The sequence below is a fragment of the Parabacteroides caecihominis genome (assembly GCF_023656785.1).
GTDB classification, from domain to species: domain Bacteria; phylum Bacteroidota; class Bacteroidia; order Bacteroidales; family Tannerellaceae; genus Parabacteroides; species Parabacteroides segnis.
Genome location: NZ_JAMOKS010000024.1, coordinates 57,672 through 104,673 on the forward strand (window position 1 = coordinate 57,672; position 47,002 = coordinate 104,673).

Genomic DNA, 47,002 nt, shown 5'->3' on the forward strand with positions numbered 1-47,002 from the left:
CTGCGGGCAGCCGTCCGGTGGTGACCGGCACTGAACCGGAACTGCCGGGTGTCCGTTTCACCAATTATCTGAAAGCGGCGCCTGTCTCGTCGGACAGTGCCTATATTATCGGTGCTCCGCTTGCCGGCGAACGCTATTTGTACGGTGTCGTTCCTGCCAATCGCGAACGTTATGTGTTGAAGGGGGATATTCCTGATCCGGCATTGTTCCTGGCGGAGTATCTGACCGTATGCCTGGAACGCGAAGGCATTGCCGTGGGAAAGGAGCCGACCTGTTATCGGATTGAATCGGAAGCGGGGCGATGGAAGACGGTGGAGAGGAAAACGATTGTCACCACCTATTCCCCAACGTTGAAGGAGATTGCGGGTGTGACGAACCATGTGAGCCATAATTTGTTTGCCGATGCGTTGGTCAAGACAGTCGGTCTGCAATATATTCCGCGGAAGAACGAGGTTATTTCTTCTTTCGGCCGGGGTGTCCGAGTGGTCGCCGCCCATTGGGACAGGAAGGGGCTGGATGTTTTCCCTTTGCGGATGCACGATGGCAGCGGACTGGCTCCTGCGGATAAGGTTTCTGCGGAGTTTATAGCCGATTTGCTGGTTTATATGGCGACGAAGTCCGATTATGCCGAAGCCTTTATCGAATCCTTGCCGCAGGCCGGTATCGAAGGTTCGGTGCGGAATTTCCTGAAAGGTTCCGGTTTGCAGGGGAAGGCTCGTCTGAAAAGTGGCGGAATCACCGGTGTGCGAAGTTATGCCGGCTATATAATAAAAGACGGCAAGCGGTATGCCGTTGCCGTTTTCTCCAATAACTATGCCTGTAGTATGAGCGAGATGACGAAAGGGTTGGAAAAGTTGCTACTGCAACTTTTCTAAGGCAGCAGCGCCCTCTGTGCCAGAAACTCCATGAACTTCTGCTTGTAGTTGTCGGAGATGGGGATGTATTCTTTGCCGAACACAATCCGGTTGCGTTCGATTACTTTGATCTTTTCCGGCTGGACGATAAAGGAGCGGTGCACGCGGATGAAGCGGTTCGCCGGCAGCATGTCTTCCAGGCTTTTCATACTCATCAGCGAAAGGATGGGATGGGCTTCGCCTTCAACGAATATCTTGACATAATCTTTCAGACCTTCGATATAGAGTATTTTACGGAGTTCGACCTGTACCAGTTTATATTCCGTCTTGATGAAAATGCTTTCGACGGAAGGGGAAACTGCCTGGGGAGGAGCGGTTTGCGTAGGGGCGGTTCGCGAACCGCCCCTACTTGAGCCCTCGCGCAGCAGTTCGTACCATTGCAACGCCTTATTGGCCGATTTCAGGAAGTCGGCGTAGCTAATCGGTTTCAGCAGATAATCGAGTGCGTTGACCTTATAGCTGTCGAGCGCATACTGGCTGAAAGCGGTCGTAAAGATGATGCGCGTATCGGTCTTCAGGATGCGGGAAAACTCCATCCCGTTGAGCTCCGGCATCTGGATATCGAGGAAAAGCAGGTCGACCGGCTCTTTGCTGAGGGCGGGAAGCGCGTTGACGGCACTATTGTATTTTCCCGCCAGTTCCAGGAAAGGCGTCTTGTTTACATAACTTTCCAGCAGGCTGATAGCCAGTGGTTCGTCGTCGATGATTGCACATTTCAGAATCATAGCCTAATTTCATTTTTCACTTTTCGGTTCTTCGCCGCTTATTTGCAGCTCCAACATGCTGTAGTAGTTGTCACCATCTACACCGTATGAGAAGATATGTCGGTTCGGATAGATTAGTTCCAGACGTTTCCGCAGGTTCTTGATTCCGATTCCCGAGCCGCTCTTGTCCTGTTCCGCATCTTTCGGGAAATAGCTGTTTTTCAGGTAGCAGACAACCATGTCGCCTTTCTGGTGGATATCCAGGTCGATGAACGATGGCTTGCTGTTGCTGACTCCGTGTTTGAAGGCATTCTCGATAAGCGAGATAAACAGCAGGGGAGCAATCAGCGCATCGGGTTTGGTGGCAGCTATTTCCGTTTTCAGTTCCACATGTTCCGGCAGGCGGATACGCATCAGTTCCACATAATTGCGGATGAAATCCAGCTCTTTTTCCAGTAACACCTGCGGCTGGCTGCTGTCGTAGAGTACGTAACGCAGCAGGCGGCTCAGGTCGTGGACGGCTTCCTGTGCCCGTTCGGGGCTGAAAGCAATCAGGCTGTAAATGTTGTTGAGCGTATTGAACAGGAAATGCGGGTTCAACTGGCTTTTCAGGTTCTGCAATTCGGCTTCGGCACGGCTCTTCTCCAGTTCGCGCCGCATGGATTCTATCTGGTACCAGCCGCTGGTCATCTTGATGGCGACACTCAGGCCGGCCACCAACGCATAAAGCATGGCGTTGACCAAGAAGAAGCCGATAATATCCTGCAACTCCCTTTCCAGGCGATGGGGACGGTGTATCTCGGGGGGAGGCAACAATTGCATTAGCAGATGTACCAATAACATTGCACCGACTATCAGAAGCAGGTTGCTGAAAAAGAATTTCCATCCGTGACGGGAAAACAGGAAACGGTTTATCAGCAGGAAATAATTCACATAGAAAACCATCATAAATGAAAGTGGGACAATGACGGAACGCAAATAATTCATGACAGTCATTTCTTGCGACTCCCTGCCTGTAAAGAAAAAAGGCAGTCCGAACAGGATTCCCCAGGCGGCAATATGGATAATGCCGCCCATTCCCCGGAAAGGGGGAGAGATGTGTGTCTGTGTTGTCTTTTCTGTTTCCATCTGCTACAAAGATAATTAATTATTGGTTGCTGCAAAACTGGATGCTCATCCATTTTCAGCCGGATGCTCATCCGTTTTTTTATTCGTAACGAATCGCCTCGATCGGGTCGAGTTGGGCCGCTTTCTTGGCTGGATACCATCCGAAGAAGACACCGGTAACGGTACAGACGGCGAACGAAAGCACTACGCTCCACGGTTGTATGTAAATCGGGAAGTGTGCCACCGCGTTCACCACCAGGGCCGCGCCTACACCGAGCACCACGCCGATTAATCCGCCGGTCACACTGATCAGGATGGATTCAATCAGAAACTGTGCCAGGATGTCGATGCCCTTGGCGCCGATGCTCATACGCAGACCGATTTCGCGGGTACGCTCCGTGACGCTGACGTACATGATATTCATAATCCCGATGCCTCCAACGAGTAGCGAAATACCGGCCACAGCCGCCAACAGCACGGTCATCATGTCCGTAGTGCTTGTCAACATCGTGCTCAACTCCTGTTGACTACGGATGGTAAAATTATCATCGTCACTTTCCTTCAACTTATGGTTGCGGCGCAGTATTTCAGTTATCTCGTCAATGGCCTGGTCGGTATATTCCTCTTTGAGGGCCGAACAGGTGATACCTTGCAGATGGGTGATGGCCAGGACCTTTTTCTGAATAGTTGTGTATGGAGCTAAGATTAGGTCGTCCTGGTCCATTCCCATGCTGTTGTATCCTTTGCTCTCCAGCACGCCAACGATGCGGAAGGGCAGTTTTTGAAAACGAATGACTTTTCCCACGGGATTCTCGCCACCCGTGAAAAGGTTGTCGACGACCGTCTTGCCGACTACGCAGACTTTGGCGGCAGTCTGGATGTCCTGTTCGGTGAACATGTCACCGTCGCCCACCTTGTAACGGCGGATTTCCAGATAGTCCGGGCTGATACCATAGACGGTGGTCGGGGCGTTGTTGGCGCCGTAGATGGCTTGTCCGCTGCTGTTGACCGACGGTGAAACGGCAGAGATGTAGCGGGTCTCGTCGACGATATTCTGGTAGTCTTCCAGCTTCAGCGTCTCCATGGCGGAGGCATCCTGGCGGACACCGCCACGGACGTCTGCGCCGGGATGTATCATAATCATATTGGAACCCATCTCGCTGATCTGGGCCTGTATGCTCCGTTTGGAACCTTGCCCGATGGCCAGCATCGTAATTACGGAGGCTACGCCGATGATGATGCCGAGCATCGTCAGGAATCCGCGCAACTTGTTGTTGGCAAGGGCACGGAGGGCTATTTTTATGAGGTTTGTTCCGTTCATAATCAATCGTCATTTTTCGGCAATTTGGCTAATGCCTCTGCCGCATTTTGTATGTTGTTGTTCACTGTATCTGCAGTGACATGCCCGTCGCGCAGGGTGATGTTACGGCTGCTGTATTGGGCAATCTCCGGATTGTGTGTTACGAAGATGATGGTACGTCCTTCGGCATGGAGCTTCTGGAAAAGTACCAGTATCTCGAACGAGGTGCGTGTGTCCAGGTTTCCCGTCGCTTCGTCGGCGAGGATGACTGCCGGGTCGTTCACCAGGGCACGGGCGATGGCGACGCGCTGCATCTGTCCGCCGGACATCTGGTTACTCTTGTGCATCAGGCGGTCGCCCAGCCCTACGGCCACCAGTGCCTCTACGGCTTTCTCGTGGCGGTCGGCGGCGCTGAAAGAGGGATTGTACATCAGGGGGAGTTCCACGTTTTCAACGGCTGTCGTTTTGGGCAGCAGGTTGTAACTCTGAAATACGAATCCGATTTTGCGGTTGCGCAGCGTGGCACGGGCGTTTTTCCCCATGGTGCGGACTGAGACGCCGTCGAGATAGTATTCGCCGCTGGTCGGTGTGTCGAGGCATCCCAACGTGTTCAGCAGCGTACTTTTTCCCGAGCCGGAGGTTCCCATGATGGTCACGAATTCGCCTTCATGTATCGTGAAGCTGACACCCCGCAGGGCGTGGACGGTTTCGTCGCCGACATGGAAGTCACGCTTGATATTATCTAGTTTAATAATCTCTTTCATTGTACTGCTTATTTAACTGTCAACTGTCACTTGTCAACTGTCACCTGTTTTTACTTCTTCTTATTCCCTCCCGGAGGTCCCGGCATGAACGGGCTCTTTTCGGCAGTTTCGGCTACCGGGGCGGGAGCGTCGGAGGTCAGGTCTACGGCTATTTCTTCGCCTTCGGTCAGCCCTTCGGTCACTTCAATCATATTGCCGCTGGTAGAACCGACGGTGATGGCTTTCGGAGTCAGCTGTTGTCCTTGTTTTACCCAGATGATGCGTTTGCCGGCGGGAGCTTCCTGCGCACTGTTTTCGGCGGTGTAGCCGGTGCCCAGCAATAACTCTTCTTCAGGGACGAAACGCAATGATTTGGTCGGCACTGTCAACACGTTTTCGCGTTCAAGCGTATAGATGGTGACGTTGGCTGTCAGACGCGGTTTCAGCTTCAGGTCGGGGTTGTCGGCCGAAATGACCACCTCGTATGTGACGACCGTCGAAGTGGATGAGGTGCTACTACTGCTGCTTTCGCTGTCTCCCAGGCGGATTTGCATTACCTGGCCTTCGAACACGTCGTTCGGATAAGCGTCGACGGTGAAGCTGACGCGCTGTCCGTTTTCTACGTTGCCTATATCGGCTTCATCGACATCGGCGATTACCTGCATCTTCGTCAGGTCGGCGGCGATGGTGAACAGGGTCGGGGTTTCGAAGCCGGCGGCAACGGTCTGTCCTTCTTCAACGGCGCGGTTGATAACGACACCGTCTATCGGGCTGGTGATGGTCGCGTATTCCAGGTTGCGGTTTACCTTCACCATCGAGGCCTGGTTCTGTTCGTAAGCAGCTTTGGCCTTTTCGTAGTTGTAGGTGGCCGTTTCGTAATCGGCGTCGCTGATTAGCTTCTTGTCGAAAAGGACTTTGCTACGGGCATAGTTCTTTTGCTGGTATTCGTATTCGGTCTTGCTGCTAGCCAGCTGGGCCTGGGCGGAAGCGAGTTCGGCTTTCAGGTTGACCTTATCCATTTCTGCGATTAGCTGGCCGGCTTTCACTACGTCGTTGTAGTCGGCATAGAGCTTGTCGATGATGCCGGATACCTGTGTACCGACTTCGACTTCGGTCACCGGTTCGACTGTCCCGGTTGCCGTTACTGTGTTTGAGATGGAGCTGCGGCCTACTTTGGCTGTCTCGAGCCGGATGCCGCCTTTCGACGTTTTACCTGTGAAGAACCAGATTCCTCCGGCTACGACCAGCACGCCTGCTATACCGATAATAAGTTTCTTGTTCATATCTTTATCTGTTTTATTTTTTCTTTACTGGAAATTTAGAGCAGGTCGATTTCTTCTCCCTGGTAGAATCGCAGCAGACCTGCATTCAGGATTGCTGTGTATTTGGCCTGGAGCGTTTCCTGTTGTGCGCTCAGCAGGTTGTTCTTTTCCGTGAGCAGTTCCACGGTGTTCTTCATGCCCAGGTTGAACTGTTCGCTGACAAGGGCGTAGCTGGCCTGTGTGCTTTTCAGTTTCTGGGTGGCGGCTACGTATTGCTGCTGTGCGCTGTTGGCACTGAGCCAGAGGCTTTCGATGGTTTTGTAAAGCGTTTTCTGGTTGTCCATCAGGTCCAGTTCGCTGGTCTGACGTTGCAGTTTGGCTTTATTGACAGCACTTTTGGTCTGCCGCTTGTCGAAGATGGGGATGCTCAGGGTCAGCCCTATCGAGTTGTTCCAGTTCTGTTTCACCTGTTCGCTGAAGCTGAAGTCGTTGCCGTTGGCATTGGTCGTACCGATGCCGGCACTGAGGCTCAGGCTCGGAATGTATCCGGCACGGGTAATCTTGATATTCATGTCGGCGGCTTCTATATTCAGCTTTCCCGATTCGATCTCGGGGCGCAGGTTGAGGGCGGTCTGATAGACGTCATCCTTGGTAGGGAGCGGAATCAGCACGCTGCTGTCGTCGAGTTGCGGCAGGAAAAGGTCCATTTCGAAGTCGCCGTCGAGTTCCAGGAGTTGCTTGAGTTGCAGCTTGTAGTTTTGCAGGGTCGTTTGCGAAGTGACCAGCTGGTAGTTGTCGTTGCTGACCTGTGCTTCCAGTTGGGCGAGGTCGCTGGAGGCGATGCTTCCGGCGTTGAACAGTTCCTGTCCGCGTTCGAACTCTTTCTGGCTTACTTCCAGTGTCGATTCATTCACCTTCACGGCTTCGGCGGAATAAAGTATCTGCACGTAGAGTTGGGTGATGTTTTCCTCGATAGAGTTTTCGCTCTCGTCGACGGTGAGTTCGGCCATGCGGCTGTTCAGTTGCTGTTGTTTGAGCGTGTTCACCCGTTTGCTACCGTTGTACACGGTCCAGCTTGCGTCGATGCCGTAGCTTCCGTTGTACGAGGTTTTGCTTTCGCTGGTGGTGATGTTGTCGCCGCTGATGATAGTGCCGCTCGCACTGTTCGGACGGTTCACGATACGCTGGCTGATATTACCGCTCAGGGAGGGGAGGAAATCCGCTTTTGCCGTCTTTACATCTTCCTGGGTACTTTCGACGTTGATGCGGTTTCGACGAATAGTGATATTATGCTCCAGTGCATAATCGATACAATTGCGAAGCGTCCATTGCTTCGGCATGTCGTCCTCTGCTTTCATCCCGGCGGGCAGGAGAAGCAGGCAAGAGAGGATTATTAGAGATACTTGTTTCATAATGCTTTCGTTTTGCGACCTAAACATTCTTTTTACCTTGTTACGGAAGCAAAACTACTTTACATTAAAAAACTATACAATCAGAATAGAAATAGGGCAGTGGTTCATAGACGAATACGGGAATTTCACCGATAAACAGGAAAGGGCTGTTGTTAATAACAATGGTATATAAAGTTTGTAGATAGTACGCAGATGACGCAGATTGAGCAGATGACCACAGATTTATATTATTAAAAAAATATATTATCTGCGGCTATCTGCTCAATCTGCGTCATCTGTGTGCTATCGTGTGACTGAAATCTCAGATTTCTTATCGCTCGAGAGAAACGGTTGTTTTGCCACCGGACTTCCGGATGAATATCTTTTTGTCATATTCATCGTCATCCGAGTAGATATGTGTGCCGTTGTATTTCCAGGAAACGATTTTCCCCCAGTACTTTCCTCCGATAACGCCCTTGTCTGTGTATTTATAGGTGATTTCCATTTTATCGGTATCGCCGTTTACATAGATAGGGAACGTATAAGTACTTTGTCTTTCATCTCCGTAAGCGCTCACCGTACAGTAATGGAGCTGTTCTTCCGAATCATAAAGTATCCAGTTGTGATTGCCGTTGTAGCGGATGGTGTTGCTTTCGACATCGCGGATGTTGTCGTAGGTGCGTTCGAGCGGATTGTCCAGCTCTTCGTTCCACGAGACAGGGAAGGTTTTCAGGTCGCTCGGGTTGATGAGGTCGTTTCCCTTTTCATCTATATAATAGAATCGTAAAGTGTTTCCTCTTGAAAAGAAGTTTCCCTCCGGTATATTGTTATACCATACTTCTTCGTTGTCTTCTTCCTCATCTCCGTCTTTGCCGTTTAATAAATAGTTGTTGCAGCCGGAAAGGACGGTCGCACAAAGGAACAGCAGCCATATACCGAATAGGTTATTTGTTTTCATCGTATATAAACACTTTACTTATTGATTCTTATAACTCTCTCAACCAGATATTCCGGAAGCTGATCGGTTCGCTCGGGTCGCCGTGGCTTTGCAGGATAATCGGGCCGGCTCCGTGGGGTACGACTTTCGGGAAGCCGATATATTCGGTTGTTCCGAGGATGGTCGTGTTGTTCTGCAAAACGATGCCGTTCTGGATAACGGTGATGCTGGGGGGAACGCGATAGGTTCCGTCTTCTTTGAAAACAGGGGCGGTGTAGATGATGTCGTATACATTCCATTCGCCCGGTTTACGCATGGCGTTTGCCAATGGCGGTGTCTGTTTGTAGATACTGCCGGTCTGGCCGTTCACGTATGTTTCGTTGTTATAGCAGTCGAGTACCTGTACTTCGTACATCCCTTGCATGAAGATACCGCTGTTGCCCCGTCCCTGGCTGGTTCCGGTGATATTCTCAGGAACGCACCATTCGATATGTAGCTGGTAGTTGTTGAATTTCTGTTTGGTCTGGATATCACCGGTCTTTTTATTGACTGTGAATACGCCGTCGTGAACGGTCCATTGGGCCGGTTGGCCGTTGGTGCTTTCCCAAGCGGAGAGGTCTTTGCCGTCAAACAGGACGATGGCATCCGACGGAGCGGAATTTGTTTTGATATCTCCCGGAGTTACAATCTTGGGTTGAGGCGTCCAGTACTCCGACATGCCCGGAGTCATCTTTTCCGGTTGCGGATACTCTTTTTGCTGTGCGCTCAGATTTACGCAGGCGGTGCAGGCCATAGCAGCCAGTGTAGCCTTGATAGTGAAATTTCTATTCCTCATGGTCTAAATAATTATGTAGGTTTACAATTAAGTGATTGCAAATCTACATAATTATTTGCCACGTTGTAGCATCTGCTATCGGAAAATACTTTTATGCGTTATGGCTGAAGAGGCGTTGTTCGGCCAGTTGCTCGTATTTGGTACCCGGCCGGCCGTAGTTGCAGTACGGATAGATGCTGATGCCGCCGCGAGGGGTAAAGATGCCCGTCACTTCGATATATTTCGGGTCCATCAGCTTGATAAGGTCTTTCATGATGATGTTGACACAGTCTTCATGGAAGGCTCCGTGGCTGCGGAAGCTGAAGAGGTATAATTTCAGGCTCTTGCTTTCCACCATCTTCACATCGGGTATGTAGTCGATATGGATAGTCGCAAAATCGGGCTGTCCGGTGATGGGGCAGAGGCTGGTGAATTCGGGACAGTTGAAACGTACCCAGTAGTCATTACCTTTATGCTTGTTGGTAAATGCTTCCAGCACCTCCGGAGCATAATCCTGTTTATATTCGGTAGAACCGCCCAGGAGGTGCAGTTCGTTTTCATTCTTTCTTGTATCCATTTTTGCAGTTACTTGTTAACTGTTAACTTCCTTTTAAGGTATTTCTCTAATCCTTCCCGACGCAGTTTGCAAGCCGGGCAATGGCCGCAACCGTCGGCTGGGACGCCGTTGTAGCAGGTCAGTGTCTGTGTACGGACCAGGTCGAATACGCCCAGTTCGTCGGAGAGTTGCCATACTTCGCTTTTATCGCGGTCCATCAGAGGAGTATGGATGACGAACTGTTCATCCATCGCCAGGTTCAGCGTCACATTGAGTGAGCGGACGAAGGTGTCGCGGCAATCGGGGTATCCGCTGAAGTCGGCCTCCGATACGCCGGTGACGAGATGGAAAATCCCTTTGCTCCGTGCCATGATGGCGGCGAATGTCAGGAATACCATGTTCCTTCCCGGTACGAAGGTGTTCGGATAGCTGTCGGCCGGTTTGTCTTCATCCATTTCGATAGAAATGTCCGTCAACGAGTTAGGCGCCAGTTGACTGATTAGCGATACGTCCAGCAATTGGAACGGCACGTTGGCATCGGCAGCAATCTTGCGTGCAATATCAATTTCGAGGGAATGTTTCTGGCCGTAAGTAAAACATACGGCTTCTACGCGTTTAAAATGCTTCTTGGCCCAGAACAGGCAGGTGGTGGAGTCTTGTCCACCGGAGAAGCATACCAGAGCGGCATCTTGATGTTTCATATTTTTCTTGTTTTATACGTGGTTCAGCAAGCACACGGCAAGGGAAACGTTCCTTTGCGTTGCAAAGATAAGGAGATTTTCTGAATTATTTATTCTGCGGAGGAATTGCACAATAAATGCGGAAATGTGCCGCACATTCTTGTTAAAAGTGTGCAATATTAAAGAAAAGTCTTTATCTTTGCCGGCGTTTGCATCTGAGAGGATGTTATAAGAGAGGTATTAATTAATGAATATTTTATGAAGAAAGTTATCGCTTTAGCATGTCTTTCCATGCTTCCGATGTCGTATGCAGCGGCAGAGGGTTACCAGGTTAACGCTCAGAGTACCAAGCAGGCAGGTATGGGACACGTAGGTGTAGCCATGAAGTTGGGTGCAGAAAGCATGCATTTTAATCCGGCTGGTCTGGTGTTTATGGATAAGAACGTGGATTTGTCGGCCGGTATTACCGGGGTGTTTGCCAATGGTAAGTTTACGGGAGATGATGGTTATGTACAAAAAACGGATAATAAGGCAAGTACTCCTTTATATGTATATGCCGGTTTCAAGATTTATGACTTCCTGGCAGCCGGTATCAGTGTAAACACTCCTTATGGTAGTGCGATTAACTGGGGACGCGACTGGAAAGGTGCTCACCTGGTGCAGGATATCTCTTTGAAGGCATTCAATATTCAGCCAACAGTTTCCTGGAAGATTATGGATAACCTGAGTATCGGTGCAGGCTTGATGATGGAATTCGGTAATATTGAACTGAATCGTGCCTTGATTGCTCCGCGTGCCATGACAGGTTTGGCTGAGAGCATGATGGGGCAACTTGGTCCGATACTTGAAGCAAAGCCGGAATTGAAACCGGTTGTTGACCAGTTGGTAACAGAAATGGCTAAATATGACGAAGTATCCGCAGCTTCTGCTTCTTTGAAAGGAGATGCAGGTATCCGTTTCGGGTTCAATGTGGGTGCGATGTATGATATTAACGATAAATTCACGGTCGGTTTATCTTACCGTTCAAAGGTAAAAGCCCGTGTGAAAGAAGGTGATGTCCGTTTGAGCTATGCCAATGAATTAGGAATTAAAGGATTGTTGGAACAGGTAAATGGCTTGGTGGGTCAGCTTCAGGCAAGTGGTATCACTATTCCCGGTATTCCTGAGGGCGGAATAAATATTCCTCCACTGGACCAGGCTACTTTCTCTGCTGAACTGCCTCTGCCGGATAACTGGAATGTCGGCCTGACTTACAAACCCAATGACCGCTGGATTGTTTCCGGTGAAGTTCAGTTTGTAGGCTGGGGGGCTTACAACTCTTTGGTTGTGAACTTCTATCCGGCATCCGAATTGAGCGATTATGATATCGATGCTCCGAAGAAATATAAGAACTCACGTATTTATCGTTTGGGTACTCAGTTTGCAGCAACAAACCGTCTGGACCTTCGTTTAGGTGCATATTTCGACGAAACTCCGGTAGAAGATAATTACCTGAATCCCGAAACTCCGAGTATGAACAAACTGGGTATCACTGCCGGTTTGAGTTTCCGTCCGTTACAGTCTTTATCTGTTGACTTTGCGTTCTCTTATGTAACAGGTTTCGGACGCGACGGTTCTTATACCGACCTGGACCTCTTAAAGAAACCCCGTACGTTCGGCGGACATTATAACGTATATGCCCTGATGCCGTCTATCGGTCTTTCCTACGCTTTTTAACCTATACATATATAATTATCAGAAGAAGAGGGCTTGTCTTGGTGACAGGTCCTCTTTTCTTTTCGGGAATACGGAGGTTTGTTTCATTCGGGAAGAGCTTATAGCTTGTGCAGATGAAATAAAAGTTCCATCAGGGTGGGGAAATAAGCCCATTGCAGTGGGGATTTTCCCCCATTATGGTGGGGACTTTTCCCCACTGTGTAAAAAAAATTGGGGAAATTAGAATGAGATGTGATGGATATAAGTAAAAAAATATCCAAAAGCAACGGAGATGTATTTAGCGGATGGCTACTTTGCGGACAGTTTCGCCGATGCGGACGATATAGTAACCTTTGGCGATGTTAACGGTGTATTCGCCATCCGGTTGTTTCAGTTCGATTTCCTTGACACGGATGCCTACCACGCTGTATATTTCCAGCTTGCTTCCGATGGGAGCGTTCTTCACAACCACCTTGTTGTCGTAGGCGCTGATTTCGATAGAATCGGGTTCTGCCTGCTTTACGACATGCGTTGCCTGAACCGTTTGCTGCGCACTTGCAATAAACGGGGAACCAACGTAAGCGCTGATCAACAGAATTATGGAAAATAATATTCTCATATTCGAAACCCTAAATTCGTACAAATGTATGAATAATTTTGAATATGCTGGATATTTGGCAGTTATTATTTAAGAAAACCACGATATTATATAGGCAAAACCATCCCTTCGGCTCCGAGAATGGTGCCGGGATATACTTCTTCCGCTTCACGATGCAATGCTGCCAAGTCTTCGTAACGGGCAGAATAATGGCCGATAACGAGGCGTTTGACACCGGCTTTCAGGGCGATGTCTGCCGCTTGCCGTGCTGTAGAATGGAATGTTTCTTTGGCGCGTGCCTTGTCACATTCGGCAAAGGTCGCCTCATGATAAAGAAGGTCTACCCCTTCAATGATCGGGATGACGGAAGGATTGTAGGCCGTATCCGAGCAATACGCATAACGTTTGGGGGGAGCAGCCGGGCGCGTCAGTCGTGAATTGGGAATCACTTCTCCTTCCGGCGTGACATAATCCTCTCCCAGCTTGATATCCTTCATGCATCTGACGGGGACCTGATAGAAGTCGGTCATCTCGCGGATGATATGGGCTTCTTTTGGCTTCTCGGCAAACAAAAAGCCGCAGGTCGGGATACGGTGTTTCAGGGGAATGGAGTAGACGGAAAGCGAGCGATCCTCCATAATCAGTGAATGGCTACGTGTATCTACAGGATTGAAACGGACTTCGTAAGGCATGCCTTTGCAGAATGTATCCAATACCGGACGCATATAGTTTTCAATTTCTTTGGGTGCATGTATCACCAGTTCGCCGGTGCGTCCCAACATACCGAGTGTGGAGATCAGACCGGGCAGACCAAAGCAATGGTCACCATGCAGGTGGGATATGAAAATATGATTCAACCGGCTGAATTTGATACGCATATGGCGCATCTGCACCTGTGTGCCTTCGCCACAGTCTATCATATATAATTTGTCCCGTAAATCTACTACCTGAGAGGTTGCCAGATGCCGTGTTGTAGGTAAGGCCGAACCGCATCCTAAAATGTTTAAATTGAAATCTGCCATAAAGGAATCCCTTGGATAATTGTTTGCAAAGATAATACAAAAGCATCTGTGTTCTGTGAAAAATAGCAAAAAAAGCGGTCGGATTGTTCCGAAGATGCTTCGGATTACATATATTTGTTTGCTGTCCTAAAGGAAGCAATCTATAGTAAGTAAAAAAGACTTAAGATATTTTATTCTAAGCCTTAACTAACTTTTTCTTTTTGTTTAAAACGGTTAAATGTAGAAACGGCCAAGCGTGAGCTTCGCCGTTTCCTTTGTTTTATGGGGTATGTTTCTTGCAAAGGGCGGTTCGCGAACCGCCCGTACGGACGCCGTGTTCTTTAGTAAGTGTGTCCATCTTTTTCTTCCATTTCTTCCGCATCGATCTTATGAAGGTCGAGTGCCCTCCATGCATAGAATATATAAGCCAGCACGAACGGTACGAGAATGGATACGTAACTCATCACTTTCAGCGTGAACAGGCTTGATGAACTATTCTGAAGAGTCAGCGAACTTTGCAGATCGGTCAACGACGGATAATAAGCCGTGTTGTTCCAACCGGCACAGAGCAATAACGCCAGTACGGTGAGGACGGTCCCTGTTCCGGCAAACCAGATTCCTTTCCGCCACGTTTGCGACAGGATTGTTTTAACAATACCGAACAAAACAAGCACTACGCCCACTAGCAGCACTGCCAGTACAGCCGGCATCTCAATCAGGTTGATGAAATATTTATAAGGCTGCATAAACACCTCCTGCGTTTCCGGGTTCACGGCAAAACCGTCTACCAGCATCAAACGTACGAGGAACAGCAGGAAGAACACCAGGAACAAAGCTGTTTCCGGTATCAAGCGTTTCCGGCAGCGGCCCACTATATCCTTATTGTCAATATTGTTGATGAAATAGAGCAATGCCTGCACACGTGCCAGGAAGAATACGGCCAGCCCGAGACAAACGTTCCAGAATACAAATGCAGCTTCCAGCCCATGCAGAGAGTTATTCCAGGTCGAGATAACCGGCATGGCAATATCTGTCATCTGTCCTTTATTCACTGAAAATTCAGCTCCGTTGAAGAATGTCCCTACGGCAGTTCCCAGCAGGATCGGGCCCAACACACCGTTGATGATCAGGAATATCTGGTAAGTCTTTTTGCCCAGTAAGTTCCCTTTTTTAGCTTGGTATTCGTAGGATACGGCCTGTATCACGAAGCAAAGCAGAATGAGCATCCACACCCAATAAGCACCGCCGAAACTGGTCGAGTAGAATAAGGGGAAAGAGGCAAAGAAGGCACCACCGAAAGTAACCAGCGTTGTAAAGGTAAACTCCCATTTACGTCCGGTTGAGTTTAATAACATCTTTTGTTCCAGCTCCGTCTTGCCGATCGAAAAGAGCAATGACTGACCTCCCTGTACAAAAAGCAGGAATACTAACAGTGCTCCCAGCAGGGATACGAGGAACCACCAGTAATGTTGTAATAATATATATGTACTATCCATGGTGTATATTTTTAGTTTTCATTGTTAGTAGATACGGCCGGTCCTTTCTTGATAGCCTTCACCATAATTCCCACTTCGGCAATCAGTAAGATTGTAAACAGAATCAGGAACAGGAAGAAAGTGGTCTGTACAGACGACGTAGCCAGTTTGGAGATAGATGCGCTCGTCGGAAGAATATCCTGTATAGCCCAGGGTTGGCGTCCCACCTCGGCAACGATCCATCCGGCCTGTCCGGCAATATATCCCAGCGGAATCGACCACAGGCATACTTTCTGAAGCCAGCGGGTGTCTTTGAACTTGTCTTTTTTACTCCAGATGATCGCAATGATAAAGAGCAGGATGAAGTAACCTCCCAGAATCACCATGATACGGAATGAATAGAACGTCATTCCTACATGAGGAACCAGGTCGCCCGGATCTTTGATATAACCGTAACCGAAATAAGGGAAGTTCTCGTCGAGTGTCGCCCGGTATTGTTTGGCGGCCACTTCGTCTTTCTCTTTCTTGGCTTCGCGGTATTTGGCAAGTGCCTGGATGGCCTGTTGTCCTTTGGCAATCTTTTCGGCTGCGGAAAGAGCCGGCGTGCCGTCTTTAGTCTCATATCCTCCTTCGATCAAATTATTGATACCCGGAACATATCCGTCTATCTTGCGTTCTGCCAGCAAAGACAGCATTTTGGGTATTTGTATATTGAAGATGAATGGCTCTACATTATCTTTATAACTGGTCTTCTCCGGATTCAGCATCCCGATGCCCACCAGTCCGACACCGTTTCCTCCTTCGTAAAGGCCTTCCATGGCAGCCAGCTTCATCGGCTGTTTCTGAGCAACCTGATAGGCGGAACCGTCACCGGTCCAAAGGATCAGTAAAGAAGCAACCAGTCCGAAAATGGCGCTGATCTTGATACTTTCCAGGGCAAAACGCGTTTCCCGTTTCTTCAACAGATACCAGCTGCTGATACCTACTACAAACAACGCACCCACGATCCAGCCGGATAATACGGTGTGGAAGAATTTATTGATGGCGACAGGCGACAAAGCGACTGCCCAGAAATCGAACATTTCGTTGCGTACCGTGTCCGGATTGAATTGCATACCTGCCGGATGCTGCATCCAGGCATTGGCGATAAGAATCCACAGGGCGGATAAGGTGGCTCCGATAATGGTTAGCCAGGTAGAAGCCAGGTGGAAACGTTTGCTTACTTTGTCCCAGCCGAAGAACATAACCGCGATAAATGTCGCTTCCATAAAGAAAGCAAGGATACCTTCGATGGCCAGCGGCGCTCCGAAAATATCACCGACGAACCAGCTGTAGTTCGACCAGTTCGTCCCGAACTCAAATTCGAGAATCAGACCGGTGGCGACACCGATCGCGAAGTTAATACCAAACAGCTTCATCCAGAACTGGGCTGTCTTTTTCCAGAATTCGTCACCTGTTTTGTAATAAATGGTTTCCAGTATTGCCTGGATCACACCAAGCCCTAAAGTCAGGGGTACAAAAAGCCAGTGATACATGGCCGTCAGAGCGAACTGCGCCCTCGACCAGTCAATCAAAGAAGTGTCAATGCTTTCGATCATAATTATATTAATTAAGGAGTAATTGCTCGATTGATCAATTCACCCGATACGTGTTCCTGTTTCTCGGAATCGCTGTCAAACTGTCCCAGGTAATTAGGAAAGAAAAACAGTTTTAATATAAAAAACATGATGAAGAGCTTGACCAATATAATCAGCCATAGCGTTTTACCTAGCTTCATTTCACGAAATCCTTCCAGGTAAAATTGGTAAATTCGAACAAGTATTGGTTTCTTTTTCATGTTCAGCTCTTCATTTATATAACAGAAATCCGGTGAATATGTTTTGTGCTAGACAAATATAAAAGAAAGAACGACTTTTCAAACACCTAGCTCCATAGATAATATTTATGAAAAAATAGACATTGTCTATAAGCACTGTTAAAAAAAACTATTTTGAAAAAGAAAGCGGGAAGGACGGCTTGTTGTTATTTTCGCATTGGCTATATTTGCGTCAGTTTGTGTTTTTAAGATGTGACAATTGAATCAGAATATTATTATTAAGTGCTAATCTATAAAAATTATTACTATGTCAAACATCACTAGAAGATCATTTCTTCAAAGAGGCGCAGCCGCTGCTGCTGCATTGACCATTGTTCCGGGTTCCGTTTTAGGAAAAAGTCATGGGTATGTGGCTCCAACAGATAAATTGAATATTGCTGCTGTCGGTATCGGCGGTATGGGACATGCCAATATTAATGCTGTAAAAGGAAGTGAAAACATCGTTGCTCTTTGCGACGTGGATTGGAAATATGCGAAAGGCGTATTCGACGAACATCCGAATGCTAAAAAATATTGGGATTATCGCAAGATGTACGATGAGATGGGTAAATCTATCGATGCCGTTATTATCGCTACAGCCGACCATACACATGCTATGATTACGGGAGATGCGATGACATTGGGCAAACATGTTTATTGTCAGAAACCGTTGACACACTCTGTGTACGAATCTCGTTTGTTGACTAAATTGGCTGCTTCTACAAATGTTGCAACTCAGATGGGTAACCAAGGTTCTTCTTCTGAAGATACGGATTTGGTTTGCGAATGGATCTGGAATGGCGAAATCGGTGATATCACAAAAGTTGAATGTGCGACAGACCGTCCTATTTGGCCGCAAGGTTTGAATACTCCGGATAAAGCAGATAAGGTGCCTTCTACATTGAATTGGGATTTATTTACCGGTCCAGCCGAATTGAAACCTTTCAACAAAATTTATCATCCTTGGAACTGGCGCGGATGGTGGGCTTATGGTACAGGTGCTTTAGGCGATATGGCTTGCCATATCATGCACACTCCGTTTAAGGCATTGAAATTAGGTTATCCGACAAGTGTTGAAGCTTCTTCTACTTTGTTGCTTCGTGATTGCGCTCCTAATGCACAGCATGTGAAGTTTATTTTCCCGGCTCGTGAAAATATGCCGAAACTGGCCATGCCGGAAGTTGAAATTCATTGGTATGACGGCGGTATGATGCCGAATCGTCCGGAAGGTTTCCCGGAAGGAAAAGAATTGATGGGACCTGGTGGCGGTCTGACTATTTTCCATGGAACGAAAGATACATTGATTTGCGGTTGTTACGGACAGCAGCCGTTCTTGTTGTCAGGTCGTGTTCCAAATGCTCCTAAAGTATGTCGTCGTGTAAAAGGACATGAAATGGATTGGGTACGTGCTTGTAAAGAAAATGCATCCAGCCGTGTACAAACAAAATCGAATTTCTCGGAAGCCGGTCCGTTCAATGAAATGATCGTGATGGGGGTATTAGCAGTTCGCTTACAGAGTCTGAACAGAACATTGAAATGGGATGGCATTAACATGCAATTTACGAACATCGGTGATAACGAAATGATAAAGACTTGTATCAAAGACGGTTTCACTATCAAAGATGGTCATCCTTCGTTTGCAAAGGACTGGACAGATCCTGTTAATGCAAAACAGTTTGCAGCAGAACTGATCAAGCACAACTATCGCGATGGTTGGAAATTGCCTGATATGCCTAGATAACAGTTTTAAACTACATAAAAATGAAGAAGTCAGTATTATTTATCAGTGCCGCGCTGATGATGTGCTATTTTACATCTTGTGGCGGTGGAAAGAAAACAGATGAAGCTGCTGCCGATGCAACAACTGAAGCAGAAACAGAAGCAGCTGTGCCTGAATACAAATTATTGGATTTACCGACAGTAGACCTGTCTACGTTCCCGAAAGATGCCGATGGTTGGATTACTATGTTTGATGGTAAAACGCTGAATGGCTGGAGAGGATATGACCGTACAGATGTTCCTAATGCTTGGGAGGTGAATGACGGCGCAATTCATATCAAAGGCTCCGGTGCCGGTGAAGCTGGTGCTAAGGACGGTGGTGATCTGGTATTTGCTCATAAGTTCAAAAATTTTGAGTTGGAATGGGAATGGAAAGTAGCTAAAGGCGCTAATTCTGGTGTATTTATTATGATCCAGGAAGTGGAAGGACAACCTTCTTATATTTCTGCCCCTGAATTTCAAATCTTGGATAATGCAAACCATCCGGATGCCAAATTGGGTAAAGATGGTAATCGTATGTCTGCTTCCCTGTATGATATGATCCCGGCTAAACCGCAGAACTCTAAACCGTTCGGCGAATGGAACAAGTCTAAGATCATGTGTTACAAAGGTACGGTTGTTCACTATCAGAATGACGAATCGGTTGTTGAATATCACTTGTGGACACAGCAGTGGAAAGAAATGCTGGACAAGAGTAAATTCAGCAAAGACAAATGGCCGTTGGCTTATGAACTACTGTTGAACTGTGGCGGACCTAACAAAGAAGGTTTCATCGGTTTGCAGGATCATGGTGACGACGTTTGGTATCGTAACATTAAGATTAAAATATTGGATTAATCTTTTCGTAGTTTACGGATAACTTATTGATAAATACCCGAAATCGGAGGTGCATCCGGTTTTCGGGTATTTTTTTTGAAAATAGTTTGTCATTCCTGTAACCTTCTTTCCGGAACGTAAGTCTTATCTGTAAACGAAACAAATTAGAAACAAATTAAATATTGAAATTATGGAAGATTGGTTGATTCCCCTGGTTGCAATTGTTTGTGCGGTAGGCTTGCCCGTAGTGTTGCTTATGGTACTTGTAGTAAGAACTACCCGGACAAAACATGAAGAGCGTATGGCTATGATCGAGAAAGGTATTGTATTGGAAGAGCCGGAAAGGAAGGCGAATAAATTCAATGCCCTGCGCAACGGTTTGTTGATGATCGGGTTGGCTTTGGGAGCTATTGGTGGTATATATCTGGATGATACGATGCCGCATGACTGGGCTGGTTTTTCTGTTGTTATCTTTACTGTTTTAGGTGGCGGTATAGCTTATCTGGCCTATTTCTTTATTGTTCTCAAGATGTTGGAAAAAGAGAAAGAACAATAAACCGGATTGATGGACGAACAAAAATGGATAAAAAGCATTCTGGCAGGGGACACCAAAAGTTTCTCCTGCCTCGTCGCGAAGTACCAGCAGATGGCATTTACGATTGCCTTCCGCATACTGGAGAATCGCGAGGAGGCAGAAGAAGTCGTGCAGGATGCTTTTGTCAAGATGTATCGTGCACTTCCGTCTTTCCAGTTTGGCAGTAAATTTTCTACCTGGTTCTATAAAATCGTTTATAATACGGCCATTACCGCCCAGCGGAAGCAATCCGTATTCGACAGTTATGATGATGCTATTGCAACCGATCTTACAACCAGTGAAGTAGATAGCGCAACGGCTATCCTGGAGCGGGAAGACCGGAAAGAGATAATTGCACGTGTATTGAAAAAGTTACCGGCCGACGAGAGCCTGGTACTTAATCTCTTTTACCTGGAAGAGTGTTCCATTGCGGACATCGGTCAGATCACGGATCTGACGCCTTCCAATATTAAAGTAAAATTGTTTCGGGGACGTAAGCATTTCTACGAAACATTACAGTTAATGATGAAGAATGAAACAGCTAATGTGTTATGAGTATATCAGATAAAGATATAAACCGCTTGACCGGCAAACTTCTGAAAGAAGGAATGGTTAAGCCATCTCCGGATTTAAGCCTGCGGATCATGGATCTTATCATGCAGGAAGAACCGTTGAAAGTACCGGAAGTGAAAAAGGCCAGGATGAGTTCCGGAATGCCCCCTTTTATGATTGTTGGCGTCATTATTGCATATCTCGTCGTGTTTGCCGGCGTATTGATGCTTTTAGGCCAACAGCCCGCAGGAAGCGTTGATCATATGTTGGAAGGAATAAAGGATAAACTGCCGTTTATCATGACAATTGCGGCTATCGCCGGTTCGCTGATATTTTATTCGGCATTGGATAAAGTATTGGCTGTTACTTTTCTCTTGAAAGAAAAGTAACCAAAAGTTCAAGGCTGCATCTGCCTCGCTACTCAGTATCCTCCGTTCGCTGTCGTCTGTGAACTCGCTTCGCTCAAACAGCACAGCCTCCGGGCGCTCTCTACGGATACTTCGCTTTACGCTCACCAAATGAGGCCTTTCATAGAACGCTTTGCGTTCTCCTGGGATTGCCGATACTACCTGTTAAATCCGAAAGTTTTTATTTTATAAGTATCGGTGTCGGCCATCCTAAGAGGAAGCACAGCTTCCTTGGAAAGGCCTAAGCGGGTGAACGTCCGCGTAGGGGGAAGACGAAGCGGTTAAAAAAATCCGTTGTCTGAGCGAAGCGAGTTTCGGATTTTTCAGCGGAGTCTTTCACCGAAGCAGTGAAGCCGGTTAAGCCTTGATCTTTTGCCTACTTTTCCATCAAGGGAAAAGTAGGTTATTTTAACGCCTTCACATTAATATTGCTGTAATTATTTCCGTCGAAATTGATGCGTCCCTTGTTTCCGCCGTTGATTTCATAGTAATGGTTCACTTTATCCTCTGTCGAAGAGTTTGTGATGTTAAAACCACTGACATTACGGCTGCCGTATTTCATGTTTTCGGCTGCGATTTTGAAAGATGCTTTTGCCGGAACGCTGATATTCAGATTACCATAGCGTGCATCTACATTCACCTGTTTGAAGTTGGCAGACAATTCTTTTATTGTCAATGTGCTGTAAGCCAGTTCATCTATGTTCAATTCTTCTTTTACCGAGCCGATCATCGCTTCGCTGTATTTGATCTCCATATAGCCTTTGTCAAGACTTTCGATTTTTATATTACCATACTTGTTTTCCAGATTGATCTGGCCGCATTTCTTAATATTCATATTCGAATACTTATTGTCGGCATTCATTTGTTCTGCATCGCCGACAGAGACGTTTCCGCAGTATCCCAGGTCCAGATTCGCTTTCGTCACATTATTAATATCCACATTCCCGTATTTAGCTTCCAGGTTGAGGGGCTGGGTGAAACTGCCGGCATTCAGGTTGCCGTACTTCACCTGTATCGTGCTTTTGCCTTCATTCTTGTCCGGCAGATTGATGTTTCCGTATTTCTGCGACAGGTTGATTGACAGCTTCGAAGGCATGCTGATAAAATAATTGATCGTAAACCGGATATTGGAATTGTTATTACCCCAGTTTTGCTGTTTCAGCGAAGTGATGGCGGAAACCGTATTCCCGCTTTTCTTTAGTTCGATGTTCACACGGTCGATGCAAGCCTGTGCAGCATCCGCACTTTCGGCTTTTGCCTCTATCTCAACACGGATTGCCACTTCATTCTTGTTCCAGTGCGTGATGGTCGTATTGCCGTAACGATTGTCCGTCATCAATAGGTCACTCAGGCTGACGTCAAAAGATTTACTGATCTCTTTCTTCTTAATACTTTCCGGTTTTGCGCCCCAACTGATAGCGGTACTAGCGATGAGTAACACTGCCAAAAGTAATAAGGAACGGCTTTTTAATTGTTTTGTATTCATGATATATATTTTTTATTTGTCATCATTATCGTTTGTAACTATTTCCATCTGCTTCAGCATGATGTTCAGGCTTTCGACACTCGCACTGTAATGCTGGTTCATAGCGAACAGGCCGTCGTTCGAGCAAGGCAGTGTCGGGAGGATTGTTTCTTCAAACATATAATTGTCTTTCAGAATCCTTTTGCTTTCCTGTAACAGGCCGGCGGCTCCCGGAGCCTTCTCCTTTTTATACAACGATTCCATTTGTGCCATGATGTCGTTGATCTGCATCTTGTAATACATCTGAAGTTCGCCAAATTCCTTTTGCTGGCTGCACTGCTGCTGTATGGCTGCTTTTTGATTTACAGGAGCAGGCGTCCCACCCGGCATGCGGAGCAGGAGTATCAGTGCAATGGCGGCTGCGGCAGCGAAAGCAGACAAACTATATAGTTTGAAATGTTTCCTGCGGGCAGGCGGCAGTTTCTTTTCGAAGCGTTCGAAGTGACCTTCCGGCAGAAGGTCATCTTCAAATGCTTCTTTATTGGTGTCTATGAAATTCTTTAATTTGTCCATGTCAATTTGCTGCTATAATGTCTAACAATTTGCGCTTTGCCCGCAGATATTGGCTGCGTACGCTTGGCGGCTGAATGTTCAGGATAGAGGCAATCTCTTCCATATCATATCCCTCGAAGAGGTAGAGCGAGAGGATTATGCGGTAACCGGCGGGTAATTTACCGGTTGCCTCTTTCACCTGCTTTACCGAGTAGGCTATTTCCTCTTCGTTCGGTCCGTCCGGCTCCGGATCGGCATAGTTGTCGGATAGTTCCTCCCATTCCGGTGTTTGCCGGCGCACATAATCGATGGCTGTATGGACTGCTATCCGATGTATCCAGGCTTCGAAACATTGTCCTTCTTTATATTGGTCGATGTGCGTGAAGATTTTCAGGAACGAATCCTGCATGGCTTCTTCCGCTTCACCGCTGTTGCCGACAATGCGCAGGCAAGCTATGTACAATCGTTGTGCGAATTGTTTGTACAAGCCCAGTTGCGCACTTCGTTTTCCTTCCCGGCAACCCTTTATCAGTTGTACTGTTGTTTCGTTCATTTGTTTATATAAACGAGAGAAAACGTCCGACCGTTGCATCTCTGTCACAAAATTAGACAAAAAAAAGAAAGGCATCATCACGATGCCTCTCTCCCTGAACTAAATGATAAAAATAAAAGTTATGTGGGAAGGTTTAATTTGTCACTTGAAAATTCTCGGCTCCCAACATCGGCGCTTTACCGGCAGGGGTACCTGATTTGTATTTAAGTTCAATCGTATCATCACCTTCATACGATTTATACTTCACCTTCATCGTCACTGTATCACCGTTTGTAGGCGGCAGACTATTCAGTCTGAATGAGGCCAGGCCCCATCCTTGTCCGCCCGACAAGTTGTTGTATGCGTTATGACGGAACTCCAGTTCATATGTATCCGTATTGTTCATCTTCACCAGATTGAGAAAATGTTTGGTCGATCCGTCGAAATAAGATTCGAACTGGAAATTAATATAACCATCCTCAATCCATACGGACTTCATCCATAACGGATCATTGCCGTAATATTCATCATTTTTCTCGCCCAGATCGCCAACGATCGATTTAGTCAATACACTGTCGATTCTGTTTACACGGACTGCATAATCATATCCTTCTGCCATGTGGCTGGTCGAATCTCCCAATAATGTAAAGTTTATAAAAGCACGTCTTTCTTTATCTACCCCGAAATAAGGAGTAACGCCGGATGCCGGCCAGAAAGTCGTTGAATCATCCCATTGCAGGTAATAGGCGTCATTCCCTAATGGTTTGATTGTAGCTATTCCAAAACTGTATTTATTAGAAGAATTACTGTCATCATCTAAACAAGAATACATGGTAAAGGTCGCCAGAATGGTTCCTAGAACCAGTATAAAAGTTTTCAACGTCCTCATCACATTCATATCACAATTGTTTATTTTCCCATTATAAAAGGTTAGATGGAGGAATAACGGAAAATGCTGCAAAAGAAAATAATAAAAGATGTTAATGCTTCAGTGATAGGTAAATAAGTTCGGCTGTACGTTGTGAAGCACCGGGTTTTCCGAGCATCTGAATGATCTCGTCGTAACCGTCGAGCATCTGTTGACGGTAAGCCGTATCGTGAAGTATTTTGCCCAGTTCATCGTGTATCTGCTGATAAGAGAAGCGGGCACCGAACAATTCCTGTACGACTTCGCGTCCGGCAATCAGATTCACCAGCGAGATATATTTGGTATGGAAGAAATTGCGGAAGATAAAACTGGCCAATGGTCCGGCCACGACATAGTAACAGACTACCTGCGGTACGCGGAATAGCGATGTTTCAAGCGTTGCCGTACCCGAGGTAACCAAGGCGGCCCGGCTGTGTTGCAGCAGGTCGTATGTCTTGCCGAAGATGATTTTGGCAGGATGGTTTCCTATATATTGTTTGTAATATTCCGGTTCCAGTCCGGGAGCTCCGGCTATAACCGGCTGATAGTCCGGGTAGGCAGCTGCCACTTCGAGCATGGTCGGAAGGTTATCTTTGATTTCCTGCCGGCGGCTTCCTGCAAGGAGGGCCAAGATGGGTTTATCCGGCAGTCCTTCATCGGCCATAAACGTATCGGGGCGATTGGCTTGCTTTTCTTTATATTGGGCAACCGAGTCGACAGATGGATTTCCTACATAATCGACCGAATAATCCAGCTTGCGGAAAAACTCGGTTTCGAAAGGCAGGATGCAGAACATCCGGTCTACATAACGGCGGAAGTCTTTGATGCGGTACTGTTTCCAGGCCCATATCTTGGGAGAAATATAATAGTAAACAGGCAGATGCAGCACTGTCTTTACGAATTTGGCTATTTTCAGGTTGAATCCCGGATAATCGATCAATATCACCACGTCCGGCTGATATTTCCGGATATTTTCCTGGCAGGTTTTCATATTATTCAGGATTGTTCGCAGGTTGAGCAATACGGGAATAAAACCCATAAAAGCCATTTCTTTGTAATGCTTTACCAATGTGCCGCCTACAGCCTGCATCAAATCTCCCCCGAAGAAACGGAAATCCGCCTCCGGGTCTTTTTCTTTTAATGCCGCCATCAGGTTCGACGCATGTAGGTCGCCCGAAGCTTCGCCTGCGATCAGAAAATATTTCATCCTTCCCAGTTTTTGTATTTCTCCATCCATTCGTAATCCGTCACATCCAGTTTGCAGGGCACCAGCGAAGCATATCCGCTGTCGAGTGCCAGCATATCGTTGTCCGGATGAATCGGTTTGGCATTCTCGAAAGAACCTGTCAGCCAGAATACCGGTTTGCCGGCACCATTCTCCGAGCGTTTGTATTCTTTCACCCATTTTCCGGCAGCCTGACGGCAAATCTTCATGCCTTTAACTGTATCCACTTTCGGAACATTCAGATTCAGATAAGTTCCGGCAGGCAATCCCTCTTTCAGTACACGGCGTGCCACCATACGTCCCAGGCGGCAACATTCTGTAAAGTCGGCATCCGGATGATGGTCGAGCAATGATACTCCCATCGAAGGAACTCCGAATACGCATCCTTCGGCAGCAGCTCCCATCGTACCGGAATAAAGAACGGCTATCGCCATATTGCCACCATGGTTGATACCCGAAACGAGCAGGTCTGGCTTACGCTCAAGCACTTCATTGATAGCCAGTTTCACACAGTCCACCGGCGTCCCTGTACATTCGTAGATTGTAAGTCCGTGTTCTCTCTTCACCAGATTATATTTGATTGGATTTTCAGAAGTAATCGCACTGCTCATGCCCGAACGGGGGCCGTCGGGAGCAAATACGACTAAATCGCCCAGGTCTCTCAGGCATTCAGTCAACTCTTTAATACCTTTGGCATTTACGCCATCATCATTTGTAATCAGTATAAGCGGTCTATCATTCATCGCAACTTCTTTTAAATATCACTACAAATGTAACGATAATCTTTTGACGGAGGATGCTTTTAATTTTTTCTTAACGTTCGGAGAAAGTTACTTCCGGACAGTACAATTTGAGTTTCTGAAGATTATCTTTGTTTTAATCAAAAGGGTGTCACTGTATTTACTTGTTGTATTTGTGTGTTGACTATCATCTCTTTATGGGGTGACGCCAGCGGTTATGTCTGGCGTCACCCCGTAAAGAGATAAAGCAAGCGGAATGACTGGTTGGTTATTATTTTTACCTATCGAGAACTAAGCCGTCACGTCCGTATAACTAAGAAATAAGTATGGTAATTCTAAGTATTTTTCTGCTTACTTTGATTTCTGTAATACATACTTTACTAAAAAGTAATGCTACCATTACTAAAATGTAATATATACTTTACTTATATGTAAGGCTTGCAATACATATTTAAAGTTACTATATTTTGCCATTAATTTCAGGGTGTTTAATATTTAATTTTCCGTGTGCTGTTTTTTATCTTTTACTATCCTGTTCGAGTGAGTCTGTCTGTATTAAAAATAGTGCGATAATGTGTTGGTGACGCCGGAATAGAATGGCGGATTCACCAGTTAATTGATTGATTTGTAGATAATAAACCATTGGGTTTGTGAGGCTGATTCCGTCTGGATGGATAAATTTGTTGGTAAAATAGTTTTTGATTTTATGGAAAGCAAAGACCAGCACCTGTTTGGAATGGGTGTATGACTTGAAAATCAACTTTATGTGGATATAATATTAACGTACGTGCGTACATATTAATATATAAAGGTGTTTTATCCGATGAAATAGATGAATAATGGACTAAAAAGAGAGGGCAGAAATGACTAGCTAAAACGATCGTTTTTTCTCGTCATGACTTTGGAAGTTCGTCCCTTAAATCGGGAGATTCATACAGATGATGCTATTCAATTGATAAGAAAGAACATATCGTTGAAAAAAATATTTGAAAAAGGATTGCCGAAATGAAACAAATGCTTACTTTTGTTGACGAGAAAAAACGATCGATTATTTTAGTCATAGGTCAAGAGGACCTTTTGAGGGTGATCGTATTGAATAAGAACTTATTACACTTTAGTATTAATATTAAATTTTAGAATTATGAACAAAAAGTTTTCTACTCTGGTAGGATGCTTGGCTTTAGGAACGTTGTTCTCAGCAAATGCACAGACTGTACAAGATGCTTATCGCACATTTGCTACAACTTCCGTATCCAAAACATCTACAGGTAAAGCTGGTCTATCTGCTTTGACTGGTGGTGCAACATTCAACGGGGCTGCTTGGTCACAGGATGTTTACCATATCCAAGACAATCTTCTTTATCAATTACAGGTAACTGCCGGTGACAATATTCAGGATGATGGCGCAGATCCTTATGTATTGATTCAGGAAAGAAATTATGAAACAGGTAAGATTTATCTGAAAGCAGTTAAATCCAGCGAAGCTCCTCTGAATGCTTCTTTGTGGACAATCAACTATGACAAAGAAGATGGTGTAAGCGGTGGTAAGTTTACTTATGTAAACAAAGAAACTGGCTTCGCTTTGACATTCGATCACGAACGTGCTGCAAAAACTGTTGGTACAGCTGCAAATGCTAAAGCAACAGCTGCTGTAGAAATGAATGGTTGCACTGACAACTGGTCATGGTATACAGTAAACAGTAATGTAAATCCTTTTGGCTATTCTCCTGTATTCTCTTATCTTCACAATCAGGCAAACAATCAGGTGATGTGTTTGGTAGTTGCTGATGATGCTACAGTAACAGGTGATTTGGCTACTGACGGTATGAATAAAACAGGTGTACTGTTGACTTCTGCTGTTTACGATTCAAATGTAGCTGGTCCGTCAGTAGGTAACATTCCTACTATTGCAGTAAATCTTAAGCCGGTGGTTGCTAATCCGATCATCATGACTGCTGACGATTTGAATGCTCGTATGGATGCTGATTTCCATGCAACTAACTTCGAATTCCTGTTCAACCCGAATACATTGGAAGGTACTGCTCCTTTTACAGGATCATTTGTTGCAGAAGAAGATGCATTGACTTTAGGTTTGGCAGAAGTTGCTGCAAATAAATTCAACCTGAACTTCAAGATCGGTAACAAATATCTGTTGGCTGATACAGCTCGTTATCAGGAAGAAAAATATGCTCCTTCAGTTTCTCCTTCTGTTCAGTTTGCCGTAAAAACTCCGGTTTCAACAGATGGTGATTATATGAAAGCTCGCTACTACTTCAAAGCGACTTATTTCCCGACAAATGACAGCTTGCTGATCGAACCGTTGAATGCTGCTGTACAGGAAGATGCTGAATTCAATGCTCATACAGATTGGAAGGCTTCAAAAGCTTGTACACAATATTTCGAAAACGATTATACTGTAGCAAATACGTTTACTAATACTAAAACATACGCTACTACAGGTTCTAATACTGTTTCTTTAACAGCTGCTACAATCCCGGGGCAAACTAATCCGGTACTGACAGTTGCCAGAGACAACCGTGATGAATTTAAGGTAAAAACATCTATTGTACGTCCGTTCGAATATCTGACTCGCGGTACAGTTGCTAATGGTTTGTATTTCATCAATCTGTATACAACTAAATCTTCTGTAGAACGTGCTAACGGTATGTATATCGTTGAGAACATGGAAGGTAACATGATGTATGACAACCAGGCAATGGATCAGGACTTCTCTTTGATGCCTGCTACACAGTGGGTTGTTGAACAGTTGGATTGCAACGATGCTTCAAGCGTAGCACGTCGTGTGAAGATTCACAACCGTGAATATGCTGATCAGGTATTTGAAGGTCAGTTGTATAATATGGGAACTACTGCTGCTGGTGAAACAATCTACCGCTTTATCGACCGTACTTATGTAGGTGGAAATGATAACAAGGGTATGTTCAATAACCAGAATCTGGGTGTTCAGGATTCTATCATCTTCACTGCTGTAACTTCTCCGATCGCTAAGACTGCTTATCACGGATACAAGAAGTTCACTGTTGATGAACTGAGCAATGGTATTGAAAACAACTATACTATCAAGTATTACCATTTCAATAACGATAACCTGTATTTGCAGAGTGAAGTAGGTAAGATCTCTAAAGCTGAAGAAGCAACAGATCCTACAATCTATGAAATCGCTGAAGCAACATTGCCTAACAATGGTGGTGCTATTGTGAACAGTTTTGGTTATCCGTTGGCAGGTCATCAGAATTTGCAAAGAACAGCTTATGTTCTGAAACTGAAAGATGCTAATTTATTAGACAACGATAAGAAGTATCTTGCATTGGTTAAAAATGCACAGGATAACAATTACTACTACGAAGCAGTTAAGAAAGCTGATATCGACGGTGTAAATGCTAAGTGGGCTTACTTCTATCTGAAAGCTGACCAGGTACGTTCTGATGTTAATAATGCTGTAACTGATACTTGCTATGTATTGGTAGACATTCAAAATACAAATGGAACATTAGAAACTTCTAATGGTTGGAACAAGGCTAATGTTGTAGATGGTCTGGGTACATTACGTTTCTCTAGCTTGAACGACAATCCTGAAGATCGTGCTTCTGCATTCTACTTCCAGCACAAGATCCGTCCGCAGTATATCGATATGACTGCTGATTATGACATGCCGATGAACAATGTAGTGAAGATCTACAGAAAGAGCGGTAATGCAAACGAATATCTGTTCGAAGACGGAAATGACAGCAAAAACGTAAGCGCTTCTCAACCGATCGCAGACGTTCAGTTCTTAGGTATTGAAAGTAAGGGTGTTTCAGCTGACGCTGCTGCTATGTATGTTGACAAAGTTCTGTCTTCTAATCAATTCATGCCTCAGTACTTGTTTGCTGTAGGCGTTGATTCTATTCCTGACGGATTCCTGTGTGGCAGCAAAACTCATGGTTATTGGGAAACTGAAGCTGAAGCAAAAGCTGCTGATGACAATCACTATGTAGCTTACAATGGTTACGTGGCAGGTCGTTTCTTGGTTAACTATACTGACTCTGTTCAGCCTAACAATAATGTAATGACTGATGCTGACAAATTCAAATTCGAAAATTACACTCGTTTAGGATTTGTAGAAGGTGTTCATCAGGTAACAACTGATGCTAAGGGTAATGTTACTGCAGAAACTCTTTATATCCTGAAGAATGGTAAGACTTTGGCAGATGTTACTACTATCGTTAACAATACAGAAACAGGAACAAAAGTAATTGACTTCGATTTGCTTCGTGCTAATTCTGTAGCTAATGTACTTGACGGTGCTCATAAGAACTATGCATTCTCTCTGAGAAAGATCAATGACCAGGCTGATGAAACTGCTGATGCAAGTGAAGGCTTCCTGATGGAATCTAATGGTCAGGGTTCTGCTATCGGTTCATTCGCTGGTGCTTGGGTGAAAGTTCATAACGGTATTCCTGTATTGGCTCAGATTACACCGACAGGTGATCATGAAGACATCTCTGCTTCTATCAACGAAGTAATCAACCAGTCTCAGGTATTCCACTTCGGTCAGACTGACGAAACTCCGACAGAAAACGAAGGTGTTAAGACTACAGAAGTATCTGTATCTGTAATTCCTGGTGCTGTTGTAGTGAAGGGTGCTGAAGGTAAGACTGTTGCTATCAGCAACGTTCTTGGTCAGACAATTGCTAACACAGTAATCACTTCCAGCGAAGCTACAATCTCTGTTCCTGCAGGTATTGTATTCGTAGCTGTTGAAGGCGAAAGCGCTGTTAAAGCAATTATTAAATAAGAAATTTATAATCAAAAATAATCATTCCGCGTAATGGTTCTCCTTCGGGAGAGCCATTCAGTAGCCTGCGACGGGTGAACAAGTGGGATGATGAATATTAAGTAATAAAATAAAGTTCTTCTGTCAAGTACTCCTGAGAAGGAGGAACGCAGACACAAAACAAGCCTCTCCGGTTGATATCGGGGAGGCTTCGTATTTTTAAAACTTCGTTATCATTTCCAAAAAAGTATATGCATATTCCTCATTTGGAACAAGTTATTAAATATTCTGTTTATATTTGCAAGTTATCAACAGTTAGGGCGACTTTTCAACAAAACGAGCATTGTTTTGCTTAAACCTGATTTCGTTAGGTTTTTAATGTTTAGTTTTGCCTCCGAATTAATAGACGAAGTATGGGAAAGATTATCGCTTTAGCAAATCAGAAAGGTGGAGTTGGTAAGACAACGACCACGATTAATCTGGCTGCATCCCTCGCTGCACTCGAAAAGAAGGTGCTTGTTGTTGATGCGGACCCGCAGGCAAATGCCTCCTCCGGTCTGGGTGTGGATATTCGCAGTGTCGAGTTGTCCATCTATGAATGCCTGGTGAATGGTGAGGATGCGAAAGGTGCCATTATCCCGACCGAGGTGGAAGGACTGGATATTATCCCGTCGCATATCGACCTGGTGGGTGCGGAGATTGAAATGCTGAACATGGAGAACCGGGAACAAATTCTGAAACAGATTCTCGTTCCCCTGAAGGATATGTACGATTTTATCCTGATTGACTGTTCTCCTTCTCTGGGGCTGATTACAGTAAATGCCCTTACGGCAGCTGATTCGGTCATGATCCCTGTACAATGTGAATATTTTGCATTGGAAGGTATCAGTAAACTGTTGAATACGATAAAAATTATTAAGTCAAAGCTGAATCCGGCTTTGGAAATCGAGGGATTCCTGCTGACGATGTACGATTCGCGCCTTCGCCTGGCCAACCAGATTTACGAAGAAGTGAAACGTCCGTTCCGCGATCTCGTTTTTACAACCGTTATTCAGCGTAATGTGAAGCTGAGTGAGGCCTCCAGCTACGGTAAACCGGTATTGCTTTACGATGCCGAATCGAAAGGAGCGCTCAATCATATGCAGTTGGCACAGGAGCTGATAGACAAAAACAAATAAGTAGAATTATGGCAGTAATGAAAAGATCGGCTCTTGGCCGTGGATTGGATGCTTTGATCACGATGGACGACCTGAAGACAGGCGGTTCGTCTTCTATCAGTGAGATAGAACTGAGCAAGATTCAGCCCAATCCGGATCAACCCCGTTCTATATTTGAGGAAGAAACACTGGAGGAACTGGCTACTTCTATCCGTTCCCTGGGTGTTATCCAGCCGATAACCCTGAAAGAGATCGGAACCGAGAAGTATATGATCATCTCCGGCGAACGTCGTTACCGTGCCTCTCTGATGGCAGGTCTGGAACAGATCCCAGCCTATATCAAGACGGCAGCCGACGAGAATGTAGTCGAGATGGCGCTGATTGAAAATATACAGCGTGAAGACCTTAACTCGATAGAAATTGCACTGGCCTATCAGAAACTGATAGATAGCTACGGTCTGACTCAGGAAAAACTCAGCGAACGGGTAGGAAAGAAGCGGGCGACTATTGCCAATTATCTGCGCCTGCTGAAGTTGCCTGCCGAGATACAGATGGGGTTGAAAGACAAGAAGATTGATATGGGACATGCACGTGCCCTGCTGCCGGTCGAAGATCCGGAAGTGCAGCTGGCTCTGTATGAACAGATATTGGCGGAAGGGCTTTCCGTACGTAATGTGGAAGAGATCGTGCGGAACGGAGCTGAAGCTGTAGCGGCAGAAAAGAAAGAGAAGACAGCCGGACGCAAACCGATGCTTCCCGAAGAATTTAACCTGCTGAAGGATCATTTGTCCCGATTCTTTAATACGAAGGTACAATTGGCGTGCAACGAGAAGGGAAAAGGACGCATCACGATTCCTTTTACCTCGGAAGAAGAACTGGAAAGACTGATCGGTCTGTTGGATAAATTGAAATAAGTTGACGGTAGATTCGTGAGGATGAAATTAAAAATAAGCAGGATACTGTGCTTGCTGGTGGTGCTTACGGGTATCTCTTTATATACAAAAGCACAAGGCAAGGCGGTTATACTCGACGCCGATACGGTTGTTGTTGCACCACCCGACTCAACGGTGCAGGCTGTACTTCAGTCGGCTGACTCTGCGAGCCGGGTAAAGGGGAAGGAAATAGATCTGAAACCGTTCAAACCCAATCCGACAAAGGCGGTTATTTTGTCGGCTATTTTGCCGGGATTGGGACAGATATATAACAAGGCTTACTGGAAATTACCTATTGTGTATGGTGGTTTTATGGGCTGTATCTATGCGATAACCTGGAATAACAAGAATTATAAGGATTATTCGACGGCCTATTTTGATTTGATGTATGATGTGAAAAACAATGCGGATGATCCGTCTAAATGGAGCAGTTCATGGACGGATATTGCGAAGAAGAACGGATATGATCCGGAAAAATTTATTACGACTGCATCTTATCAGGATAACATCAAGCGCCGTAAGGACTATTTTCGTCGTTACAGGGATTTGAGTATTATTATCACAGCCGGCGTTTATGCTATCTGTATGATCGATGCTTATGTGGATGCCCAGTTGTTCGACTTTGATATATCTCCTGACCTGAGTATGCGGGTGGAACCGATGGTGATGCCTAAGACCAGCGTCAGTGAACGAATATATGGCCTGAATTGCAGTATAAAATTCTAATTAATACATGAAATACTTATTATCATTACTCTGTTTCTGCTGTTTCGTTACTGTTGCCCGTGCACAGGAAACAATAACTGAAAATGAAGAACCTCAGTATTCGGACCTTTCCGCCGACTCCCTGTCGGTTGATGTCGGTCTGATACCCGAAAGTCTGGATGCGGATGTCGACAGCCTGCTTCATTCCTGGCATGTGCAATACTTTTCCAAGAAAGATGAATATTGCCATGACGATGCCGCAAATGTATGGTTCCCTGACTCTGTCTACCGGGAACGTCTGGAAAGCCTTCCGCGTGTTATTTCTTTACCTTATAATAAGGTAGTACGCGATTGCATCGATTTATATGCCGACCGCCGCCGTAATCTGGTACGCTATATGCTGGGTATGGCGGATTTTTATTTTCCGATCATCGAACAGGTGCTGGATGAACATGACTTGCCAATCGAGCTGAAATATCTGGCCGTGGTGGAAAGTGCCCTGAATCCTGTTGCTTTATCACGTGTCGGTGCCTGCGGCTTATGGCAGTTCATGCTTCCGACCGGAAAGATTTACGGACTGGAGATCAACAGCCTTGTTGACGAACGTCGTGATCCGGTAAAGGCTACACATGCCGCCTGTCGTTATTTTAAAGATATGTATGCTATTTATGGTGACTGGAATCTGGTGCTGGCTTCTTATAATTGCGGACCGGGAAATGTAAATAAAGCCATCCGTCGCTCCGGAGGGAAGACTGATTTTTGGGAGATATTCCCTTATCTGCCTAAAGAAACCCGCTCGTATGTGCCGTTATTCATTGCGGCAAATTATATTATGAACTATTATTGCGATCATAATATCTGTCCGATACAGACCAGTATGCCGCTGGCTACCGATACGGTCGTTGTCACTAAAGCACTGCATCTGGAGCAGGTGGCGGATATACTACAAATGGATATTCAACAGGTCCGTGCCTTGAATCCGCAATATAAGCGCGATATTATCCCCGGAAACACGGAGCCGTCTGTGTTGAAGTTGCCGGTAAACCAGACGTATGCTTTCATCGACAAAGAAGATACGATTTATACGCACCGTGCAGAAGATTTGCTGGAGAATTGTCTGGCTTATAATCCGTCCGACAAAGACGGCGGAAAGTCTTCCAACCGCGAAAAGATTACTCATCGTGTCGCTTCCGGCGAAAATATCTATGCGATAGCCGACCGGTATGGAGTGACTCCGAAAGAAGTACGTCAATGGAACGGTCTGAAGTCGAACAAGCTGGCTAACGGGCGGCGATTGACTTTGTATGTGGATAATGGCGGGGTGGCTTTTGCTTCAACAGCAAAGTCTAAGGCGATACCTAAAACGACTTCTCCTTCGGAAATAGTTGAGACACAGGGTAATGGCTATGTCTCTTATCAAGTGAAATCGGGAGATTCTCTTTACACGATATCGAAAAAGTACCCCGGTGTGTCGGCAGCTTTGATACAAAAGGCGAACGGATTACCGAATGCAAATATCCGTCCCGGACAGGTTCTGAAAATTCCTGTGGGATAAAACTTGCTATTTTCTTGGCTTCCGTGCTGATTTTTGATGAATATTTGTATATTTGTGGTTACAGACGTTGTATAAAAAGAAGAGGTTGTAACCATGAGTGATGCGATAGACACAAAAGACACAAAGGAAGCCGGTGACATGTTACCCGCTATGACGGCAGACGAGAAGATGATCCAAGATGGATTTAATGAGCTGCTGGAGGACTATCTGAATTCAAATCACCGGAGGAAGGTGGAGCGCATTACTAAGGCGTTCAACTTTGCCAATCAGGCGCATGCCGGCGTGAAACGCCGGTCCGGCGAACCCTATATCATGCACCCCATTGCCGTTGCACGGATTGTTTGCCGTGAAATGGGATTGGGGTCGACTTCTATTTGTTCGGCCCTGCTCCACGATGTGGTGGAGGATACGGAATATACCGTACAGGATATCAGTGATATGTTTGGTCCGAAGATTGCCCAGATTGTAGATGGGCTGACTAAGATATCCGGTGGTATTTTCGGAGAACAGGCTTCGGCACAGGCGGAAAACTTCCGTAAGTTGTTGCTTACCATGAGTGACGATATCCGTGTAATCCTGATCAAAATCGCCGACCGTCTGCACAATATGCGAACCTTGGGTTCGATGCTTCCGGCCAAACAATTCAAGATTGCCGGAGAGACACTGTACCTTTATGCACCTTTGGCTCATCGCCTGGGCCTCTTCACCATCAAAACGGAACTGGAGGATCTGAGTTTTAAATATGAGCATCCTCAGGAATATGATTTTATCGAACAGAAACTGCAAGCCTCGGAGGAAAGCCGTAATAAGCTTTTCGAACATTTTGCAATTCCGGTCGATAAGAAACTGAAAGAAATGGGCTTGCATTATGAGATGAAAGCCCGTGTGAAATCTGCTTACTCTATCTGGAACAAGATGGAGAGCAAAGGGATTACCTTTGAAGATATCTACGACCTGTATGCCGTCCGTATCATTTTTGACCCGCTGCCGGGGGTGGATGAAAAGAATATGTGCTGGGATATCTATTCCGCCATTACTGATATTTACCGGATTCGTCCGGACCGAATCCGTGACTGGGTAAGCCGTCCGAAGGCTAACGGATACCAGGCGTTGCACCTGACAGTCATGGGTCCCGATGGGCAGTGGGTGGAAATACAGATTCGTAGCCGGCGTATGGACGATATTGCCGAGAAAGGATTTGCCGCACACTGGAAATATAAAGAACACAGCGTAGAAGAAGATACCGAACTCGATAAATGGCTTCAGACAATTACTGAAATCCTGGAAAGTCCGGACCCGAATGCCCTCGACTTTCTGGATACAATCAAGCTGAACCTATTTACCTCTGAAATATTCGTGTTTACCCCGAAAGGGGATATAAAAACGCTTCCCCAGGGAGCAACTGCGCTTGACTTTGCCTATGCACTGCATACCAATATCGGTAATAAGTGTATCGGTGCGAAAGTAAATCATCGCCTGGTTCCTCTTAGTCATCCGCTGGCCAGTGGAGACCAGGTGGAGATACTGACTTCCCGTTCACAGGAGCCGCAAGCGGAATGGCTTAATTTTGTTACTACGGCAAAAGCCCGTTCAAAGATCGATGCCGTATTGAAGCGTGCCCGTAAGGATGCAGCCAAAGTGGGTGAGGAGAAGGTGATTGCAGCCTTTAAGCGTTCCGAAATGGAGGCAAGTACGTCCAATCTGGATAAGTTGTGCATGTATTTCGGTTTCTCCAAGCGGGAGGAATTCTTTTATGCCGTGGAAAAGGGCGATGTCGTTCTGCCGGAAAATATAAAGAAGCTGTTGAAGGAAAAGACCGATAATGTGTTATTTAAGTATGTAAAACAGGCGTTAGGAGTCGGTGTCAAGAATAATAAGGAGAAAGAAGAGGTACAGAAAGAAGAAAAACCGAAAGCAAAATACGATAAATCGAAACCTTATATCCTTCGTGAAGAAGCATTCGAACGTAATTATGTCATTGCTGAATGCTGTAAACCTATTCCGGGTGACGATGCGCTGGGCTTCATCAACGATGACGGTAATGTGGTTGTCCATAAACGCTCCTGTCCGATTGCCATGCGCTTGAAGAGCAGTTTCGGCGAACGTATCCTGAATACCGAATGGAGCAGCCATAAGAATGCTTCCTTTGAGGCGACTCTCGAAGTGAAAGGTATCGACTCGATTGGCGTTCTGAACACAATCACTAAAACAATCTCCGACGAGTTCAGTGTAAACATTATGCGTCTGCTTATTGAAGCGAAAGACGGTGTGTTTGAAGGAAAGATTAAGATGAAAGTGCATGATGTGGAAGACATACAGAAGATGTGTGTGACGCTTTCTAAGATAAAGAACATAAAGTCGGTCGGTCGTGTGGCTGATTAATCGGTAGGTATTTTAACCCTCTAAAATACACATTTATAGGTATTGCCTTTGTAAGGGAGATATCTGACCTTTGTCTTTGTCAATTAAAAATAGAATAAGATGAAGACAATAGGTATTTTTTACGGTTCTTCAACCGGGACAACAGAGGATATTGCAAAACGTATAGCAGCCAAGTTAGGCGTGGATGCTTCTAACCTGTACGATGTGGCGAAGGCTTCTCCTTCCGACCTGGCTGGTTATGAGGTTTTGATACTGGGTAGTTCTACCTGGGGCGCCGGCGATTTGCAGGATGACTGGTATGATTTTCTTGCCAAGATAAAGAAACTGGATTTATCCGGTAAGCTCGTGGCTATTTTCGGTTGCGGCGACTCTTCCTCTTTCAGCGACACGTTCTGTGACGCTATCGGAACAATTTATACGGACCTTCAGGGTACTGGGTGCACATTTATCGGAAATGTGGCAACAGACGGTTACTCTTATGATGATTCGACAGCCGTTGTCGACGGTCAGTTTGTCGGACTTCCGTTGGACGAACTGAATGAAGACGACCAGACGGAATCCCGTCTTGACTCATGGATTGATTCTTTGAAGAAAGAAGGATTGGAATAATTGATTTTCATGTATTAGTTTTTAAGGTAATATCAGTCAGTACGATGGTAACGGCCAAAGAGAATAAGATTCCCGGAGAGGTAAAAGTTTTTCTGAATCATATCTACGAATATAAAAAGGGGATACGAAGCATGGTTTTATGCACGATCAATAAATCTTATGAAAAGATTGCCACCGATCGTCTGGAAAGCCAGCAGATTTGCTACGTGAAGCAGGATGCCGGTGAGCGGAGTGTGAATATTTATTTCGGCAGACCTGAATGTATTGAAGCAATCCGTTTGCTGGTTACCCGTCCTTTGAACTTGCTTACTCCTGAGGAAGATTTTATTCTCGGCGCCTTATTAGGATATGATATCTGCATGCAGTGCGAACGTTTCTGCACAAAGAAGAAACAGGCATTGTCATCCGACCTGGCTGGTATGGTAGGATAGTTTTCCCTAAAATTGTTTATTTACCCCCGTTACCCCGCTTGGGATAGCGGGGGTTTTCTCATATATCTCAATTATTTCTAATAAGAAATCTTAATCCCCGCAAAATAACTTCTCGGTGCGGCCGGTCCGTAGATATAGGCGGAGTCGCGTTTGCGTCCCTGGTCGAAGTCGGACTGGTAGGCTTCGAAGATATTCTGTACACCGGCGTTTACTTCCAGGTTGATGTCTTTGTAGATGTGGAAGTCGTATGACAGCTTGATGTTCATGTCGAAGAAGTCCGGTGTTTTGACCGCCTTGTCCATCGGGATATAGCCGGCCAGGTGCTGTACCAGCATGCTTCCGGTATAAGTACCCGACAAAGCTGCTGTGAAATGTTTCAGCGGAGTCAGTGTCGAGGTGAAGTAGCCATAGGTATTGGGAGTGCGGAACATCTTCCGTTCTGTCGGGACATTCTCGTTATCGCTCCATTTCTCCGGCTCGTTGTAACGGCTGCGCTGCAAGGTGACGCCTGCCTGTAAGGACAGCCAGGAAGAGAGAACGCTTTTTCCTTCGAGCGTCAGTCCCATCACTTTGGCTCCCGAACCGTTACGGCGTTCCTTGATGATATTACCTTGCTCGTCTTTACCGATATCCTCCAACACAAAGACATCGCTCAGGCTGGTGTAGAATCCTTCAATCAGGAAATTTGTCTGGATTCCGTTCTTGAAACGGTGATAGAAGTCGACCGATGTGCTGAGACTCTGCGATTTCTCTTCTTTCAGGTCTTTTGCACGTTGTATCATCGCAATTTCACCTCCCACGGCAGAGATGTGCATATCCTCGTCGAAAGCCTGTGGGGCACGGAAGCCGCTGGAGTAACTGGCACGGATATTGATATCCTCCGTCGGATTGAAACGTACATTGGCACGCGGACTGAATATCACATTATCTATCATATTATGTTTATCCATACGTGCTCCGATCAGGAAACTCCACATTTTGTTTTTCCATTCGTTTTGCAGGAAAAGGCTTTCGATATGGACTTTCTGGTTCGTATAGCGGTTGTAGCCTATCATTTCATCTTTCAGATGGTCGTAATTGTATTCCAGTCCGGCTGTCAGGTCCGACGGCATAAACAGGAACTTGTCGAAGCTGTAGGCATACTGTGTTCCCGCCATAAAAGTAAGGTCGGTAGTCTTGCCGTAGGCATTCGGGTCTTGTGTTGTACCGTAATAACTGTCGCGGTCGGTGTTCTGGGCCGAAGTGAAGACGCTGAGTCTATGTTTGTAATCGGAAGAGAAAAGGTCGAACTTCAGGCCTCCGCCGTCGATGGAATGCTCCAGTTGTTCAGCAATATCCGCTTCATGGGGCGGACGGTCCAGCAGGTTACCGCCACGGCGGTATTCGTTCATGTGATGATATTCGAATGTCAGCTTGCTGTAAGTGCTTGTTTTCAAGTAGGAACGGAAACCGACCGTCTGGTTTTTAAGTTTCGGCAGTTCGGTATAACCGTCACCGTCATGGTCGTAGCTGGAACGATGGCGGTTCTGACCGAAGATGTACATGCCGGCTTTACTGTTGTCGGTCACCAGCGAAGCGTTCAGTGTCGTGTTGTTATCGAAGGCTGAACTTCCTCCGATAGAAGAAATCGTATGTGTCAGTTCTCCGGAATTGCGTAATGGCTCCTTAGTTATGATATTGATGGTCCCCGCAATGGCGGAAGAGCCGAATAAGGCTGAGCCGCCGCCGCGCATCACTTCGACACGGTCAATCATATTTGCCGGAATCTGTTCCAGTCCGTATACTCCCGAAAGGGCGCTGAAGATTGGGCGCGAGTCGATTAAGATTTGTGTGTAAGGTCCGTCCAACCCATTGATACGTACCTGTTGGAAACCACAATTCTGGCAGTTTGTCTCAACACGTACACCTGGCTGGAAATTCAGTCCCTGCGCCAGATTTACCGCATTGGTCGTTTTAAATAGCTTCGAGTCGATGACATTGACCAGGGTGGGAGCCAGGCGCCGCGAAGTCTCGCTCCGGTTTGCCGAGACGACTACGCCGTCCAGGGCAATCCGGTCTTCTTCCAACTCGACGTTTATTTCCTGTGTTTTCCCTTTTACCAAGGTTACTTCGCGGGTCACGGTTTTGTATCCGAGATATTTGAATTCGAGTGTAAACTTGCCCTCGGGCAGGTTTTTCAGGAAATAATGACCGGAATTGTCCGTGGTGGTCCCTATGGTGGTCCCTTTCAGCATAACGGTGATGAAAGGCAGGTGTTCGCCTGTTTCTTTGTCCAGTACATGTCCGAATACATTGGCATCCGAAGCGTTCATTTTCTCGTCGTCTCCTGTTGCCTGTGCAACCGTAACGGCACAGCAAAGGCATAGCATAAGTGTTATAATCTTATTCATTTTAATTTGTTCTGATAAATAGGTAATACAAGGGATGTACCTGTTTGAACACAGGCATCCTAACAAAAAAAGTCCGTATGTATCAGATTACAGGAGGGGCACGAAGAGATAACTTTCCCCGTACAGGGAGCAGGTAATCCGGGTAGACCGGATTATTTCTGAGTATAAATAATGTAGTAAGAAAAGCGGCAAGCAGAATCGAAACAAACGCTGCTCCGCTGATTTGAATCGTAGAAAGCTGATGAAGCAACTGGAACTCCGCGTAACCATGTTCATGGTCCGGTCGGCCGTCGTCCGTTTTATGGTAAGGGTGCGAATGGACTATCGTTACCCCGTTCACGATATGGACGTGGGTAAACGCAATCAGGCATCCCAGATACGCAATAAACAGTGCGGGGAGCGCTATACGCAGATATTTCCTGAACTTCTCCATCACCTTGTTGCAAATATAAGGTATTATACGGTATAAAATGGCAAGTCTGGTATTAAATCTGTATTAAATACCTACTGCTAGGTATGAAAACAGGAGCCTCTCCCCGTTTGAAAGATAGATTAAATCCTATGATAAACTTCGTTGAACGGCACTCTGCATCGTTCTCCCCAGATGCCTCTGTTACCTTTTCGGATGCCACATGGAATGACCATATTTATCCCGGCACCGTGCGGTAATTTCAATAGTTTTTTGATTTGTGTACTGTCGAAACCCTCTAAAGGGCAAGTGTCGTATCCTTCATTTGCCATGGCAATCATAAATGTCTGGGCAGCCAGTGCACAGGATTTGTGAACGACGACGCGCATGTCGCTTTCGGAAACTTCACGTACCATAGGGCGGAAGAGGCCGATGCTTTTAGCCAGTACAACCCTTAAAAATCCCAGCAAACCGAAGAATCTGGCATAAAGGAACGGCATTACTTTCCCATAATATAATTCTCTGTCTTTGATACGTTTCTCCTGGCGTTCCTCAGGACTGTTCCGCAGGATATTCCCTTTCTCGAACTCGAGAACGAATTTTGCCCGTTTCTTATATAAGTCCTGACGGGTAACGAAAATAACTATTTCCGGAGCTGTGGAGGCTGCTGTCTGACCCAGACAAGCCTTCGAAATCTTTGCTAATAATTCGGGTTCTGTAATTTGATAGAATTCCCATAATTGCATGTTCGAACTGTTGGGAGCCAGCGTTGCCAGTTCCAGACATTGTTTGACCTTTTCCGGGTCTATCGGTTTTTCTTTATCGTATATCCGCACGGAACGGCGGAACTGCAAGACTTCTGCTAAATTCATTTTTGATTCTGTTTAATTAAATAACTTCTTTCTTATCTGATAGATTTTCGCCTAAAAACAACTGATGTAAAATTATAACATAATTGTGAGTTAATTGTATTCCGGACGGAAGGATTATTAACAAAATTTCAGCAGGTCAAGCAAAAAGAGCCTCTCCTCACGGGGAAGCTCTTCTAAAAACTTTAGCCTTAAGTGTGCAAATTAGCGATTATGATATTATTTCAATCTTTTATATCCATAAACGGCACGTTCGCCCAGTTCTTCTTCGATGCGGAGGAGCTGGTTGTATTTAGCCATGCGGTCGGAACGGCTCAGTGAACCGGTCTTGATTTGTCCGCTGTTGGTTGCAACGGCGATGTCGGCAATCGTAGCATCTTCCGTTTCACCTGAACGGTGTGATGTTACGGTTGTATAGCCGTGGCGGTGTGCCATTTCGATTGCATTCAATGTTTCTGTCAGTGAACCGATTTGGTTTACTTTGATAAGGATGGAGTTGGCACAACCTTCCTGGATACCTTTTGACAGGAAATCGACGTTGGTAACGAACAGGTCGTCGCCGACCAGCTGGCAACGGTTACCGATACGGTCGGTCAGTTTTTTCCAGCCTTCCCAGTCGTTTTCGTTCATACCGTCTTCGATAGAGTCGATGGGGTATTCGTTGATTAGTTTTTCCAGGTAGTCTACCTGTTCGTCAGAAGTACGTTTTACGCCTTTGTCGCCTTCGAACTTGGTGTAGTCATAGATACCGTCTTTGTAGAATTCGGAAGAAGCGCAGTCCATGCCAATCATGATGTCTTTACCCGGTTCGTATCCGGCAGCCTTGATAGCGGCAAGGATAGAGTTCAGTGCATCTTCTGTTCCTTCCAGTGCGGGAGCGAAGCCACCTTCGTCACCAACAGCAGTGCTCAGGCCACGGTCGTGTAACACTTTCTTTAATGCATGGAACACTTCGGCGCCCATCCGCAGACCTTCCTTGAAAGAAGAGGCGCCAACCGGACGAATCATAAATTCCTGGAAAGCGATGGGAGCATCGCTGTGTGAACCGCCATTGATGATGTTCATCATCGGAACCGGCATAACGTATGTGTTAGTTCCGCCAATATATCTGTATAAAGGAATATCCAGATAGCTGGCAGCCGCTTTGGCAACAGCCAGGGAAACACCGAGGATGGCGTTTGCTCCGAGGTTTGATTTGGTCTTTGTCCCGTCCAGTGCCAACATGGCATGGTCGATACCGACCTGGTCCAAAGCAGACATGCCGACGAGGGCCGGAGCGATTATCTTATTAACGTTTTCAACAGCTTTCTGTACACCTTTACCGCAGTAACGTTTCTTGTCGCCGTCGCGTAATTCGAGTGCTTCGTGTTCGCCGGTAGAAGCTCCGGAAGGAACGGAAGCTCTTCCCATTACGCCTGATTCCAACAATACATCTACTTCTACGGTAGGGTTACCTCTTGAGTCGAGGATTTCACGTCCTGTAATCTTTTCTATTTTCATTGTTTGTTCATTTTTAAGACGGAACAAATGTAGAAAGATAACGGAGAACGTGAAATCACTATAAATGGGCATTCTACGCCCGTAAAATACCTATTTGTCGGTAGGGTAAATCTTTGCGAGGAACTTCTCCTTATCCACGATAAAGCGGATATGTGTCCCTTCGCCGATTACGCCTTTGGAGTCGTGCGCCACTACTTTGAAAGTCAGTTTCCGGCCTTCGGCTTCTTCAAGTGTGGCGGTTGCCGTTATTTCTTCTCCCATCGGGGAGGGTTTGATATGGGAGGTATTCATCTGTGCCCCGACCGTCGTCGAACCTTCCGGCAGTCCGGCGGCTACGGCCCGCATCGCTGCATTCTCCATCAGTGCAACCATCGAGGGAGTGGCAAAAACTTCCAGGTCGCCCGACCCCATTGTCCGGGCTGAGTTAGCTGCACTTACTATCGTACGGCTTGTGTGTTGTAATCCTTTTTCCAGCATGTTCTATTGAGTTATAAAGAATTCGGCAAAAGTAAATACTTTCTTGTTTGCTACCAATACCTGCGGAAAGTGATTTGTTGTACTAATAACTGTCAAAAGGGGAGATGCACCGGAGAAAATCAATACCTTAGCAGGCTAAAGACTTAATAATGTAATGCCATGAAAAGAAGAAACTTTTTTCGTTCGTTAGCCCTTGGAGGGGCGAGTGTCGCTTTTTCTCCCATCGTGAAGGCTGCCCCTTCGGCGCAGGCGGTCAAAGAGAAGCCGGCAACCAATATAAAGGATGCCCTTGCCATTCCCCGGAATGAGAACTCCATGCCGGGCAAATATCCCGGAAAAGTGGTAAAAGCGACTCACCCCGGTTGTATTGTCGACGGGCAACCGTCGGAGGAAGCTGCTTATGAAATGCTTCGGAACTGCCTGTTGAACCTGACGGGGAAAGAAAATCTGAAAGAGGCATGGCTGCAATTTGTCGGTCCCGATGATGTAATCGGGCTGAAAGTGAATCCGATTGCCGGGAAGCTGCTGTCTACTTCGCACGCTCTGACGCAATCTATTATTAACCAGTTGGAAGAGGCCGGCATCTCCCGGAATAACATCGTTATCTGGGACAGGCGGGAGGCAGACCTGAAAGAGTCCGGCTTTACTCCGGAGAATTACCCCGATATCCGCATCATCGGAACGGAATACGCCGATGAGAACGGCAGCTATATCAATGCCGAAGGAAAGTTTTACGGGGAAGAACGGATTGACAAGGAGCAATATTACTTTGTTGATTTGGAGGGCGAGTATGATGCCTACACCATGCCGTTCATGATTAATGGCGGAAAATACTCTTACTTCACAAAGATATGTACGGAGATGGTGACGAAAATCATCAACGTCCCGGTGCTGAAGAATGCGGGAACGACGATTACTTCCTGTATGAAGAACCTGGCTTTCGGCTCTGTTACCAATACGGCGCGGCTTCACGGCCCGATGTGGCACGACACCTGCGCTTCGGCTTGTGCCTTTCCTCCTTTGCGTGATAAGGTGGTATTGAATATTACCGACGGTATGATTGGCTGTTTCGATGGCGGGCCGGCTGCCAATCCGCAGTTTATCTGTCATTACAATACGATTCTGGCGGGAAGCGACCCGGTGGCAGTCGACCGTATCGGTTATGATATGGTGATTGCCAAACGTATCGAAGAAGGCGTGCAGGAGGAAGAGAAAGCCGGGGCACGTGCCTTTATGGATATGGCACAGGAGTTTAAGCTGGGAGTAGCCGATAAGGAAAAGATAGAACTGGTCGAAATAAATTTGCAGGCATGAAACACGTTATACACTGGTTGGGACTTTTGATGTTTATCCCGGCTTTCCTGGCAGCACAGGAGGTTGAGGTAAAAAGGGAGCGCGAATTTACCGGTTCCGGCCTTTATGGTTTTATGAACGGGGGAGCGGAACAGTTCCTCGAATACGGCGTCAGTAAGCTGGTAGCCCGCGATGTCGTTTACGAAGGGCAGGAATATACGGTTGAGATTTATGATATGCCAACGCCGGAGGACGCATTCGGTATTTATTCGCTCCATGTGTTCAGATGCCAGCGGGCGGATACTTTGGGGTGTATCGATTGTCTGTCGCCTTACCAGTTGCAGGCTGTGGCTGGGAATAAATATGTGTCGGTCGTTTTTCCTTCCGGTTCGGCGGCGGCAAAAAGTAAGGCGGACGCGGTAATTCGTTATTATCTGCCGATGGATGGCAAGGATAATCCGGCCTTCCCGGAACAGTTGGAAGGATTGTCTCCTTATTCGGGCAAAGTTAAATTCTTCCGGGGGCCTATCGGCATATCCGGGGTCAGCACTTCGCTGATGCATTATCTGGAAGGTGTTGCCTATACGGGTGTCTGGTTTGTGGCCGACAAACCTTCGAAGAGTTATCGTGCCCTGGTTTGTGTCAAGGAAAAGGGCGAGATAGATAAGCTAAAAGAAAAAGTCCCTGCCTCCGATATTATCCGGAGTGGGAACGATTTCATTTATCTAACCGGTAAGGAACAGGAAGCGGAAGAGGATACTCATGGCGGTTTCGGATTCTGATACCAGTTTCCTGCGGAGGAAACGCGAGTTTCTGTATGTTAACGTTTTTAGTTGACTACTTTCAGTCTTATATATATAAAAGGTTGACTCGGTTTAAACTTAATAATAATAACGGTTGACTTATTTCTTGCTTATTTATGAAACAGGTTAACT

43 protein-coding genes (1 of these 43 running past the window's edge) are annotated in these 47,002 nt (G+C 46.1%); 17 read left to right on the forward strand and 26 right to left on the reverse strand.

Annotated elements, in window-relative coordinates; translation table 11 throughout:
* Positions 1 to 875 carry the 3' portion of a D-alanyl-D-alanine carboxypeptidase/D-alanyl-D-alanine endopeptidase gene (dacB, locus tag NBH14_RS18970; protein ID WP_186960646.1) on the forward strand. 601 nt of this gene lie to the left of the window's left edge, so only the last 875 of its 1,476 coding nucleotides appear in the window; its start codon lies beyond the left edge, outside the window; its stop codon occupies positions 873 to 875.
* Here dacB and NBH14_RS18975 read toward each other — a convergent pair.
* The 10 genes from NBH14_RS18975 to queC all read right to left on the reverse strand — a co-directional run bounded on the left by NBH14_RS18975 (position 872) and on the right by queC (position 10,429).
* Positions 872 to 1,639 carry a LytR/AlgR family response regulator transcription factor gene (locus tag NBH14_RS18975; RefSeq protein ID WP_186960647.1) on the reverse strand — a complete coding sequence of 256 codons (768 nt, stop codon included), beginning with the start codon at positions 1,637 to 1,639 and terminating at the stop codon, positions 872 to 874. The two genes, dacB and NBH14_RS18975, sit on opposite strands and share 4 nt — an antisense overlap.
* A 9-nt stretch (positions 1,640 to 1,648) precedes the next feature.
* Positions 1,649 to 2,746, reverse strand: a complete 1,098-nt coding sequence (locus tag NBH14_RS18980; RefSeq protein WP_186960648.1) for a sensor histidine kinase — start codon at positions 2,744 to 2,746, stop codon at positions 1,649 to 1,651.
* A gap of 79 nt (positions 2,747 to 2,825) precedes the next feature.
* On the reverse strand, positions 2,826 to 4,046 hold the full coding sequence (locus NBH14_RS18985; protein WP_128132900.1) for an ABC transporter permease: 1,221 nt from the start codon (positions 4,044 to 4,046) through the stop codon (positions 2,826 to 2,828).
* Between the two features lie 2 nt (positions 4,047 to 4,048).
* On the reverse strand, positions 4,049 to 4,789 hold the full coding sequence (locus NBH14_RS18990; RefSeq protein WP_186960649.1) for an ABC transporter ATP-binding protein: 741 nt from the start codon (positions 4,787 to 4,789) through the stop codon (positions 4,049 to 4,051).
* Between the two features lie 50 nt (positions 4,790 to 4,839).
* Positions 4,840 to 6,051: an efflux RND transporter periplasmic adaptor subunit gene (locus tag NBH14_RS18995; protein ID WP_186960650.1), complete on the reverse strand. Its 1,212-nt coding sequence runs from the start codon at positions 6,049 to 6,051 to the stop codon at positions 4,840 to 4,842.
* A 35-nt stretch (positions 6,052 to 6,086) separates the two neighbouring features.
* A complete protein-coding gene (locus tag NBH14_RS19000) occupies positions 6,087 to 7,442 on the reverse strand; it encodes a TolC family protein (protein WP_186960678.1) in 1,356 nt (451 codons plus the stop codon).
* Between the two features lie 310 nt (positions 7,443 to 7,752).
* Positions 7,753 to 8,379: a hypothetical protein gene (locus NBH14_RS19005; RefSeq protein ID WP_186960651.1), complete on the reverse strand. Its 627-nt coding sequence runs from the start codon at positions 8,377 to 8,379 to the stop codon at positions 7,753 to 7,755.
* A 28-nt stretch (positions 8,380 to 8,407) separates the two neighbouring features.
* Entirely contained in the window at positions 8,408 to 9,193 is a 786-nt protein-coding gene (locus NBH14_RS19010; RefSeq protein WP_186960652.1) for a 3-keto-disaccharide hydrolase, read from the reverse strand.
* Positions 9,194 to 9,284: 91 nt separating this feature from the next.
* A complete protein-coding gene (queF, locus tag NBH14_RS19015) occupies positions 9,285 to 9,749 on the reverse strand; it encodes a preQ(1) synthase (RefSeq protein ID WP_250817709.1) in 465 nt (154 codons plus the stop codon).
* A gap of 8 nt (positions 9,750 to 9,757) precedes the next feature.
* Complete coding sequence (gene queC / locus NBH14_RS19020; RefSeq protein WP_186960653.1) at positions 9,758 to 10,429, reverse strand: 7-cyano-7-deazaguanine synthase QueC; 672 nt, start codon at positions 10,427 to 10,429, stop codon at positions 9,758 to 9,760.
* 237 nt (positions 10,430 to 10,666) lie between these two features.
* Here queC and NBH14_RS19025 point away from each other — a divergent pair, with 237 nt between their 5' ends.
* On the forward strand, positions 10,667 to 12,124 hold the full coding sequence (locus tag NBH14_RS19025; protein ID WP_186960654.1) for an OmpP1/FadL family transporter: 1,458 nt from the start codon (positions 10,667 to 10,669) through the stop codon (positions 12,122 to 12,124).
* 277 nt (positions 12,125 to 12,401) lie between these two features.
* Here NBH14_RS19025 and NBH14_RS19030 read toward each other — a convergent pair whose 3' ends face one another.
* The 5 genes from NBH14_RS19030 to NBH14_RS19050 all read right to left on the reverse strand — a co-directional run bounded on the left by NBH14_RS19030 (position 12,402) and on the right by NBH14_RS19050 (position 17,014).
* On the reverse strand, positions 12,402 to 12,722 hold the full coding sequence (locus tag NBH14_RS19030; RefSeq protein WP_128132866.1) for a T9SS type A sorting domain-containing protein: 321 nt from the start codon (positions 12,720 to 12,722) through the stop codon (positions 12,402 to 12,404).
* 86 nt (positions 12,723 to 12,808) lie between these two features.
* The gene (locus tag NBH14_RS19035; protein WP_186960655.1) at positions 12,809 to 13,723 is read right to left on the reverse strand and encodes a ribonuclease Z; all 915 of its coding nucleotides are present in this window, start codon (positions 13,721 to 13,723) and stop codon (positions 12,809 to 12,811) included.
* Between the two features lie 320 nt (positions 13,724 to 14,043).
* Positions 14,044 to 15,198, reverse strand: coding sequence for a cytochrome d ubiquinol oxidase subunit II (locus tag NBH14_RS19040; RefSeq protein ID WP_186960656.1), 1,155 nt, complete (start codon positions 15,196 to 15,198; stop codon positions 14,044 to 14,046).
* An 11-nt stretch (positions 15,199 to 15,209) separates the two neighbouring features.
* Positions 15,210 to 16,775, reverse strand: a complete 1,566-nt coding sequence (locus tag NBH14_RS19045) for a cytochrome ubiquinol oxidase subunit I (RefSeq protein ID WP_186960657.1) — start codon at positions 16,773 to 16,775, stop codon at positions 15,210 to 15,212.
* Positions 16,776 to 16,786: 11 nt separating this feature from the next.
* Complete coding sequence (locus tag NBH14_RS19050) at positions 16,787 to 17,014, reverse strand: DUF4492 domain-containing protein (protein ID WP_009859856.1); 228 nt, start codon at positions 17,012 to 17,014, stop codon at positions 16,787 to 16,789.
* A gap of 286 nt (positions 17,015 to 17,300) precedes the next feature.
* Between NBH14_RS19050 and NBH14_RS19055 the strand changes: the two genes are divergently transcribed.
* The 5 genes from NBH14_RS19055 to NBH14_RS19075 all read left to right on the forward strand — a co-directional run bounded on the left by NBH14_RS19055 (position 17,301) and on the right by NBH14_RS19075 (position 21,142).
* Positions 17,301 to 18,773 carry a glycoside 3-dehydrogenase gene (locus NBH14_RS19055; protein WP_186960658.1) on the forward strand — a complete coding sequence of 491 codons (1,473 nt, stop codon included), beginning with the start codon at positions 17,301 to 17,303 and terminating at the stop codon, positions 18,771 to 18,773.
* A 20-nt stretch (positions 18,774 to 18,793) separates the two neighbouring features.
* Positions 18,794 to 19,648, forward strand: a complete 855-nt coding sequence (locus NBH14_RS19060; RefSeq protein ID WP_186960659.1) for a 3-keto-disaccharide hydrolase — start codon at positions 18,794 to 18,796, stop codon at positions 19,646 to 19,648.
* A gap of 169 nt (positions 19,649 to 19,817) precedes the next feature.
* Positions 19,818 to 20,183 (forward strand): DUF6249 domain-containing protein, encoded by a 366-nt coding sequence (locus NBH14_RS19065; protein WP_186960660.1) that lies wholly within the window; start codon positions 19,818 to 19,820, stop codon positions 20,181 to 20,183.
* Positions 20,184 to 20,192: 9 nt separating this feature from the next.
* Positions 20,193 to 20,756, forward strand: coding sequence for an RNA polymerase sigma factor (locus NBH14_RS19070; RefSeq protein ID WP_186960661.1), 564 nt, complete (start codon positions 20,193 to 20,195; stop codon positions 20,754 to 20,756).
* Complete coding sequence (locus tag NBH14_RS19075; protein ID WP_186960662.1) at positions 20,753 to 21,142, forward strand: hypothetical protein; 390 nt, start codon at positions 20,753 to 20,755, stop codon at positions 21,140 to 21,142. The genes NBH14_RS19070 and NBH14_RS19075 overlap by 4 nt, the downstream gene beginning before the upstream one ends.
* A gap of 421 nt (positions 21,143 to 21,563) precedes the next feature.
* Here the strand turns inward: NBH14_RS19075 and NBH14_RS19080 are convergent, their stop codons facing one another.
* From NBH14_RS19080 to surE, 6 genes are all read right to left on the reverse strand, one after another.
* Complete coding sequence (locus tag NBH14_RS19080) at positions 21,564 to 22,646, reverse strand: hypothetical protein (protein WP_186960663.1); 1,083 nt, start codon at positions 22,644 to 22,646, stop codon at positions 21,564 to 21,566.
* Between the two features lie 12 nt (positions 22,647 to 22,658).
* The gene (locus NBH14_RS19085; protein WP_186960664.1) at positions 22,659 to 23,198 is read right to left on the reverse strand and encodes a hypothetical protein; all 540 of its coding nucleotides are present in this window, start codon (positions 23,196 to 23,198) and stop codon (positions 22,659 to 22,661) included.
* Position 23,199: 1 nt separating this feature from the next.
* On the reverse strand, positions 23,200 to 23,769 hold the full coding sequence (locus NBH14_RS19090; RefSeq protein WP_436277980.1) for an RNA polymerase sigma factor: 570 nt from the start codon (positions 23,767 to 23,769) through the stop codon (positions 23,200 to 23,202).
* A gap of 94 nt (positions 23,770 to 23,863) precedes the next feature.
* Positions 23,864 to 24,607, reverse strand: a complete 744-nt coding sequence (locus NBH14_RS19095; RefSeq protein ID WP_009859847.1) for a NigD1/NigD2 family lipoprotein — start codon at positions 24,605 to 24,607, stop codon at positions 23,864 to 23,866.
* Between the two features lie 82 nt (positions 24,608 to 24,689).
* Complete coding sequence (gene lpxB, locus NBH14_RS19100) at positions 24,690 to 25,823, reverse strand: lipid-A-disaccharide synthase (RefSeq protein WP_186960666.1); 1,134 nt, start codon at positions 25,821 to 25,823, stop codon at positions 24,690 to 24,692.
* Positions 25,820 to 26,584 (reverse strand): 5'/3'-nucleotidase SurE, encoded by a 765-nt coding sequence (gene surE, locus NBH14_RS19105; protein WP_186960667.1) that lies wholly within the window; start codon positions 26,582 to 26,584, stop codon positions 25,820 to 25,822. The genes lpxB and surE overlap by 4 nt, the downstream gene beginning before the upstream one ends.
* 1,138 nt (positions 26,585 to 27,722) lie before the next feature.
* Between surE and NBH14_RS19110 the strand changes: the two genes are divergently transcribed.
* The 8 genes from NBH14_RS19110 (at position 27,723) to NBH14_RS19145 (ending at position 39,129) form a co-directional block, all read left to right on the forward strand.
* Positions 27,723 to 31,379 (forward strand): DUF6383 domain-containing protein, encoded by a 3,657-nt coding sequence (locus NBH14_RS19110; RefSeq protein ID WP_186960668.1) that lies wholly within the window; start codon positions 27,723 to 27,725, stop codon positions 31,377 to 31,379.
* Between the two features lie 392 nt (positions 31,380 to 31,771).
* Positions 31,772 to 32,536, forward strand: a complete 765-nt coding sequence (locus tag NBH14_RS19115) for a ParA family protein (RefSeq protein WP_186960669.1) — start codon at positions 31,772 to 31,774, stop codon at positions 32,534 to 32,536.
* 8 nt (positions 32,537 to 32,544) lie between these two features.
* A complete protein-coding gene (locus NBH14_RS19120; protein WP_128132877.1) occupies positions 32,545 to 33,429 on the forward strand; it encodes a ParB/RepB/Spo0J family partition protein in 885 nt (294 codons plus the stop codon).
* Positions 33,430 to 33,450: 21 nt separating this feature from the next.
* Positions 33,451 to 34,173, forward strand: coding sequence for a DUF5683 domain-containing protein (locus NBH14_RS19125; RefSeq protein WP_224264229.1), 723 nt, complete (start codon positions 33,451 to 33,453; stop codon positions 34,171 to 34,173).
* 7 nt (positions 34,174 to 34,180) lie between these two features.
* A complete protein-coding gene (locus tag NBH14_RS19130) occupies positions 34,181 to 35,707 on the forward strand; it encodes a lytic transglycosylase domain-containing protein (RefSeq protein WP_186960670.1) in 1,527 nt (508 codons plus the stop codon).
* Between the two features lie 93 nt (positions 35,708 to 35,800).
* Positions 35,801 to 38,089 (forward strand): RelA/SpoT family protein, encoded by a 2,289-nt coding sequence (locus NBH14_RS19135; RefSeq protein ID WP_186960671.1) that lies wholly within the window; start codon positions 35,801 to 35,803, stop codon positions 38,087 to 38,089.
* A 99-nt stretch (positions 38,090 to 38,188) separates the two neighbouring features.
* Positions 38,189 to 38,698: a flavodoxin FldA gene (fldA, locus tag NBH14_RS19140; protein WP_186960672.1), complete on the forward strand. Its 510-nt coding sequence runs from the start codon at positions 38,189 to 38,191 to the stop codon at positions 38,696 to 38,698.
* A gap of 44 nt (positions 38,699 to 38,742) precedes the next feature.
* Entirely contained in the window at positions 38,743 to 39,129 is a 387-nt protein-coding gene (locus NBH14_RS19145; RefSeq protein WP_186960673.1) for a DUF2023 family protein, read from the forward strand.
* Between the two features lie 77 nt (positions 39,130 to 39,206).
* Here the strand turns inward: NBH14_RS19145 and NBH14_RS19150 are convergent, their stop codons facing one another.
* From NBH14_RS19150 to NBH14_RS19170, 5 genes are all read right to left on the reverse strand, one after another.
* The gene (locus tag NBH14_RS19150) at positions 39,207 to 41,519 is read right to left on the reverse strand and encodes a TonB-dependent receptor (RefSeq protein ID WP_186960674.1); all 2,313 of its coding nucleotides are present in this window, start codon (positions 41,517 to 41,519) and stop codon (positions 39,207 to 39,209) included.
* An 82-nt stretch (positions 41,520 to 41,601) separates the two neighbouring features.
* Positions 41,602 to 41,952 (reverse strand): DUF8478 family putative metalloprotein, encoded by a 351-nt coding sequence (locus NBH14_RS19155; protein ID WP_128132880.1) that lies wholly within the window; start codon positions 41,950 to 41,952, stop codon positions 41,602 to 41,604.
* 119 nt (positions 41,953 to 42,071) lie between these two features.
* Positions 42,072 to 42,800 (reverse strand): nitroreductase family protein, encoded by a 729-nt coding sequence (locus tag NBH14_RS19160; protein ID WP_186960675.1) that lies wholly within the window; start codon positions 42,798 to 42,800, stop codon positions 42,072 to 42,074.
* A 216-nt stretch (positions 42,801 to 43,016) separates the two neighbouring features.
* Positions 43,017 to 44,297: a phosphopyruvate hydratase gene (eno, locus tag NBH14_RS19165; protein ID WP_128132882.1), complete on the reverse strand. Its 1,281-nt coding sequence runs from the start codon at positions 44,295 to 44,297 to the stop codon at positions 43,017 to 43,019.
* 90 nt (positions 44,298 to 44,387) lie between these two features.
* Complete coding sequence (locus NBH14_RS19170; protein WP_186960676.1) at positions 44,388 to 44,774, reverse strand: thioesterase family protein; 387 nt, start codon at positions 44,772 to 44,774, stop codon at positions 44,388 to 44,390.
* Between the two features lie 159 nt (positions 44,775 to 44,933).
* On the opposite strand from NBH14_RS19170, the gene NBH14_RS19175 reads away from it, so the two are divergent.
* Positions 44,934 to 46,088, forward strand: coding sequence for a DUF362 domain-containing protein (locus NBH14_RS19175; RefSeq protein WP_186960677.1), 1,155 nt, complete (start codon positions 44,934 to 44,936; stop codon positions 46,086 to 46,088).
* On the forward strand, positions 46,085 to 46,849 hold the full coding sequence (locus NBH14_RS19180; RefSeq protein WP_128132885.1) for a DUF6599 family protein: 765 nt from the start codon (positions 46,085 to 46,087) through the stop codon (positions 46,847 to 46,849). The genes NBH14_RS19175 and NBH14_RS19180 overlap by 4 nt, the downstream gene beginning before the upstream one ends.
* Positions 46,850 to 47,002 lie beyond the last annotated feature (153 nt).

What these genes read in the sequence shown, in the direction of transcription:
- NBH14_RS19075 (WP_186960662.1), top strand. Translation starts at nt 20,753, where the DNA reads ATGAGTATATCAGATAAAGATATAAACCGCTTGACCGGCAAACTTCTG.
- NBH14_RS19000 (WP_186960678.1), bottom strand. Translation starts at nt 7,442, where the DNA reads ATGAAACAAGTATCTCTAATAATCCTCTCTTGCCTGCTTCTCCTGCCC.
- NBH14_RS19150 (WP_186960674.1), bottom strand. Translation starts at nt 41,519, where the DNA reads ATGAATAAGATTATAACACTTATGCTATGCCTTTGCTGTGCCGTTACG.
- NBH14_RS19095 (WP_009859847.1), bottom strand. Translation starts at nt 24,607, where the DNA reads ATGAATGTGATGAGGACGTTGAAAACTTTTATACTGGTTCTAGGAACC.
- NBH14_RS18995 (WP_186960650.1), bottom strand. Translation starts at nt 6,051, where the DNA reads ATGAACAAGAAACTTATTATCGGTATAGCAGGCGTGCTGGTCGTAGCC.
- NBH14_RS19170 (WP_186960676.1), bottom strand. Translation starts at nt 44,774, where the DNA reads ATGCTGGAAAAAGGATTACAACACACAAGCCGTACGATAGTAAGTGCA.
- NBH14_RS18975 (WP_186960647.1), bottom strand. Translation starts at nt 1,639, where the DNA reads ATGATTCTGAAATGTGCAATCATCGACGACGAACCACTGGCTATCAGC.
- NBH14_RS19115 (WP_186960669.1), top strand. Translation starts at nt 31,772, where the DNA reads ATGGGAAAGATTATCGCTTTAGCAAATCAGAAAGGTGGAGTTGGTAAG.
- NBH14_RS18980 (WP_186960648.1), bottom strand. Translation starts at nt 2,746, where the DNA reads ATGGAAACAGAAAAGACAACACAGACACACATCTCTCCCCCTTTCCGG.
- NBH14_RS18985 (WP_128132900.1), bottom strand. Translation starts at nt 4,046, where the DNA reads ATGAACGGAACAAACCTCATAAAAATAGCCCTCCGTGCCCTTGCCAAC.
- NBH14_RS19070 (WP_186960661.1), top strand. Translation starts at nt 20,193, where the DNA reads ATGGACGAACAAAAATGGATAAAAAGCATTCTGGCAGGGGACACCAAA.
- NBH14_RS18990 (WP_186960649.1), bottom strand. Translation starts at nt 4,789, where the DNA reads ATGAAAGAGATTATTAAACTAGATAATATCAAGCGTGACTTCCATGTC.
- NBH14_RS19155 (WP_128132880.1), bottom strand. Translation starts at nt 41,952, where the DNA reads ATGGAGAAGTTCAGGAAATATCTGCGTATAGCGCTCCCCGCACTGTTT.
- queF (WP_250817709.1), bottom strand. Translation starts at nt 9,749, where the DNA reads ATGGATACAAGAAAGAATGAAAACGAACTGCACCTCCTGGGCGGTTCT.
- NBH14_RS19085 (WP_186960664.1), bottom strand. Translation starts at nt 23,198, where the DNA reads ATGGACAAATTAAAGAATTTCATAGACACCAATAAAGAAGCATTTGAA.
- NBH14_RS19055 (WP_186960658.1), top strand. Translation starts at nt 17,301, where the DNA reads ATGTCAAACATCACTAGAAGATCATTTCTTCAAAGAGGCGCAGCCGCT.
- NBH14_RS19035 (WP_186960655.1), bottom strand. Translation starts at nt 13,723, where the DNA reads ATGGCAGATTTCAATTTAAACATTTTAGGATGCGGTTCGGCCTTACCT.
- NBH14_RS19130 (WP_186960670.1), top strand. Translation starts at nt 34,181, where the DNA reads ATGAAATACTTATTATCATTACTCTGTTTCTGCTGTTTCGTTACTGTT.
- NBH14_RS19025 (WP_186960654.1), top strand. Translation starts at nt 10,667, where the DNA reads ATGAAGAAAGTTATCGCTTTAGCATGTCTTTCCATGCTTCCGATGTCG.
- queC (WP_186960653.1), bottom strand. Translation starts at nt 10,429, where the DNA reads ATGAAACATCAAGATGCCGCTCTGGTATGCTTCTCCGGTGGACAAGAC.
- NBH14_RS19135 (WP_186960671.1), top strand. Translation starts at nt 35,801, where the DNA reads ATGAGTGATGCGATAGACACAAAAGACACAAAGGAAGCCGGTGACATG.
- NBH14_RS19050 (WP_009859856.1), bottom strand. Translation starts at nt 17,014, where the DNA reads ATGAAAAAGAAACCAATACTTGTTCGAATTTACCAATTTTACCTGGAA.
- NBH14_RS19175 (WP_186960677.1), top strand. Translation starts at nt 44,934, where the DNA reads ATGAAAAGAAGAAACTTTTTTCGTTCGTTAGCCCTTGGAGGGGCGAGT.
- surE (WP_186960667.1), bottom strand. Translation starts at nt 26,584, where the DNA reads ATGAATGATAGACCGCTTATACTGATTACAAATGATGATGGCGTAAAT.
- NBH14_RS19110 (WP_186960668.1), top strand. Translation starts at nt 27,723, where the DNA reads ATGAACAAAAAGTTTTCTACTCTGGTAGGATGCTTGGCTTTAGGAACG.
- NBH14_RS19120 (WP_128132877.1), top strand. Translation starts at nt 32,545, where the DNA reads ATGGCAGTAATGAAAAGATCGGCTCTTGGCCGTGGATTGGATGCTTTG.
- NBH14_RS19010 (WP_186960652.1), bottom strand. Translation starts at nt 9,193, where the DNA reads ATGAGGAATAGAAATTTCACTATCAAGGCTACACTGGCTGCTATGGCC.
- NBH14_RS19040 (WP_186960656.1), bottom strand. Translation starts at nt 15,198, where the DNA reads ATGGATAGTACATATATATTATTACAACATTACTGGTGGTTCCTCGTA.
- eno (WP_128132882.1), bottom strand. Translation starts at nt 44,297, where the DNA reads ATGAAAATAGAAAAGATTACAGGACGTGAAATCCTCGACTCAAGAGGT.
- NBH14_RS19045 (WP_186960657.1), bottom strand. Translation starts at nt 16,775, where the DNA reads ATGATCGAAAGCATTGACACTTCTTTGATTGACTGGTCGAGGGCGCAG.
- NBH14_RS19080 (WP_186960663.1), bottom strand. Translation starts at nt 22,646, where the DNA reads ATGAATACAAAACAATTAAAAAGCCGTTCCTTATTACTTTTGGCAGTG.
- NBH14_RS19145 (WP_186960673.1), top strand. Translation starts at nt 38,743, where the DNA reads ATGGTAACGGCCAAAGAGAATAAGATTCCCGGAGAGGTAAAAGTTTTT.
- NBH14_RS19160 (WP_186960675.1), bottom strand. Translation starts at nt 42,800, where the DNA reads ATGAATTTAGCAGAAGTCTTGCAGTTCCGCCGTTCCGTGCGGATATAC.
- NBH14_RS19090 (WP_436277980.1), bottom strand. Translation starts at nt 23,769, where the DNA reads ATGCAACGGTCGGACGTTTTCTCTCGTTTATATAAACAAATGAACGAA.
- fldA (WP_186960672.1), top strand. Translation starts at nt 38,189, where the DNA reads ATGAAGACAATAGGTATTTTTTACGGTTCTTCAACCGGGACAACAGAG.
- NBH14_RS19060 (WP_186960659.1), top strand. Translation starts at nt 18,794, where the DNA reads ATGAAGAAGTCAGTATTATTTATCAGTGCCGCGCTGATGATGTGCTAT.
- NBH14_RS19030 (WP_128132866.1), bottom strand. Translation starts at nt 12,722, where the DNA reads ATGAGAATATTATTTTCCATAATTCTGTTGATCAGCGCTTACGTTGGT.
- NBH14_RS19125 (WP_224264229.1), top strand. Translation starts at nt 33,451, where the DNA reads ATGAAATTAAAAATAAGCAGGATACTGTGCTTGCTGGTGGTGCTTACG.
- NBH14_RS19180 (WP_128132885.1), top strand. Translation starts at nt 46,085, where the DNA reads ATGAAACACGTTATACACTGGTTGGGACTTTTGATGTTTATCCCGGCT.
- NBH14_RS19005 (WP_186960651.1), bottom strand. Translation starts at nt 8,379, where the DNA reads ATGAAAACAAATAACCTATTCGGTATATGGCTGCTGTTCCTTTGTGCG.
- lpxB (WP_186960666.1), bottom strand. Translation starts at nt 25,823, where the DNA reads ATGAAATATTTTCTGATCGCAGGCGAAGCTTCGGGCGACCTACATGCG.
- NBH14_RS19065 (WP_186960660.1), top strand. Translation starts at nt 19,818, where the DNA reads ATGGAAGATTGGTTGATTCCCCTGGTTGCAATTGTTTGTGCGGTAGGC.